This window comes from Pseudomonas matsuisoli, assembly GCF_014647635.1.
Classification (GTDB): domain Bacteria; phylum Pseudomonadota; class Gammaproteobacteria; order Pseudomonadales; family Pseudomonadaceae; genus Pseudomonas_P; species Pseudomonas_P matsuisoli.
The window spans coordinates 115,343-173,013 of record NZ_BMPO01000002.1 but is presented as its reverse complement, the minus strand read 5'-3'; the positions used below and the strand labels follow the sequence as shown (position 1 = coordinate 173,013).

Genomic DNA, 57,671 nt, shown 5'->3' with positions numbered 1-57,671 from the left:
ACAGCCGCCTGCCGGGCCTGCGGTAATCGGTCGTAAAAGCCACGCGCCAATGGGCAGGCGTCCCCGTGACACGCCAAGTCGGGGTGTTCACAGCTTTTGTCGCGCGACGTGAGTTCGAGCACGCGCAGAGGAAAAGCGTCATCGGTACGCAGCTGGGCTAGCGCGTCCAGAGCCAAGCGCCGCCCAGGGGTCTTCGCCGCAAGAAAGAACAGGCGATCCAACCCTTTGTTGGCCAATGCCTTGAGCTGGGGAAACACAGTCCCCAAGGTCTTGCCGATGCCCGTGGGCGCTTCGACCATCAGGCAACAGCCCACGCTTGCCGCCTTGAAGACCGCCTCCGCCAATTCGCGTTGGCCCGCGCGAAAATTGGTATGGGGGAACGACAAGGATGCTAAGCCGGCATCGCGCTGCTGGCGGTGAAGTAGCTCCTGCTCCGCCCAGACCACGAAACGCTCGCAGAGCCCGGTAAAGGTTGTTCTTAGCTCATCGGCGGTGCAATGACGGTCAAAATGGGTCTCCTGGCCTGTGCCTATGTCGAAATACACCAGGCGCAGGTCGATGGCGGCCAGTGCGCGGGTCCTGCATAGCATCGCGCCGTAGGTGAGCAGTTGCGCCCAGTGCAGCTGGCGCTGGTTATCCGGCATTCGCGCCAAGTCGCCACGATGAGTCTTCACTTCCTCTAGCCGATTGGCCGCGGGGTCGTACCCGTCGGCACGTCCGCGCACCGTCAGCGCTCCCAACGACTCCTCCAACGCCACTTCAGGCTCGTATTTGGGCCCCCGCCGCGATGCGACGACCTGGTGCCCCGCAATACCTTCCAAGGCCGTGGGCGCTGGCGTGAAGCGAAGGTCGAGATCGCCGGTCTTGGCGCCGAATTCGCACAACTCACGAACGGGAATGCGATAGCTCAAGCGATCGCCTCACGCCATTGCACATAGCAAACCGTTACCGGCATCTCGTGTTCGGCGCAAAAAGCCAGCCAACGCAGTTGGTTGTCTTGCAGACGATCCCCCGGCCCCTTGACTTCGATCATCCGATAGCGACGCTCCTGTGGCCAGAACTGCACCAGATCGGGCATACCCGTACGGTTCGCCTTGACGTCTCGCAGCAGTCGTTCAAACCAATGCCGCAAGTGCGCGGCGGGCATGCAGTCCAGGGCGAGCTCTAGCAGTGCTTCATCGACACCGCCCCAATGCACGAACGGCGAGAGAATGCCTTGCTTGAGCCGATAACAATTCAATATGCGATCGCGGTACGTTCCATCGCCGAGGGTCGCGAAGCACATTTGAAAGAGTGCAGAGCGGCGCGAGCGAAACGCGGGGTCGTATAGATCTACCGGCCCAGCATGGAACGGGTGAAAGAACGCGCCGGGCACCGGCGCGAAAATCGCATCCCAACACAGCAGCCCGAACAAGGCGTTGATGAGCTGGTTCTCCACGTAGAAAACCGGCGCCTCGATCTGGCTCAGGTGCAAGCTCACACACTGCTCGACCGAGAGACCCAAAGGGTCAAGGGATAGATCCAGACGCTCGTACTGCAAGGGCACCGCTTTGCGCGCCTGGGGATACCCCAATTTGCGCTTGAGACGAGGCACGATACGGTGCAAATGCTGCACCTCGGCTTCATCCCGCGGCGTTTGCATCATCTCTTCGGCCAGCGTTAGTGCTTCGCCATAGCGTTCGAGCCGTTCGAGCACCCGAAGCCAACGACTACGCGCGCCGACATGCGAGCAGTCCTTGTAAAGCACTTCCGCCAACGGCAGTTCACCGGTGCGCTCGCATTGCTGACCCATAAGGAATAGCAATCGCGCGCGACGGCTATCGAGCCAGACGCAGTCGGACGTGGCGGGCAGCGCATCCAGCAGTGCTTCAACGGGCTCGCCGGCGTCGAAACGGTCGCGACAGGCCTGGATGCGGAGATAGGCATCGATGTCGTCGCGGGTACGAAAACCGCGCGACCCCGCATCCAACGCGATCTGCTCGTATCGGTAAATACCCAAGTCAGCCAGGACAAAGTCAGACCAGGTTTGCCGGAGGTTGCCGAAAAACATCAGGCGCAACCGCTCGCACAGCGGCCTGCAGCTTAGCCGGAACAGCTCATCGTCCGCGTGCCAGCCTTCGAAGGGACGCGGTTCAGGTTCGGTTTCGAGAATGGACTGTAACCATTCCTCCTTGCGCAGCCCTCGACTACTGCCAAAGATTGCCGCGAGCTCATGTCGGGTGCATAGCGCAAACAGCGCCGTCACGTCGATGGCAAAGCCCTGCTCTACCCAGCCTTCTTGGGCCAGACACGCCATGGCAGCACGGCAATCGCCGATTTCGGGGTAATGCAATTTTGCACAACGAAAAGTCTCGCCCTTGCGCATGATCATGCGCACCAGCAGCGCCTGCGCGGTTTCCGGCAAGCCCCCGAACGCCTCGATCTGGCGTCTTTCGTCATCGAGCAACAGATCGCCGTGGCGTTCGTGCACCCACGCAAGTACGCTCTGGAAATTCAGCAGGTAATAGAAAGGATGATCGACGGAGGCGGGAGACACGGCTTGAAGGTTCGGTTTGGACACTGTTCATGCGTACAGATATCAGCCATACCCGCCTCTGGCAAACGGAAGCGATCGACGGCTATGAACCAGAGCTCCCTGAGACCGCCGTCTGCGCCCGCCGTGCACGACCGACCACGGGCGCGTCTGGCGCCTAGATCAGGCCCGGCGATCAAACAGGGCTCAGCGACCACGTATCGCCGTTTGGTAGGCGCTATCGATTCAACTGAGGATACGCCGACCCAATACGCGAGCCGATCACCATTTCCGTCGCCCAGTCCACCAAGAGCTTCGTGTAATTTTCCTGGCAGCCTTCGCTGCTCAACGCGTGGTCCGCACCGTCGATGATCCTATGGGCCAGCGAGTGCGTGTTCTGAAATGCCGCGCGGTAGCTCATGATCGTGGAGTGCGGCACGAAGTCGTCGTGCTCCGACTCGACGATCAGCACGTCACCCGTGAACTCCATGCATGCGGCCAATGCGCGGTTTTCGCCCGAGGGCACGAACTGGCTGCGATACACCGAAAGGTCCGTGCGATCGAGCGAACGCTTGGGAATGCCCCATTCCGCATCGCGGTACAGGGCAGGCACGCGTAGCGCGAGCCATTTCACTTTCCTCATCGTCGTCAGGATTGCCGCAAGGTAACCGCCGTAACTCGTACCGACTACAGCGATTGCATCCGGATCGATTGCGGGCTGACTGGCAAGCAGGTCGTACGCAGCGATAAGGTCCCTGAGATTGTCCTCACGTGTCACTTGTAGCTGCTGCTCGACGGTGCCTTCATGCCCACGCATGTCGAACGTCAGGCAGATGCAGCCAAGACCGGCCAGGCCCTTGGCGCGGGCAATGTCCCGTTGTTGGCTGCCCCCCCATCCGTGAACGAACAGGACGCCTGGCATTTTGGAGCTGGGTGCCAGCAGCGTGCCGGCAATGTTTTCATCATCGACGCGGATTGCAACGCCCTCACTGCGTGCCGTCATAACGCTCCACCACTACATATTTTGTGATTTGACCAAGGTTTTCGTCGTGCCCTTGAAAGAGAACGCAGGCGTCTTCGGGCACTGAGCATTTGCCATAGCGCTCGACCGTTCTTGCCTTTATGCAGCTCTCTCGGTCACGGATGAACCGTTGCAACGCTATGATTTCCGCGCCGCTTGCGCCTCCGATCCGCCAGGATTGCTCGAGCACGCCAGATCGCACATCACCTCGGCTGTCGATCCCTTGCGCAATGTCGTAATTGCGGCGGGAGGCCAGAATGCCGGGATAGTGCCGCAGCACTTGCGTATCGAAATGCCGAGCCTGTTCGATCGCGGTGCGCGCCGCATCGGGCATGTCCAACGCGAGCAACATGTCGAAATCCCCTTCACATAAGTGCAGTGCGGAACCGCCATACACCTCTTCGCCTGCACCGTCTTGGGTGAGCTCCTGCGTTCCGTAATAGGTGATGACCCATTCGGCCACTTGGACCCGGCCCACACTCCAGGTGGTGAGGTTCTCCAGCTGTTCCTCAATGACCAGTCCGTAGCGTTCCAATTCGTTCAAATCAATCGCTGCCAGGGCATGGTTCACCTCGGCCGGATCGTGAATTTGCTTCTGACCTCGTCCCGCGGTCGCACGTACAGGCTTCAGGCGCGCTGAGCCCAACTCGAGCACTCGTTCTATTGCGTCCCTGGCATCGTCCATGGAAAACGCGGTGAAGCCTCGTAGCGTCGAATCGGCCAGCGCAGCACCCAGGACGTGGCTCCACATGGCAGGCGCCTTTGCGTCTGCCGAGACCAACGGGTGAACGATCGCCTTGGTCGAGATGAATGCCTCCGGCACAACACCACCGAACAGATGGCGAACATCCGTTACGCCAAGTTCCTTGGCTGCATCCAGCCCCGTAACGGTGCCACTTGGAACGATGTAGGGCTGCTCCTGCCCAACGGTTGGATCGAACACGCCGCGATAGGGAAGTCGAAGCGCCTCAGCGAGGCGAGCGGCGAGCGCTGCATGCGTCTGACGCTCGTGCTCGGGCTCATTCTCGCGATTAGGAAGCACGAAAACGGCTGTCGCCTCTTTTACCGCATGCTGGGCGAGTGCGTCCGCTTCATGCGAATGGATCGGTTGCATGGCATACCCTCCACCGGTGCACGCAAGGCGCGTACCTCACTTGGGTTTTGCGGGCTCGGACGGCAAGCCGTCATCGCCCGGTATTTCCTGCGCGGGCCGATCGGTCTCAGGTATCGGTCGAGGCTCGCGCTTTCCCGGTGGATGGATGTCATTGGGGTGATGGATATCGTCACCCTGCCCTCGCGGCGTTGTCATGGCTAAGCTCCTCAGGCCTTTCCATTACGAACCGCAGCGTTGCCCTGTGTTCCGTAAATTGGATGACCGTGGTCAGGCCACGGGTGTTCTCATGGTAACGAACTCTTCAGCGGCCGTCGGGTGGATCCCCATCGTTTCATCGAACACACGCTTCGTCGCCCCCGCCCTAATCGCCACCGCGAGCCCCTGAATGATTTCACCCGCGGACGGGCCAACCATATGGCAGCCCAGCACCTTGTCACTGTCGGCGTCAACGATGAGCTTCATCAAGGTCCGCTCCTGGGAGTCGGTGAGTGTCAGCTTCAATGCCCGGAAGCGGCTTTCGAAAATCTTTACTCGATGCCCTTCCTTGCGCGCGTGCTCCTCGGTCATGCCGATAGTGCCGATGTTCGGCAGCGAGAAAACAGCGGTCGGAACTTGCGTGTAATCCACGGGGCCATGGTATTCGTCGGGCTTGAACAGTCGCCTGGCTACCGCCATCCCTTCTGCCAAGGCGACCGGCGTGAGCTGAATACGGCCGATGACATCGCCAATCGCAAGGATCGATGCGTCGTGCGTCTCATGCTCGTCGTTGACCTCGATGAAACCGCGGTCATCCAGCGATACGCCCGTATTTTCCAGACCAAGATTGTCCAGCATGGCTTCGCGCCCGGTGGCGTAGAAAACGCAATCGGTTTCCATCTCGCGGCCATCGGTCAAATGCAACGTGAAGCTGCCATCAGGGTTGGGCTCGATGCGCGCAATGTCCGTGTCGAACTGTAGGTCGACCACCTTCTTGCACATTTCCTCGCGAAGATGCTCGCGAACGGCCAGATCGAACCCGCGCAGGAACAGCTCCTTGCGGTACATTTGCGTGGTTTTCACGCCCAGCGCATGGAAAATGGAGGCGAACTCGACAGCGATGTATCCCCCGCCGACCACGACCATCCGCGAAGGCAGCTTCTCCAGATGAAACGCCTCGTTGGACGTGATGATGTGCTCTTTGCCCGGGATGTCCGGCACCTTCGGCCAACCGCCTGTCGCGATAAGGATGTGCTTTGCGCTGTAGCGCTTACCGTCGACTTCAACCTCGTTCGAACCGACCAGCCGCGCATGGCCTTCGATCAACTGAACACCGCTATTTACCAACAGGTTGCGGTAAACCGTGTTGAGTCGGCTGATCTCCCGGTCTTTGTTTTCCCGCAACGTCGACCAATCGAACCCAGCGCGCTGGACGTCCCAGCCGAAGCCTTTGGCATGTTCGATGTCTTCTTGATAATCCGCGGCGTAGAGAAACAACTTCTTGGGTATGCAGCCTACATTGACGCAGGTTCCGCCTAGGTACCGATCTTCGGCGACCGCCACGCGCGCACCGAAGCTCGCGGAAAATCGCGCAGCGCGTACACCGCCGGAACCCGCACCAATGACAAATAGGTCGAAATCAAAAGCCATGCTCGCCTCGCTAGGTGATTTAACGCGAGCATACCCCAACTCGGTTGCGTCGAACGCCACCCCTGCCCGCCAACACTTCACGTCTTTGAAGCGAAACGTCACCGCGCAGCGATGAAGGGCCCTGACAAGTGCGCATAAAAAAGGCCGGCCACTTCTGGCCAGCCTTTAGTGCTGCAAACGGGGTCGGCGATTAGAACGCTTGGCCCGTCTTGTACAGGTTTTCGAAGCAGTAGTTGGTCGCATCGATGTAGCCTTCGGCGCTACCACAATCGAAACGCTGGCCTTTGAATTTATAGGCCAATACGCAACCGTCCTGCGCCTGCTTCATCAGCGCGTCGGTAATCTGGATCTCGCCGCCTTTGCCGGGCTCGGTTTTTTCGATCAGCTCGAAGATGTCCGGCGTCAGGATGTAACGACCGATGATCGCGAGGTTGGAAGGCGCATCTTCCGGCTTGGGCTTCTCGACCATGTGGCTAACGCGGTAGATGTCGTCACGGATCATTTCACCCGCAATGACACCGTATTTGTGCGTCTGGTCTGCCGGCACTTCCTGGATCGCAACGATGGTGCAGCGGAACTGGTTGTACAGCTTGACCATCTGCTGCAGCACGCTATCGCCTTCGATGTTCAGGCAGAGGTCATCTGCGAGTACGACGGCGAACGGTTCGTCACCGATCAGCGGACGGCCTGTCAGAATGGCGTGACCCAGACCTTTCATTTCCACTTGGCGGGTGTAGGAGAAGGTGCACTCGTCAATCAGACGGCGGATGCCGACGAGGTACTTTTCCTTCTCGGTGTTGCGGATCTGATGCTCGAGTTCGTAGCTGATGTCGAAGTGATCCTCGAGCGAGCGCTTACCACGACCCGTAACGATCGAAATCCCACTGAGGCCAGCTTGCAACGCTTCTTCTACGCCGTACTGAATGAGTGGCTTGTTCACCACTGGCAGCATTTCCTTGGGCATAGCTTTGGTGGCGGGAAGGAAGCGAGTGCCATAACCGGCAGCAGGGAACAGGCATTTTTTGATCATGTGAGTCCTTTGCACTGGAGGAGCTTATGAAATCGCCGATGCGTCAGCATGAGACGACAGTATTTCTGCCATGTGCGACATACCGCCAAATTGCTACAGATGGCACCTGGGAACGTCAGACCGTCTTTGGCGCGTTGGGTTCTATCGAATCTGGTTCTGTCGAACGTTGTGAGCGAAGCATGTATCCGATCAACGGTAATGGCAATCGTCTGGCAGGCACCACATCAAAAGAAATTTTGATACTTAGATAATCGAACGGTGGTGCGGTCACGCGTGACAAATAAAACCATGGGGCATGGAATGCGATCGGTTGCCCCGCCTTCTCCATCCCGCTGAAACTCAGGAGCGCGCGTGCCAATTTGGCCCATGTTTATTGCAGCAATGCTGGCGTCGCTGTCGGCCTTTGCAGAGGAAGACGATAGCGAGGCATGCCAAGCGTTGAAAAACGCCGAAGAGCGCGTGAAATGCCTCAGCGCATCAGCACTACTATCGCCCCTTCAGACGCCTGTGGCTGCGGAAGCGGGCGCTGGCTTGTGGAAAATGAGAACTGCGCCAGATCCTGAGTCGGGCGAGGCCGTGGAATTTGCGTCGTTGAGGGCCGAACAAGGTCGCAACCGCTGGAACAGTCCGCCCTGGTTGACCGTGCGCTGTAAAGCGAACAAAACCGAGTTGTACATCACCTGGGGGGACAACCTGCCTGAGAAAGCCGTGACCACCTACGCGCTTGGCAGCAGTGTCAAAAGCAGCACCTGGAAACGCGCTGCGGATCGAACGGCAGCGTTCTACCCGACGTCGCCTCTTCCGGTACTCAAACAGTTAGACGGGATGAGCAATCTCTCAGTGACTGTGGATTCAGTCGAAGCGACGCCCATAAACGCGATATTCCTGACATCCGGCGCCGAGATGGCACTGAGCAATGTTCGGAAGGCATGTGGTTGGTAGCGTGAGGTGCCCAACCCGGCCAGGATCCTCCATGGTCAACCAGCCGGGTGGACAGCGGTTACAGAGACCCGTCGAAATAGGTTTGGTTCGTTTTACTTCAAATAAATGCAGCCGGCGCGCGAGCGGGTTCTTCGATAGGCCAAGCGCTATGCGCGCGAGAAGTAGGACGCTGTTGCCAGAAAAGAGGATTGTAAAGCAGATGCCGAGGACCTGAGGCAATCTGAAGCCGCCTCAGAACCGCGCAAATAGATGGTGCCCGAAGCCGGACTCGAACCGGCACAGCCTTGCGGCCGAGAGATTTTAAGTCTCCTGCGTCTACCGATTTCGCCATTCGGGCGGTAGCGCTTCACACGTACCCGTAATGGGCAGGGGCGGACTATAAAGCCCCATCCAATGCAGCGCAAGCTACTGTTTTACAAGCAGACGTATCTAATCCAATCACGCTACAGGTGGAACGTCTACGGCTCCGGCGAGGAGCGCCCAGCCATACTTACGCCTGCGCTTTATGTCCTTACGAAATTACAATGCACTTTATTTTCAGCAATAAAAAAGCCCGTAGACAAGCGTCTACGGGCTTTTCAATAGTGGAGGCCGAGGTCGGAATCGAACCGGCGTACACGGATTTGCAATCCGCTGCATGACCACTCTGCCACCCGGCCTCAAAAAATTACGCCGCTTTACAGCGGCGTAATCGATCAAAATTGGAGCGGGAAACGAGACTCGAACTCGCGACCCCGACCTTGGCAAGGTCGTGCTCTACCAACTGAGCTATTCCCGCGTCTTGGTGACGGGCGCCATTCTATCGATTCAAATCGTGCCGTCAACCCTTTGATTAAAAAGTTATTTCTTTTCGTGCCCTGGGTTCAGGTGAGGCCATGCGGCCAGCAGATATTGCACCATCGACCACAGCGTCAACGCCGCAGCAACGATGAGCAGTAGATAACCCAGTAGCACGATTGCCGAATACTGCGGTGGATTGCCCAGCAGAATGACCAACGCGACCATCTGCGCCGCAGTCTTCCATTTACCAAGCTTGGAAACCGCAACGTGCGCCCGGGCGCCAATCTCCGCCATCCACTCGCGCAAGGCGGAAACGACGATCTCACGGCCAATGATGACGGTCGCTGGAATAGACAACCAAAGGTTGGCGTGTTCCTCGACCAGCAAGACCAGGGCTACCGCCACCATCAACTTGTCCGCGACGGGATCAAGAAACGCGCCAAACGGCGTGCTCTGCTGCCACCTACGCGCGAGATAGCCATCGAGCCAATCTGTGACTGCGGCTACGGCGAACACCGCCGCCGAAGCCCAGTAGCTCCAGCTGAACGGCATGTAGAACAGCAGGATGAAGAATGGGATCAGAAAAACGCGCAGAACCGTGAGCAGGTTTGGGATATTCATTTGATCGACAGAACACTAGAGAGTGGCCGCATTCTACTCACTGTGCAGCGCCGCATAAATCGACTCTGCGAGCTTTTTGCTGATGCCGGGCGCTTTGGCGATCTCATCCACGCTGGCGCGACTCACTTCCTGCAACCCGCCGAAGTACTTGAGCAAGTCCCGACGACGTTTTGGCCCCACACCGTCGATCCCTTCCAGCGTGGAGGTACGGCGTGTTTTGCCCCGCCGCGCGCGGTGCCCCGTAATGGCAAAGCGGTGTGCTTCGTCACGAATCTGCTGGATCAGATGCAGCGCCGGTGAATCGCCGGGCAATGTGAATTCATTGGCGGCGTCATTCAGGTAAAGCGTCTCCAGCCCCGGTTTACGGGTCACGCCTTTAGCAACGCCCAAAAGGGTGAGATCAGACATTGCTAGGTCGAGCAGAACCTCTTTCGCCATGGCCAGCTGACCCTTGCCACCGTCCACCAGAAGAATGTCGGGCAACTTGCCCTCCCCTGCTTTCACCTTGCTGAAACGACGGGTCAACGCCTGGCGCATCGCCGCGTAGTCGTCACCGGCCGTGACGCCTTCGATGTTGTAACGACGATAGTCGGATTTCAGCGGCCCCTCGGGACCGAACACCACGCATGACGCAACGGTCGCCTCACCACTGGAATGGCTGATGTCGAAGCATTCCATCCGCTGCGGCGGTTCATCCAGATCGAGCGCCTCGGCCAAGGCATCGAATCGCGCAGACAGGTGCTGTCGATTCGCGAGACGCGCGCTCAGCGCCTGCTGTGCATTGGTCACAGCCAATTGCTGCCATTTTGCCCGCGTCGCCCGCACGCGATAGCTGATGTTGGGCGCTCGACCACGAGACGCCGCGATAGCCGCTGTCAGCGTCGAGAAATCTTCATGGGTCGCGTTGACGATCAATTCTTCCGGAAGATCCCGTTCACTGGCGAGGTAGTACTGGGCCAGAAAAGCCATGAGCACACCGGCGGTGTCCTCTTCGATACCGACCTGGGGGAAGAAATTCTTACTGCCGAGCACGCGTCCAGAGCGAACACTGATCAAATGGACACACGCGCCGCCGGGACTCACGATCGCGGCTATGACATCGACGTCACCTGAGCCGCCTTCCATGCTTTGCTGGTCTTGCACACGGCGCAGCAATCCAACCTGATCGCGCAGTTCCGCCGCTCGCTCAAAATCCAGTCGCATGGCCGCTTGTTCCATGACACTCTGCAACTCTTCGGCCAAGGCATTACTGCGCCCTTCGAGAAACATCACCGAGTGCCGTACGTCTTGAGCGTATTCGTCTGCATCCACAAGGCCCACGCAAGGTCCCTTGCAGCGCTTGATCTGGTACTGCAAGCATGGACGCGTGCGGTTCTTGAAATAGGCATCCTCGCACTGACGGACATGAAACGCTTTCTGCAAAAGGCTCAAGCTTTCCCGTATGGATCCGGCGCTTGGATAAGGCCCAAAATAACGCCCTTTGGCCTTTTTTGCGCCCCGGTGAATACCCAGTCGCGGGAATTGATCCTCGCTCGACAGGTATACGTAGGGATAGGATTTATCGTCCCGGAGCAGAATGTTGTACGGCGGCCGCCACTCCTTGATGAGCGTTTGCTCCAGCAGCAAGGCTTCCGTTTCGTTCGCGGTGATGGTCGTTTCGATCTGGGCGATCTTGGCGACCAAAGCGCTGGTCTTCGTCGCGAGTCCGGTTTTGCGGAAATAGCTGGCAACGCGCTTTTTCAGATTACGCGCCTTGCCCACATAAAGGAGTTTGCCGGCATCGTCGAACATCCGGTAGACACCGGGCCGACCGCTGCAGGACGCGAGAAACGCGCTTGAATCGAAGGGCTGGGACATCTAACTACTGCGTGGCATCGACCATGCCGTGGCGAACCGCAAGCAACGCGAGCTCCACGTCACTGGTGATGGAAAGCTTCTCGAATATCCGGTACCGATAGGTATTGACGGTCTTGGGCGATAGGCACAGCTTGTCCGAGATGGTCTGCACCTTGTGACAATTCGCAATCATGAGCGCAATCTGAATCTCGCGTTCGGAAAGACTATCGAACGGCGTGCCATTGTTTTGAGGCATGAACGACTTCAGCGCCAACTGCTGGGCAATCTGTGGACTGATGAACCGATTGCCAGCGAATACCTGGCGGATAGCGGTGACCATTTCCTCAAGCCCAGCGCCCTTGGTGAGATATCCAGCGGCCCCGGCCTGAAGCAACCGTGTCGGGAAAGGATCTTCTTCGCACACCGTGACGGCGATCACCTTGGCATCAGGCTGGCTACGCAACAGTTTGCGAGTTGCCTCGAGCCCACCGATGCCAGGCATTTTTACGTCCATCAGCACGACGTCGGGCTTGAGCTCACGGACTTTCTGCAGCGCTTCTTCGCCTGATTCGGCCTCACCAATGACCTTTAGCCCATTGATGTCAGCCAGCATCCGCGAGATGCCTGTCCGCACCAGATCGTGGTCATCGACGACCAGCACCTTAATCAATCCGACACCTCGTAGCATTACCGAACTGTTGCATCCGCGGCCATTGCGCTAAAACCGACCCCGAGAAGAACGACATCATGTCAAAACCCATCGCTCCTGGAAACAGGCCATGACGACTACTTGCCTAAGCATCCACGCATGGCTCTAGACGGATCATGCCGGCCCGTCCCTTTAACTGAACGTCACTCCCGCGCGCCAATCGAACGTTTACGTACGCAAGTTTTGGCTACACCCCATATGAAATCGCATCGATGCAAGTTGCTCACGTTCGTCGCTTGGATATTCTTTGTCGCAGCTGCGGCGCTGATAGTTTCAATTTTTCATGGCTTTTGGACAGGCTGGCTGTTCGTCCCCGCCCTCATGGGCCCTCCGCTGCCCTACCACTATGACCACGATTGGCTGATGTACTGGGCAGCCGCCTTCTTGCGTTTGATACTGGCCGCGCTCCTTGTGTGGCTTGGGCGCCTGGTGGCTAGAGCGCGGAATTCTCAATGCGGGCCGTCGCCGGCCAGTGTTTGGCGCGGCAGGACCCGATAAACAGCCGCGTGCTTCGATCCCTTTGCTTCGCAGGCTCTGCGAGAGCGCAATCCGCGCGAGCGATTTTTGCTCTAGCCGTATGCAGGACGCAGGGTCGACAAGTACGCCCGTTCAATATTTGGACGTGAGCGCGCATATGGAAATAACAAAAAGCTATTACAAAATACTTTTTGATTCCTCTAGATTCTCTTGACCGGAACACCGGCCACACGCTTTCGACCCCCCTCAGGCCTACCTCACACGTTGGACGCCGAGTACGAGACCTGAACACATGCCTGCAAACCGTCTTATCCGCTTCTTTGGAGCCGCTGCGCTATGCACGGCTTTTGGCCTGAGCGCCTCGACCGCGGCGCATGCCGAGTCGCTGCTTCGTATTGGCTACCAGAAATCTTCCACGCTCATGGTGCTGCTCAAGCAGCAAGGCACGCTTGAGAAGCAGCTCGCCGGCCAGGGGGTCCGTGTCAGCTGGCACGAATTCGCCAGTGGCCAACCGCTGCTGGAGGCGCTGAATGTCGGCAACGTCGACCTTTCGGCGGACGTAGCCGATACCGTTCCCGTATTCGCCCAGGCTGCTGGGGGCAATCTCACCTACTTTGCATCCGAATCCGCATCGCCGGACGCACAGGCGATCCTCGTCGGACAGGATTCACCCATCAAATCCCTCGCGGACCTCAAAGGTAAAACCGTCGCTGTAACCAAGGCCGCTGGCGCGCATTACCTGCTACTCGCCGCGTTGCAGAAAGGTGGGCTGAAATTCAATGAAATCCAGCCGGCTTATCTCACGATCGCGGATGGTCGCGCTGCCTTCGAAAACAACAAGGTGGACGCCTGGGTGGCTTGGGAACCCTTCCTGAGCGCCGCTCAACAGCACCAGCCAACACGCGTTCTGGAAGGAAGCGAAGGGCTCGCAGCCTACAAGCGCTATTACCTGGCAGGCACCGACTACGCCAAGGCCAATCCCGCCATCCTGAAAACCGTGTTCGATGACTTGGCCCAGGCAGGAAAATGGGTCAAGGCCAACCCGGCCGAGGCGGCGAAGACCCTCGGGCCGCTATGGGGCAATCTCGATCCCGCTGTGGTGGAGCAAGCCAACGCGCGCCGCACTTATGACGTACAGCCCGTCACCCGCGAAGGGCTCGCAGAGCAACAGAAGATCGCGGATGCCTTCTTCGGCGAGAGGCTGATTCCGAAGAAGATCGATGCGGTGGATGTGGAGGTTTGGGCTCCGGGGAGTTGATTCCCGTATCCATACCTTGTAGGAGCCCAGACTCGATGTTGCCTGACCGAACGTGATCGCCAGCAAGCTGATCGCAGCCCGGCTGGCTCCTACAAAAGCGCGCCAATCACATGGATATATCCACATTTTCACAGACACCACTCGCGCCTTCAGAAGGCCGAATGGCATCGTCGTTTCGAGGGTCGAAGCCGCGGGTTTCGAACGATCTACAGGACCACGCGATTCACCTGTAGGAGCGGCCTTAGCCGCGAATGCGTCGGTTGCCGCGACACAAGATTGGGGCTAACTACAGATCGACATCTAGCCCCTCCGCGTGGATAAGGCTGCGCCGTTATCCACCCTACTCATAGCAAGCGATTCGCCGGCTTCGCCAACCCCAACGTCTCCCTGAGCGTGCTACCCGGATACTGCTGACGGAACACTCCCGCCTGCTGCAGCGCTGGTACCACACCTTCCAGGAACAGATCGGACGCCTCTTCCAGATACGGCGGCAGGATGACGAATCCGTCACAAGCGCCGGCGCGATACCACTCGATCAACTGATCGGCCACACCCTCGGGTGAGCCCACTGGCGAGAAGAAGTTGAGACTCTCGGCATAGCGCTTACCCGTCTGGCCCACCGTCAGCCCCATCTCGAGCGCCTGCTGGATGACGTATTGAAAGCGCCCCTTGCTCCCGGTGATAGCCTCGCGGATATCTGGGAATGGCCCGTCCTTTGGGTACTGCGCCAAGTCGTGATTCATGCTGGCGGACATGAAGCTCAACCCGGCCTCTGGGCGAATCAGCTCCTTGAGCAAGCGATCCTTCTCCAGCGCCGCTTCATGGGTTTGGGCGACTACCGGAACGATGCCCGGAAGGATTTTCAAGGTGTCAGGATCGCGCCCATGGCTACGCGCCTTGTCCTTCAACACGCGGTAGAAAGCCTTCGCCCGCTCCAGCTCGGGATGCACGACGAACACCACTTCCGCGTTTTTCGCCGCCAGATCGAGGAAAGCTTCGGACACACCTGCCTGGATCAAGACCGGCTGTCCCTGTGGCGGGCGGGGGATGTTGATCGGCCCCTTGATATCGAAGAATTCGCCGTGGTGATGCAGATAGTGAAAGGCGTCCGGGTTGGCAAAAACGCCATTCTTCGCATCGAGAACCAGGGCATCGTCACCCCAGCTGTCCCAGAGTTTCTGCACGACTTCGATGAACTCACCTGCGCGGGCATAGCGCTCGGCGTGCCCGAAGTGTTGCTCGCGCCCGAAATTGCGCGCCTCACCGTCACTGACCGAAGTCACCAGGTTCCAGGCTGCGCGCCCGCCACTGATATGGTCGATGTTCGCCAACATGCGTGCCGCGCTGTAGGGCAAGGCATACGACGATGACACCGTACCGCCGACACCGATGTTATCGGTCACAGCCGCCAACGCAGCCAGCAGGGTCAACGGCTCGGGACGGACAACCGGGCGATAGCGCACGGTTTCGGAGAAGTGACCGCCGTAGTTGTCATCGATCGACAGCTTGTCCGCGATGAACAGCATGTCGAGGCAGGCCGTCTCGGCACGTCGCGCGATCGTCTTGTACAGCCGCCAGTCCACCGTTCCCGAGGAAGCGGAATCCGGGTGTCGCCAGCCGCCCTGATGCGTGCCGGCTTCGAGGTAGAGCGCGAGATGCATCATGGCGCTTTCTCTTCAAAGAAAGCGGCTTCGATCACGCTGTCCGCCGGGAAAGTCTTCGGAATCAACCCTTCACGCTGGTAGAGATTGATCGTGGCCTGCTGGAGCGCGCGCACCTGAGTCAGATCCGTCTCGGGAACGTTGACCTCGCGCTGGACTTTCCCAAGTGCGACGTCCTCGGGAAGTTTCAGCAGGCTCGCAATGGACTTGGCGTAAGGCTCCGCGTGTGCTGCGCCCCAGGCACGCGCCTTGGCCAGCCGTGCCGAAAAATCCTTGAGCTCGGCATTCTTTTCCTGCAACACCGCATCCGCTGCCACGAAGTAGTTCAGGCTCGGGTAGTCCTTGCCATCCGCCAGAATCTTCGCACCGCTCTGCTTCACCGCGAACGACACGTAGGGCTCCCAGGTCGCGACGGCGTCGACGCTGCCATTGCTCAGGGCCAATGTCGCTTCGGAAGGCGTGGTGTTGATGAAGGTCACATCGGTCGGTTTCAAACCCGCGCGGGCCAACGCGTTGAGCGCCAGTGCCTGACCGGAAGAGCCCTTCACCGCCGCAATTTTCTTGCCCTTGAGATCGGCCACCGAGGCTATGCCCGTATCGCTGCCGATGATCAGCGCATTGCCCAGATAGCTGGACGCCTGGATGGCCTTCGCCTCGAGCCCCGCCGCGGCAGCGAAGGTCAAAGGGGCTTCGCCAACCAACCCACCGTCGAGGTGACCGGCGCGCAAGGCTTCGAGTAACGGAGCCGCATTGGGAAACTCACGCCACTCGATCTTGTAGTTCAGGCCGTCGAGGACACCGGCCGCCTCCATGACGGCGCGAGCATTGCCGCGCTGGTCGCCGATGGTGAGGTCAGCAGCGGACACCGCGACCGAAAGTGCGGACAGCAACAGGGCCGACAGCCCGTTCCGGATCTTCATTGAACGACTCCAAGTGAGATGTTTTGCGCGGGAACTCACCGCTGCGGTCGTAGCGTTTGGCGTTTCGGCTAACCGTGCCGTTAACGTGGCGAGGGCGGTTTCATCGGGCGGTGTTATGGGCGGACGCGCGCGCGTACTGCCAAATGTGAGACGGCTGTAGGGGGATTTGAGAGAGAACGAATGGGGCACGGGTCAGTTCACCTGAGTGAATGAGCGCCCGATCCGCGTGTGCGGTCTCGCGACGAACGAATAGAGGGTAAATTAGGCGCGCAGGCGCTCGGCCTCGCGCGCTTCGATCTTGGCGCGAGTCAACGGCAGCAGCGCGCGGCCATAGTCCTCGGCGTCATTGAGGGGGTCGAAACCGCGAATCAGAAAGGTCGTGACACCCAGATCGTAGTAGTCGAGCAGTGCATCAGCGACTTGCTCCGGTGTGCCAACCAACGCCGTAGAGTTGTGGCCGCCGCCAACGAGTTTGGCGATACCCGTCCACAAGCGCTTGTCCACACGGTCACCCTTCGCGACGGTTTGCATCAAACGCTGCGCGCCGACGCTATCTGGCTTGCGGGCGAGCACAGGTCCCGCTTTCTCAATACGCGCCTTGGCGTTCTCAAGAATGGCATCTGCCTTGGCCCACGCAGCGTCTTCCGTATCGCCAATGATCGGTCGGAATGAAACGCTGAACGCGATCGTACGGCCGTGTTTTTCGGCCTCGGCGCGCACGGCCGCAATGGTTTCCCGCGTCTGCTCCAGTGACTCGCCCCAGAGCGCGAACACGTCCGCGTGCTTGCCGGCCACTTCCAATGCTGCTTTCGAAGAGCCGCCGAAGTACACCGGGATATGCGGCTTTTGCTGGGGTTTGATGGCCGAGAAGGCATTCTCGGCCTTGTAGTACGCACCTTGATGATCGAAGGGTTGCTCCTTCGTCCAGACATCACGCACGACCTGCAGGAACTCGTCGGTCCGCGCGTAGCGCTCGTCATGGTTCAGGTAGTCACCATCCTTGCGCTGTTCGGCATCGTTGCCACCACTGATGATGTGCACCGCAAGACGGCCGTCCAGCAAATGCTCGAGTGTCGCCAACTTGCGCGCTGCTAGCGTTGGTGCAACGAAGCCAGGCCGGTGAGCCAGCAGAAACTTGATCTTCGTGGTGGCGAGCCCGGCCGCCGCAGTTACGAGAAAACCATCGGGCCGATCGGACCAATAGCCCACCAATAGCCGATCGAAACCGGCGGCTTCGTGGACCTGGGCGAAACGGGTGATGTAGGCCTTGTCGAAAATGGGACCGACGGGCGCGATCGTTTCGGACGACAATTGATGGCCGATCATGCCAATGAATTGAACACTCATGAAACAGGCTCCTTAGCAGGTAAGAGCAAAAGGTGTTTATAAGCAAAACTAAGCACCTTTCGATTTCTTATACGCTAACGAGAAAACTCTACATCAGTGAAATTCAATTTAGGCATATCCTAATATGCGAATAACGCATTTCTTGCGAGTGTCGCTCACCACGGGATCGGCGCGGTGTGACGTGGCTTTCGAATGCGAGCGACTGAAGCGGATGTCGCGCCGTTGCCGCTACAAAGGGCCGCCGTTCTGGTTCGTCCCTAATGTTTTGCTTCGCCGGTAATTTCTACAGGCGACTGAAGTCGCCCCTACAAGGAGCCAATCCCGTTTTGCTTCGGCCCATAACCTGTAGGGGCGACTTCAGTCGCCCACGTCATGCAAGCAGCGCTTGTAGATAGGGTAAAACCCAGATGCTGCTGTACAGAAACGAACCCCCGGTGACGATATCCCAACCCAAAAAGCCACGGTTTCTAGCCGCCCTACGCGACCTCTGGCTCGGCTTTCAGACCTCTCGCAACAGTCTCACCGAACACCTCAACGGCACCTTGCAGGTTTCCCACGAAGGCCGCCCGTGCTAACCAAAGATCGATCATTGGTTTGAAATCCGAAACGTTGAGTACGTCCAGCCGATCCCGATGGCGGCTATTCTGCAGCAGCGGCGCCGGTACCAAGCCTAGGCCCATTCCATTCGCCACCAGGCCAAGCTGGAGATCGGTTCCAAATATCTCGAGATTCACTTTCAGGTTAAGGCCCCGCTCAGCCAATGCACGTTGAAGCCCCGCTCGAAAACCGCAACCGTCGGGATTGAGTACCCAGCCCTCAGGCTGACAATCCGCCAGCTTGCAACGCTTACGGCTGGCAGAGCCTTTCGGCCCGACTATCACCAAAGGCATGCGCGCCAGCGATCGCCCGACCACGCCCTCGGGAAACACCTTGCCGGCCGGAAACAACACCGCTGCGGCGTCCAGCTCGCGGTGTTCGATACGCTGTACGAGGTGGCCACCCCAACCATGTGCAACCTGTACCTGCAATTCCGGAAAGCAGGTCTTCAAACGCTGCAATGCCTCGAGCAACACGGCATCGCCAACGGTTTGGGGCACACCAATGCGCAGGGTGCCCGACGGATTGGCATCTTCCGCGACGAGTTCGCGCAGCGAATCGATTTCCCGCATGACGCCCTGACAGCGCTCGAATACCCGCGAACCCATGGCAGTAGGTTTCATTGGTTTGGTGTTGCGATCCAGCAGCACAGCGCCGAGTGATTCCTCGAAACTTTGCAGCCGACGCGTAATTGCGGATTGGGTGAGGTGCAGTGATTCGGCGGCCGCGCTCAGCGACTGAAAGCGGACGACTGCCAGAAACGCCTCGATGTCATCTATTTTCATTCACTTTTCGCATATTAGCTTATGAACAAATTGAATTTTAAGAAGTATAGCGGCGTTGATAGGGTAATAACGAATTCGCCGAAGAGCACTCGAAATGACCACCCCATTACGGCTTGACCGCTTTCGCCAATTTGTCGGCGACCTGGCCGCGCTGCTCGATGAGCAGCCAGATGAGCCTACCGTGCTCGAACAGGGATCGGTCCTGTTGCAGCGATTGGTGGCCCAGGATGACTGGCTACCAGCGGTTGCAGCCGAGCCCGACCCAGTGCGCTACAGGCAATTTCTGTTGCACGCCGATGCGCGTCAACGCTTTTCGGTCGTCAGCTTTATCTGGGGGCCGGGGCAGCGTACGCCTGTACACGACCATCGTGTCTGGGGGCTGATCGGCATGTTGCGCGGTGCCGAATATTCTCAAGGCTTCACCCGCAGCACATCCGGCGGGTTGGTCGCCGAAGGCGCCCGTACTCGCTTAGTGCCGGGGCAAGTAGAAGCGGTGTCGCCACGCGTGGGCGACATCCATCAGGTATCCAACGCTTTCGACGACCGCGTATCGATCAGTATCCATGTCTACGGCGCCAACATCGGCGCGGTAACGCGCGCCGTCTATACCGAGAGCGGCGAAGAGAAACCGTTCATCTCTGGCTATTCAAACGCCCATATCCCCAACTTCTGGGACCTATCGAAAGAGAGCCTCGTCCAATGACCCAAATTGCCGTACGTCCCCACTCTGTCATTCGCCAGGCATTACTGGATGGACAAGAAGTCGCCTTGGTCGACGTCCGTGAGGAAGCGCCTTTTGCTGAAGCGCATCCACTGTTCGCGGCCAATATCCCGTTGTCCAAACTCGAACTTGAGGTCTATTCGCGTGTGCCCCGCCGGGATACCGCCGTGACCGTATACGACGACGGGGAAGGACTTGCAGAGGTTGCCGCAGAACGACTCCGGGCGCTGGGCTACAGCGACGTTGCTCTGCTGGAGAACGGTCTTGCTGGTTGGCACGACGCTGGCGGCGAGTTGTTCCGCGACGTTAACGTGCCCAGCAAATCGTTTGGCGAATTGGTCGAGAGTCGGCGTCATACCCCTTCTCTAGCTGCCGAGGAAGTGCAGGCATTGCTCGACGCTAAGGCTAACGTGATCGTGGTCGATGCGCGTCGCTTCGACGAATACAACACCATGAGCATTCCTACCGGCACCAGCGTGCCAGGCGCCGAGTTAGTGCTGCGCGTACGCGAGCTGGCGCCGAATCCGGAGACTCAGGTCGTCGTCAACTGCGCAGGCCGTACCCGCAGCATCATCGGTACCCAGTCATTGGTGAACGCCGGCATCCCTAATCCGGTCGCGGCGCTGCGCAACGGCACCATTGGCTGGACGCTTGCTGGTCAGACGCTGGAACACGGGCAGACGCGCCGCTTCAAGGAAGTCAGCGAGCAAACCCGCTCCACCGCCGCGACGTCCGCACGCCGCGTAGCCGACAAAGCCGGCGTGAAACGCGCAGGTCTCGAAGCGCTTGCCGGCTGGCAGGCGGAAGCCGGGCGCACGACTTACCTGTTCGATGTCCGCACCCCGGAGGAATACGAGGCCGGCCATTTGCCGGGCGCGCGCTCCACACCCGGCGGCCAACTCGTACAGGAAACCGATCACTTCGCCAGCGTACGCGGCGCGCGCATTGCGCTAGTCGATACCGACGGCGTGCGCGCCAACATGAGCGCATCCTGGCTCGCGCAAATGGGCTGGGATGTGTATGTGCTCGACGAGATCAAGTCCAGCGACCTCAGTGAAAAAGGCGCCTGGAGCGCACCGGTTCCCGCATTGCCTGCTGCCGACGTAATAGACCCCACCACGCTCGCCAACTGGCAGAAAACGCCGGGCACCGTGGTGCTGGATCTCACGGCCAGCGCCAACTACGTGAAACGCCACATCCCTGGCGCTCACTGGGCGCTACGTGCCCAGTTGCCGCAGGCGCTGGAGCGCCTCCCGGTGGCCGAGCGTTACGTACTTACCTGTGGCAGCAGCCTGTTGGCCCGCTTCGCTGTGGCCGAACTAAAAGTACTCACCGGCAAACCCGTATTCCTCCTCGACGGCGGAACGGCGGCCTGGATCGCGAAGGATCTGCCGCTCGAAGAAGGCGAAACGCACTTGGCCGTACCGCGTACCGACCGCTATCGCCGACCTTATGAGGGTACTGACAACCCACGCGAAGCGATGCAGGGTTATCTGGATTGGGAATTCGGTCTCGTCGACCAGTTGGCGAAGGATGGGACCCACGGCTTCTATGTGATCTAAGCATCTTCACGACTTTCGACCAGAGTTGCGGCAGCACGCCCCCGCTCACACGACACCCTAATCACTGCCTTCTCGGGACCTGATAACACCGGACCGAACGGCGAACGTCCTTCCAGGCGATCGCCTCTGACCCGTTTCAGGAGAGACCCGATGACCTCACCGCCCGTTCTGCATAACCCTGCCGATACCGTTCGCACGATCGAAATCACCCCCAGCGTCGCTCGCAACGGGCCACGTGTGCCGGGCTTTGTCCTACGGCTACTCAGCCCGGTTGTCATTCTGTTGCTCTGGGAAATCGCGTCACGCGCCGGGCTTATTCCGACCCAAATCATCGCGGCGCCTTCGGAGATCAGCATCACGCTGTGGGCGTTAACCGCCAGTGGTGAGCTGGCTCATCACCTGCTGGTTTCCCTGCAACGCGCGGTGCTTGGCCTAAGCATCGGTGTCGCCATAGGCGTTGTGGCCGCACTTATTACCGGACTGTCGAAGCGCGGCGAAGTCGTGCTCGACTCACCCATGCAGATGTTGCGGACCATCCCGTCGCTGGCCCTAGTACCGCTGTTCATTCTCTGGTTTGGCATTGGCGAGTTCACGAAGGTGGCGCTGATCGTCATGGGCACAACGTTCCCCGTGTACCTCAACCTGTTCGCTGGCATTCGCAACATCGATCCCAAACTCATCGAAGCGGGAAACACGCTCGGTCTCAGTCGCCGCGAGTTGATCTGGCACGTGGTGTTGCCAGGCGCACTGCCCTCTTTCTTCGTCGGCTTGCGTTACTCGCTGGCGATCTCCTGGCTCGCCCTCGTCTTCGTCGAACAGATCAACACTATGTCAGGCATTGGTTTTCTCGCCAGCGATGCACGGGACTTCATGCGCACCGACATCATCGTGATTTGCTTACTCGTCTACAGCGTCTTGGGTCTGTTGATCGACGGGATCATCCGCACCCTTGAGCATTACGCCCTCGCTTGGCGCCCCTCCTTCGTAAAGAGTTGAACGCATGAACGCACACACCCCGCTGCACCCCTTACCCGTCACGCCCGCGGTTCGACTCCAGCGCGTCGTCCGTCAGTTCGGTGATAACCGCGTGATCGATGGACTCGACCTCGACATTGCCCCTGGAGAATTCGTCGCCCTGCTCGGCGCCAGCGGCTCGGGTAAAACAACGCTTTTGCGTTCACTGGCCGGACTCGACTCCATCGAAGGTGGCCGACTGATCGTGCCCGAAGCCCGCTCCGCGGTATTTCAAGAACCACGCCTGATGCCTTGGAAGCGCGTTTGGAAGAATGTCACGCTCGGCGTACGCGATGGTGATGCCCGATCGCGGGCGACCAAGGCGCTGACCGAAGTGGGTCTCGCGCACCGCCTGAACGCCTTTCCGACCACGTTATCGGGTGGCGAGGCACAGCGCGTCGCACTGGCGCGCAGCCTTGTCCGCGAGCCCAAGCTGTTATTGCTTGACGAGCCGTTCGCCGCGCTCGATGCGTTGACCCGGATTCGTATGCATCAGCTGATCATCGACCTGTGGAGAGCCCACGGCCCGGCGGTGCTGCTGGTCACGCACGACGTGGAAGAAGCGATCCTCCTTGCCGACCGCATCATCGTGCTCAAGGAAGGCCGCATCGCCGACGCTATCCCCATCGGCCTGGAGCGACCGCGAGAGAAAGGCACGCCTACGTTCAACGCTATCCGACGGAGGTTGCTGGAGCTGCTGGGAGTGGATAGCGGACGACAGCCGTCTGAGGATGGGCAGGAGGTTCGACCGTTCAGGGGATTAGCGCTGGCAACGTAACAGGTCGCAATCGTGCGATGGCCGGGGGCATGCCTTTGTAGGAGCAAGCGGTTCGCCGCTTGGCCACTAGAACAGAGGCACAGGAAGATACTTAAAGGCTATTCACCAGCCCTCTTCCACAGGCGTTCCCTGGTGGTAGAACAACTGCCATTGGGATCGCTCCCGACGCCAAATTGACGCGCGTAGCGTGTAGCGAAAACGACTGCCATCCGTGCGCAGCTGAACGGACCGGTAGTTCAGCAGCACGCAATCATCTGCGATCCACGTTAGCCGAAAATCATCGGAGCGAACCGCCGGTGGCTCGTGTTGAGTCAAAAACGCCAGCACGTAATCGCGCTCGAGCCGTCGTCCAGATCGAGCGACCTTGAAGAACGATGGGTGCACCAACTCATTCAAACGCGCCGGCTTACATTGCACGCCGGGGTGATGAACCTCGGTTTCAAGTCGGCTTATCTCATCCAGTAAATCGCTCACTTTTCTCTGTTCTCTCGGCCTAAAAAACATCAAACAACGCGCGCGCCGCGTTTGATTACCCGTGCTACCAAGCCTACGCGGTCTTCATCACGCTTTTCCCGGCGCGGAATGTTGGACTGGTGAAATAGCCTGATCCGTATGTTTAAAGCCCCTGCAGCTAACGACATGCGAATCAGACATATTGATTACCCTCAATCATTCTAAAAACAAATAATTAGCATAGAACTAAAGGTGATTTCACAGGCACTGGTTAGACGAATAGTTTAACCACAGCCGACCCCTCTCCTGGTGGAGGCCATCCCAAATCCCCAGGAGCTTCGCCGTGCCTCTACTCCGTCCCAGCGCCCCTACCGTCATTTCTCGCTACCCGAACGTTTGCCTACACGCTTTTCGGTTCCGCTCATGAACCAAATAGTGGCGAATCCCCACGGGCGACTTTTCACCTTCCATTACCTGACAGGAGCTTCACATGCGTTTTCCCAAAATCATGCCCTTCGTTTTAGCCGTCAGCGTACTCGCAGCGGGCTCGTTCGCATCGGCGGATGACCTTGAACCGTTGCGCGTTGCCAACCAGAAGTCCACGTTGAAGCTGTTACTGGAAGCCTCAGGAGAATTGGAAGATGTGCCCTACGAAATAGAGTTTTCAGAGTTTGCGGCGGCGGCCCCCCTTGGCGAAGCCTTGAATGCAGGTGCGGTAGATGTCGGCTATTTGGGAGACGCTCCTTACGTATTCGCGCTGGGCTCGGGAGCGCCGCTGAAAGTAGTGAGCATCACGCACTTCGACGGACGCTACACCACGTCGATCCTGGTGCCGAAGGATTCGCCGTTGCAATCGGTCGCAGATCTCAAAGGTAAGCGCGTTGTCACCAACCGCGGATCAATTGGCCATTATTTGGTCATCAAAGCGTTACGAGACGCCGGCCTGAAGACGTCCGACATTACCTTCGTCAATCTACTGCCCAGTGACGCCCAAGGCGCACTGCGAGCGGGTGATGCGGACGCATGGTCGACCTGGGACCCTTACACCACCATTGCGCTCACCGGCGGCGACGCTCGCATCCTGCGTAAAGGTACCGACCTGCTAAACAACAACACTTACCTTGCAGCAACTCAGCAGGCGACTGAAACCAAACAAGAACAAATCGAAGACTTCGTCGTCCGGCTAGAGCGCGCGTACCAGTGGGCAAACAATAACCGGGAAGCCTTCGCCGCTGCCCAGGCAAAGGTGACGCGATTACCGCTTGAAGTGCACCTCGCGTCAGTAAACGAAACCCAGTATTCCCGCGCCGAGATCACCGACGCGGTCATTGCCGATTTGCAACAGACCGCGGACATCTACCTGGAGGAAGGCGTTTTGGCACGCCCGGTCGACGTCTCCAAAGGTTTCGACAAGCACTTCAATGCTTACCGAGCAACGGCAACCGCACCGGTTGCAAAAGCCGAATGAGTTGAAGCACGCGAAAACCTGACGTTACGCCGTGCCAACGACTAGAGCCGTCGCACGGGTCGGCGGCGAACAAATGAAGTCGCCGAGCGCTTCACCGCATGCAGCACGACAGCCTTCTCTTCGAACAAAAGGATATCGCCATGCTGGCCGAACAAATAAACACTGCCGAATTCGACGTCCAAATACTCGAGCCCACAATAGGCGCCGAGATCAAGGGTCTCGACCTCCGCCACCCTTTGACCCGTGCTGATCGTGATCGCGTACGAGCGCTGCTACTGCGCCACAAGGTGTTGTTCTTTCGAGATCAGCATATCGAGACTGAACACCAACTCACCTTCGCCCGACAGTTCGGTGAGCTCTACCATCATCCCACCACCAAGAAGCAAGACCTCGAACGCCCGAACGCACATCTTATTCTGGGTAGCGAAGCTAAAGACCGCTACGGCGAGGCCCGGAAAGGTCGCTGGCATACAGATACGAGCTGGATGCTCAAACCGACATTTGGTGCAGTCCTTCGTGCTGTCTCACTTCCGGAGACTGGCGGCGATACGCTTTGGGCCGATACAGGGCTTGTCTATCGCGCGCTGCCTGCGGCGCTACGCACGAAGATCGACAACGCTTTCGTCACACACAATTTCAAATCGTCATTGGACAAGGCGGACTACCCCTACCCGATCATTGCTCACCCGCTGGTTCGTACCCACCCGGAGACCGGGGAAGACGCGTTGTTCATCAATTTCTCGATGGCGCCGCAAATCTTGGGTCTTTCATTGGAAGAGAGTGCGGACATCGTTGCGCAGTTGTTGAAGGAGGTAAGCAACCCCGAGTACCAGGTCCGCTTCAAGTGGCGGCCGGGCGATGTTGCCTTCTGGGACAATCGCGCCGCGCTACATTACCCCGTATACAACTATGGTGATTTCCCGCGCGTCATGGAGCGTGTGTTGATCGCGGACGACGATATCCCGCATAGGCGCGGCTCGAATTGATCTAGCCCTTCTTCAAAGGCTTGAGGCACTTTCAAGGCTCAGGGTTTTCGCCCCGAGCCTCTGCGGCCTTGAGCCCTTCCCGTTTGAGTCCGCATACTCTGAAGACGCCTGTATGTGATCCCGAACGATGCTGATCCTTTCGCCTACCGTCCAGATTCCTCTCGAAGACATAAAATTTACGGCCATCCGCGCGCAAGGCGCTGGCGGGCAGAACGTGAACAAGGTGTCCAGCGCCGTGCACCTGCGCTTCGATAGCGCCGCCTCCGGCTTGCCGGAAAGCTGCAAGCAGCGATTGCTGACGCTACGCGATGCGCGTATCACCGATACCGGTGTGATCGTTATCAAAGCGCAACGCTACCGGACGCAGGAGCAGAACCGTCTGGACGCCCTAGAGCGCTTGACCGAACTCCTCCAGCAAGCACTAAAGCCCGAAAAGCCGCGTCGCCCTACGCGCCCAACATTGGCCTCCAAGCGCCGGCGCCTCGAAGGGAAAGCGAAACGCGCTTCGATCAAAGTCGGTCGAGGTCGACCAAACGTCGACTGAAGACACACGCCTAGCCATGGGCCGCGGTGCTTCGTATATGTACAATTTTTATCTGCCGACAGCTACATGACTTGCTCTCAGCCACAAACAGACTAATGTTGTCCGACGACTGACAATCGCCAGTCGGTGTGTAGCTGTACTTCCAACAATTACAAAAGGGTCAGATGCATGAAAAGAATCAAAGTGGTGGTGGGTTTTCTGTGCCTGTTTACAGGCTACGCATTAGCAGCATCGGGTGACGAAAGCGACGTCGCGGCGGCCGTCGATAAACTCACCCAGGCTATGCTGCACAAGGATATTGCCCAACTCGAGGCGCTCACTGCCGACAATGTCACCTACGGTCATTCCAGTGGGAATATCCAAGACAAGAAGGCCTTCATCGCCGATATCGAAACGGGTAAAAGTGCGTTCAATCGATTAGAAATGCAGAACCAGAAGATCACCATGTCCGGCGATACGGCATTGGTACGCAACCACTTCTCCGCCGAAGCCGTAAACAGCGGCAAAGTAACGCCGACCGAAATTGAAAACTTCCAGATCTGGCAAAAACGCGACGGCAAATGGCTATTGATCGGCCGGCAGGCGTTTCGCTTCTAAGCGCGCCGGGGCATTCGCTACGCAATAGCCTAATCCGCCGTTCACCGCGTCATGGCCTTTAATAAGCCATGCGAGGTGAACGGTGGAAGCTCATTGGGTTTCACCGTACGGCTCTTGTCGACCGGGTGATAACCCGGATTCCGGGTATCACGAACCACCGGGCATGCGGGTTTTACCCGTGCTACCTGTCGGGTGACGGGGCGGCCATTCGCTCGCCTGTGCGCCGGATCAACTGCTTATCACCTCACGCATGAAGTCAATGAGCGCAGAAAAACGTTGCTCGGCGCCATGTCTCGCACTCCATACCAGCCCCACATCCATAGACGGCACTTCATCGGTGATTGGACGTCGAGCAATGCGCTGCCCTTCGAGCGACCAGGGCCGATAGACCAGATCCGAGAGAACCGTAACGCCCTCTCCCGCTGCAACCAAGCTACGAACGGCCTCGATCGAACGGCTTTGCAAGCACACATTCGGCTGCAATCCGTGACGCCCCCAATAACGCTGAACCGTCATCAAATGCTCATCCATGTCCAACAACAAATACCGTTGGGCGGCGATTTCAGCGAGCGACACGCGCGCCTGCTGGAGCAACGGATGTTCGGGGCTTGCCCAGAACTGTCGCGGCGAGCGCAACAGCGTCTCACACTGCAACCCCTCTATACCGGAGAAGTTACTGGTCAACATCAATGCGAGGTCCATTTCCTGTACGAGCAAGGCGTCCTCGATCTGCTGTCGCTCCCGCTCGATGCAATGCACATTCAACTGCGGAAATTTCCGGCGCAACGCTGCGAGTACCTGTGGCATCAGGTAAGCACTGATAGTCTCTGTCAGGCCGATTCGTAGCGTTCCCTGCACGGCCAAGGGTACGGTTCGGACGTCGTTAACCGCCTCCTCCAGGCTATCGATGACACGCTGGGCATTCCGTAGGAAGCGCAGCCCCTCCGTTGTCAGCCGGACGCCGCCCGCTTGCCGTAGGAACAACTCCACGCCTAGCACCTTTTCCAGGCCTTGCAACGAAGCGGTCATTGCAGATTGCGAGACATGACTGCGCAGAGCAGCGCGGGACACCTGACCTGTCTCGGCCAGCGCTATGAAGTGGTGAAGTTGTCGAAGCGTGGGCTGCATCGATTTTTCCGATAATGCGTTTTCCAAAAGTTGAATTAGGAATATCACACAGCGCTGCCTACATTCCACGTCCATGCCCACTTGAACAGCATGGACTTTGTCTTGGCACTTAAACCCGGTTATTGCACACTTTGCCGCTCCCGTTGCGGTACGCTCAATCAGGTCGAGAACGACCGCCTGATCGCCGTGCAGCCGAACCCCGAGCACCCAACTGGCGCGGCTATGTGCCTCAAGGGCAAGGCGGCGCCGGAGTTGGTGGAGAATGCCGAGCGCCTGCTGTATCCAATGCGCCGCACGCAACCCAAAGGGGCTACAGACCCAGGCTGGGTGCGCATCGGTTGGGACGAAGCATTGGACGAGATCGCATCCCACATGGCTGAGATAAAGGCCCGCCGGGGTGCCGAGGCCTTTGCGTTCAGTGTCACCACACCCAGCGGGACACCCCTTAGCGACAGTATCGATTGGATCGAACGGCTCATCCGCCGCTACGGCAGCCCAAACACCAGCTACGCCACTGAAATATGCAACTGGCACAAGGATGTGGCGCACACGTTCACGTTCGGTTGTGGGCTACCGACGGCTGATTACCTCAATGCTGGCTTGATCGTGCTGTGGGGGCACAATCCCACCAACACGTGGCTGGCGCAGGCGCACGCAATCGCCGAAGGCCGAAAAAACGGCGCCAAGCTGTTGGTGGTCGACCCCCGTGGAACCGCGCTGGCGCACGAAGCGGATGTCTGGCTACAGGTGAAACCGGGTAGCGATGCGGCGCTGGCGATGGGCTTGGCGAACTTGCTTATCGAGTCCGGTCGTTTCGACGTCGGGTTCATCGATCGCTGGTCGAACGCAGGGCTATTGGTACGTGATGACAACGGTCGCTTTCTCCGCGCCAGCGACCTCGATACGGATGCCGACGACAGCTGGGTTGCCTGGGACGAAAATACCAAGGCGCCGATACCTCTGCCCCGTCAGCCACAAGACTGCGAACACATACGTGTGTCGTTACATGGCCGTTATCGAGTCGTAACGCTGGAAGGTCCGGTCGATTGCCGTCCGGCGTTTGATCTGTACCGAGAAGCGTGCGCTACCTTCACTCCGAGCTTGACTGCCGAGCTGACCTGGGTCGCCGAAGACACCCTACGACGCGCGGCCGATCTGATCGCCGACGCCCATAGCGTGGCGTACCACGCCTGGTCAGGCGTCGCCCAACAGCACAATGCAAGCCAGACCGAGCGCGCGATCGCTTGTCTCTATGCACTTACCGGCAGCTTCGATGCGCCTGGTGGCAATCGCCTGCTGGACAAAGCACCGACGCTTGCCGTAAGCGGCCAGGATCTCATCAGTCCCGAACAGAAGGCCAAGGCTTTGGGATTGCCGCAACGCCCTCTCGGCCCGCCCGCCCAAGGCTGGGTAATGGCACGTGACCTGTACCAGGCGATTCTTCACGGCGAACCGTATCCGGTGGAAGGCTTGCTGGCGTTCGGTAGCAATCCGCTCAGCTCCCAAGCCGACGCGGAGCTGGGTATTCAGGCACTGGAATCTTTGGCGTTCTATGCGCACTGCGACCTGTTCATCAATCCGACGGCCCGCTACGCGGACATCCTGCTTCCCGTCAACACGCCGTGGGAGCGCGAAGGCCTGCGGCTCGGCTTCGAGATCTCGGAACGCGCGCAACAACGCATACAACTGCGACAGCGCATGGTGTCCCCACGCGGGGAGTCGCGGTCAGACAACGACATCGTTTTCGCCCTGGCCAACCGCCTTGGGATGGCCGACGACTTTTTCGGCGGAAGCCTCGAGCAAGGCTGGGACGCGATGCTGGCACCGCTCGGGTTGAGCGTGAGTGAACTCAGGCAGCGACCGGAAGGAATCGACATTCCGCTCCATCACGAGCACTTCAAATACCGTAGAACCGGGTTCGCCACACCCACCTCGCGGGTTGAGCTGTACTCTGAGCGGCTTCTGGAGCACGGGTATGCACCCTTGCCGGAAAACGCGCCGCCTGCGAGTAGCGATGCCCGCTTTCCGCTGCTGCTCACCTCGGCGAAAAGCGGATATTTCTGCCATAGCCAACATCGCAATCTCAGCAGCTTGAGACGCAAGGCACTTGCACCTACCGTGCTGATATCGAAGGCACTTGCGCACGAGCAACGCATCGCTGAAGACGATTGGGTACGCATCAGTACCGCCTCAGGGAGCGGACGCTTTCAAGCGAAGCTGGACGACCACCTGCACCCTCGTGTGCTGGTCGGCGAATTTGGTTGGTGGCAAGGGAATCGGGCGCTCGGGCTGGATGAGACGCCGGTGCTAGGTACCGCGAATAGCAATTACAACGCGCTCGCGACCGCCGCCTCCGCGGATTCGCTCAGTGGCTCATCGCCCCTGCGCGAACTCCATTGCAGTCTGCGTCGTGAGGCACCACGGCAAACCGTCCCGGCGCGGTGGAGCGGCTTTCGAACCTTCGTCGTCGCGGCGCGACACCGCGAAGCAGAAGGCGTAACCAGTGTGTGTCTGCGCGCCCTCGATGGTGGGCCGCTACCCGATTACCGCCCTGGCCAACACATTACCCTTCGAATGATGACGCCAGCTGCTGGCGAACAGACCCGCGCCTATTCGCTGACTGGCGTTGCGACCGACCCGGATCGACGCGAGTATCGAATCGCCGTACGTCACGCACAGGGAACCACGGAACAGGGCGGCCCCTGGTTCGGCAAGGTGTCCTCGCACATCAATGAGGGCTTGGTCGTAGGCGATCACGTCGAAGTGCAAGCGCCCAGCGGAACCTTCCTGATTCCAGAGCGCTCGACACGACCCCTGGTTTTCTATGCGGGCGGCGTAGGCATCACGCCCTTCATTAGCGCGCTCGAAAGTGCCGCGGCCATTGGTTTTTCCGGGGACATCCTACTGTTATACGGAAACCGCAGCCGTCCCGGACACGCCTTCGCCGAACGTTTGCAGCAACTGCAAACGTGCTTGCCGGGCCTACGCGTCATCGACGTTTACAGTGCACCGCTCGCGGGTGAGAAAGCCGGTATCGATTATCAGGTCGAAGGCAACGTCAACCGCGGGCTGGTCCCTGACAGCTTTTTCGCACGGCGCGCGCTGCACTATCTCTGCGGACCGCAAATCATGATGGATATCATCATTGGCGAACTGGTCGCAGCAGGCGTGCCGCGTTTCGATATCTTCAACGAGGTGTTCCGCTCACCGGCCGTGCTGCCGAGCGGTAACCAGCGATTTGCCGTGACGTTTGCCCGCAGTGGACAAACCCATGAATGGAACAATGAGGCCGGACCATTACTGACGTTCGCCGAGCGATTGGGAATCCAATTGCCGAGCGGGTGCAGGGTCGGCCAATGCGAGAGCTGCGCGGTTCGCGTGCTGGAGGGCGAAGTCGTCCATCTGCACGGTGAAGAACCCGAAGACGCTCGTGTATGCCTGAGCTGTCAGGCAATACCTGCCACAACGCTGACACTGGATGCCTGAGGATGCGCTCGCAAAAACGTGCGTGAGCGCCTTGGTACCGGTGTTCCCAAATGAAATTCGCAGAGAACGATTCACGCGCCTTGCGCAACGTCCCCTCTCGCGAACTCGTAAAGGACGCCCGTCGCACATAGTGACGGACGTTACCCATTGCTTTGGAGGGGTAGGTCATGAGCACTGATACAACAATAAGCCAGGGAGGATCGGATGAATCCGGACGCCTGGAAAAGGTCGCCATCCGCGTCAGCAACTGGGCCGAACGGTGGTTTCCGGACGCCTTCATCTTCGCGGCCATTGCGGTGGTCGTCGTCGCATTGGCGACATGGTCCATCGGCGCACCGGTTCGCGCGGTTGCGCAAGGCTTTGGTGACGGCTTTTGGAGCTTGATCCCATTCACCATGCAGATGGCGGTCGTGGCCATTTCTGGCTACGTGGTCGCGGTGTCGCCGCCCGCTGCAAAGCTGATCGACACCATGGCGCGGATGCCGAAATCGGCGCGTGGCGCGGTGGTCATGATCGCCACCGTGAGCCTCGTCTCCACCCTCTTCAACTGGGCCATCAGCCTCATCTTCAGCGGACTGCTGGCCCGGGCCATCGCACGGCGTACCGATCTGCGCGTCGACTATCGCGCCATGGGTGCTGCGGCCTACATCGGCATGGGTGCCATCTGGGCGCTTGGCATCAGCTCGGCCCCCGCACAACTGATGGCCAACCCCGCGAGCTTGCCCAGTGGGCTGCTCCAGATCTCGGGCGTCCTGCCGTTCACGGAGACCATCTTCCTGTGGCAATCGATGGTCATGACCATGGCCTTGCTGCTGATTTCCATCCTGGTCTGCTATTACTCGGCGCCGACAGGGGACCGCATCAAGACAGCCCAGGACCTGGGTGTCGACCTGCAGGATTCGAACATTCAGGTAAATAAGCCGAGCCGACCTGGCGAGTGGCTGGAGTACTCACCGCTGGTGACCATCGCGGTCACCTTCATCAGCGCGATCTGGTTGTTCAGCGAGTTCACCAGCAAGGATCCGCTGCTGGCGATCTCGAGCCTCAATACCTACAACTTCCTTTTCCTGATGATTGGGATGCTGCTGTGCTGGCGGCCCATCCGCTTCGTTAAGGCCTTCTACAAGGCGGTCCCTTCTGTCAGCGGGGTGCTCATCCAATTTCCGCTGTATGGGGGCATCGCCTTCATGATGACAAAGGTGACCAATGATCAAGGCGAGACCCTGTCGCACCTGCTGGCGTCGGGATTTGTCGCGGTCGCCACCCAGGAAACGTTCTCTGTCGTGATGGGGGTCTACTCCGCGGTACTGGGATTCTTCATCCCGTCCGGCGGCGGCAAATGGCTGATCGAGGCGCCCTATGTCATGCAGGCGGCGAATGACCTGCAGGTTCACCTCGGCTGGGCTGTGCAGGTTTACAACGCCGCGGAGGCGCTGCCAAATCTGATCAACCCCTTCTGGATGCTGCCTCTGCTAGGCGTACTGGGTTTACAGGCTCGGGACATTGTCGGCTTCACGTTCACGCAGTTGCTCGTACATGCCCCAATCGTATTGTTCCTGCTGTGGTTCTTTGCCGGCACGTTGAGTTACGTACCGCCAGTGATTCCGGTAATGCCAGGCTCCTAAGGCTTCGAACGGGCCGACCACCGGCGGTGGTCGGCCCAGCTGCAATCAACCGATTAGGATTTTTCAGAATGCATATCTACACCGCCCAACAGACCGCTGACCTACTGCCGTTCGATACGTTAGTAACAACGCTTCGGCAGGCGGTCGGCCAATACGCCAGCGGCCAAATCATCAGTCCAGAGCGCACGGTAGTGCCGTTGAAAGATGGCGGAATCATGCTCAGCATGCCCGCGACGGCGGATGACATCGCGATCCATAAGCTGGTCAACGTACAACCGTCGAATGCGAGCCGTGGCCTGCCTACGATCCACGGCCAAGTAGCGGCCTTCGAGAGCGCGACTGGCGTGCCCCTGTTCACTCTGGACGGTCCGACGGTAACGGGACGTCGAACAGCAGCCATTTCCATGTTGGGGATCGACGCGCTGCTACCCCGACCGCCCCGCTCCGTTCTGATCATTGGGACGGGCACGCAAGCCGTACACCACGTGCAGGCCATTCAGAGCCTTTATCCCGAAGCAGCCATCTGGATTGGCTCGAGGACCGAAGAACGGGCGCGGCAGTTCTGCACCCGCTACCAGTTGCCCGACCGGGGACTGAACCCGGCCAATGGCATTCCCGAAGAAGTGGACGTCATTATCACGGTCACTACGAGCAATAAACCGATCTACAACGAACCGGCCCAGGCGGGACGTTTGATCATCGCGGTAGGTGCGTTCACGCCGCAGTTGGTGGAGATTGGCAGCACCACCATCAGCCAAAGCGACTTGATGGTCGACGATCTGGCTGGGGCCAAGCACGAGGCAGGAGACTTCATTCAGGCCAACGTGGACTGGGAGCGCGTGCAATCGCTCGCTCACGTAATCGAGCAAAAAAACCGTATCGAGCCTCCTATCGTGTTTAAAACGGTCGGGTGCGCCGCGTGGGACCTTGCGGCATGCCGTACCGCGCAGCTTACCTTGGGCTGATCCGCAACACGGCTATCGCGATACCAAGCGCCACTGTCGTACCCCGCCTGCGGCCACTCTCAGTGGCCGCTCCATGTTTACCAGGCGATCACACGGGCCTCTCAAAAAAGGCCGCAGTGCCCACCTGTCCATCCAGGTGGTAGTCTTCGCCGCTTCAAAAGAACCCACGCCCTGGGCTCCCGAGCGTTGCTCGTATCGAGCGCTCTTCGATCGGCACTGCTTGCTCGGGGCTCTGCCATTCGAAGGACGTCGTTTTGCGCACGGCAAAGCAGAAGATCATGCCGCCTCCAGCGTTGCTGTACCTGATACTGCCACCCCTCTTCTGGGCAGGAAATTTCATCGTGGGCCGCGCCATGCATGGGGTCGTTCCCCCGATGACGCTTTCCCTGTGGCGCTGGGTCGTCGCGTTACTCATCCTTCTGCCTTTCGCGATCAAGTACCTTCGGCGGGACTTCCCCCACTACAGGGCGCACGGTTGGTTGCTCGTTCGGCTCTCGGTGGCTGGCGTGGTTGCTTTCACCTCGCTCGTCTACCTCGGTCTGCGTGACACCACCGCCTCGAATGCCTTGTTGCTGAACTCGTTCATCCCCGTGTTGATCACGGTGTTTGGCGCACTGTTCTATGGTCAACGCCTCGGACGCGGCCAAAGCGTCGGGCTGGCCGTTTCCTGCCTGGGTGTGCTGGTGATCGTTTCGCACGGCGAGTGGCAACGGCTGGCCAGCCTGAGCTTCTCACAGGGCGACATGGTCATTTTCTGCGCGATGGTCTCCTTCGCCTTCTACACGCTATGGCTACGCAACGTCCCTTCGCAGATCAATCGACTTGGCTTGATGGCAGCGCAAATCGTGATCGCGCTGGCGTTCCTGATTCCGCTCAAACTGTGGGAGCTGTCGCTTGGAATGACGGCAGACTGGAGCATTAACAGCTTGGCCGCTCTTGCGTACCTGGGAATTTTTCCGTCGATCTTCGCGTACGTGTTGTTCAACATGGGCGTCGCCCATTTCGGCGCCGCCAAAGCAGGGCTGTGTATCCACCTCATTCCGGTGTTCGGCGCGATCCTCGCCGTGGTGTTCCTGGGCGAATCCCTTCGCCTTTACCACTTGATGGGTATCAGCGCGATTCTTATCGGCATTCGGTGGGTACTTCGAAGCCCGTCAGTCCCCTCTTGAGCGATAGCGGCCGTCCCCTTTTTCGGATAAACACTCGCTATTTCTTCGGGTCGGCATGCTTCGCTCCCGCATGCGCTATGGGTGTCAAACCGTGAGGCGCTCTGATGCGCTCACGCAATGTTCCCGCATACGCACGAGCTTCGGCTTCAGTTGCGAAGCGGATTTCCATCGACCCGACCTTTACCACCCACGCCCTTCTCGTTGCCAGGTCTTCGAGAGTCACCGTGATCGAGATCATAAATACCTCCTCAGGACTCGACGAACGTGTTCAGAACACATGCGAAAGTCATGTCGTTCGATAGGTATTGGAGCTAGGCAGCGGGCGGTTCAATAAATTGCGTGCCTATGTGATGTCGCGCATGAATCAAAACCGCAGCAGGTCACCCATCGGTGTCGTAGGCTATCTGCAACAACACATGGGTAACGTCGTTCCTCGAGCAGAACCTGCCCCCGCAGGCGCTCCGAAGTCATTTCGTTTATTTCGAAGGACAGCGCGATGCCTACAGTGAACCTAAACCACCGCCCACGTCTTGCGGATCTGCGGCGTCTTGGCGGCACTCTCAGCCTGCTTTCTCCTGTCACTGCACGAAAAGCGGTGCGAAGGACGCCTGCGGAAGAATTGCGGAACCGCCTTGGGTACCAATCGGACTTCCTTGGCCCCTTCAAGGTGACATGGCCACGCCTGGTGGAGGAGCGTGCCCATGACGCATTGGAGGTCCCAGGGAAAGACACTTACCGCCTCGACTACACCCACTTCTCCATCACATTGTCCAAGTCCAGGCGATTGGCATTGATCGCCGGCGTCAACATTGAGGGAAGCCAGATGGTGGACGTGCCTAGAAGCAACGATCGTTGGGCGCTCGATGGACGGGTGGCAGATGATGCCCAGGCAGGCGAGTGGCTGTATTCGGACAATCTTCTGGATCGAGGCCATCTCGTGCGACGACAGGACCCGAACTGGGGATCCGATGCGGAACAGGCGAACGCTGACACGTTCCACTTCACTAACTGCGCACCGCAGATGGCGAGCTTCAACCAGAAAAACTGGCTCGACCTGGAAGATTACCTGCTCGAAAACACGCGCCGCTGGCAAGCCCGCGCAACGGTCTTTACCGGCCCCGTATTCGGCGAAAACGACCAGGAATACCGTGGTGTACGCATTCCGAAGGCGTTCTGGAAAGTCGTGGCCTTTCTTAGCGACGACGGAAAGCCATCGGCAACCGCCTACATGGTCGATCAGTCCCGCGACCTCGAACGATTGGAAGCGGCCTTCGGGCGATTCCGTACGTACCAACGCAGCGTCGCCTACGTCGAGCACGTCACCGGCCTCGATTTCGGCTCGCTTTCACGCTACGACGGGTTTTCCAACGAGGAACGCGAGACCGGCACGCGCATCGAAGCGGAGCTGTTAACGCTGGATGACATCCAGCTTTGATATCGGGACGCGCGGTTTTGCGAGGGCGCCGGCAGGTGGCTCTACCTTCTACTGGAATTCCGGGTCCACGGCCTCTGTACGACCGCGAACCCGGTTTCGGTTAGAAACCCAGCGTGGCGGATAACAGGAAGGTCCGCGGTGCGGATATCGTCAGGCCTGCCTCGCTATCGTCCGAAGCACCGGCGGATATCCAGTCACGTTCGTTGAGCACGTTCTCGACCGATGCGCGTAGCGTGACGTCCTTATCATCCACGCGGAAGGCATAGCGCGCTCCGAGATCATAGCGCTGCCAGGCGCCGATCTTCTTACTGTTTGCCTGGTTCAGGTATTGCGAACTGGTGTAGATCGTTCGCGCGGTCAACGTCATCCCGGGCACGGTCGATAGGTCCCATTCCGCGCCTACGTTCGCGTTCAGCTTTGGCGTCGCCGGGGCGCGGTTTCCATCGTTGTCACCGCCGTTGGTATCGGTCAGTTCACTGTCGATGTACATCACACCACCTAGCAAGCGCACACCTGGCAAGGGCTCTCCGAACATGCTCAACTCAATGCCGCTGTTTTCACGTTTGCCATTGGGCCCGAACGTGCCCAGCGCCGCGTTGCCAACCGGAGCGGCGGTTTCATACGCCGGTTGCCGAATGCGGAAGACCGCAGCCGTGAAGGCGAATGTACCGAAATCGTACTTCGCGCCCGCTTCTATTTGGCGACTGATGAAGGGCGGGAAGATTTCATCCTCGTTCAATGACGTCGATGGCGCGATCTTTCCCTGACTGAGTCCTTCCATGTAATTGGCGTACAAGGACAACTGATCGGTCGCACGAAACAGAACGCCTACCGATGGCGAAATCTTCTTCTCGTCATACGCAGTTGGTTGTTTGATGCCATCTGCCCAGTCATCCACCTTCACCCGCTGCCACCGCGCGCCCAACGTCAGTAGCAACCGATCGTCCATGAACCCAAGCGTGTCGGATAACGCGACCCCACTGAAACGGTTTTCGGTGTAGGTCTTCGTATCGTCTCGGGTACGCACCCCCGGGGCTGGCGCCGTGATCGGGTCATACAAATTGCTGGGAGTGGCTGCGTACCGTCCGCCGCCATTCTCGAAATCCATGTAGAAATAATCTGCGGCTAGATTGAGCTCATGGCTGACCGGACCGGTTTGTAGCCATTTACGAACACCTACGTTAGCGGTACGCACACTTTCATCCCGCGTGAAGTCACGGGGCTGAACGCTGAAATCGCCTTGCGCATTGGTCACTGGAACGTTGTGCCGTAGAAAGTCGTGGTCGCTCTCGCGGGCGCCGACCGCTGCGTAAATCATCATCGAGTCGTCTATATCGAACTCGCCGCGTAGCGCCCCGAACGTATCTCGCGTGTGCGCTTTGCTCCAAGGCTGCGCGAAGTTGTCATGCACATCGTCTGCGTCCGGTACCGGCGCGGCGGCATTGACCAGAACCCGCTCCTGAGGGGCATCCGTCTGACGCTCGGTGTGCCCAATGTCCGTCGACAGTCTCAGTCGATCGGAGCGGAAATCCAGCCCCAATACGGCCATCTCGCGATCGACGCTCTGATGATCCCATTCAGTATCGCCAGATTGCTTGACGCCGTTGAAGCGCAGGCCGAATGCATTGTCTTCACCAAATCGGCGGCCTATATCCACCGCGCCGCCTGTCTGGCTGTCAGAGATGTAGCTGCCGGTGAACTCGGTGATCGGCTGGTCCGTTGCGCGCTTGGGCGCGATATTGACGCTTCCCCCCACACTGCCCCGCGGGGAAATTCCGTTCACCAGTTGCGTGGGGCCACGAAGGATGTCAACGCGGTCGGCCATTTCCATATCGATCGAGTAGGTCGGCAGAACGCCGTACAAACCGCCGTAGGCCACATCACTGTTGAACAGGCTGAACCCGCGAATGGTGAATTGCTCGAAGCGACCGCCCGCGGGATTGGTCGAGCGAAACGCAGGGTCGCTCGCGGTCAGATCCGTGAGCGTTCGCGCCTGCTGATTTTTTACCGCTTCGCTGGTGTAGGTCGTCATGCTCAGGGGCGACTCCATGAAATCCTTGGAGCCAAGCAGACCTTGAGCACTTCGCCGAGCGACTTGCCCGCCGGCATAACGCTCACCTTCATAGGTTCTGGCAGGGTCGCTGACGCTTGTAACGCGCGTAGTCTGTATCTGTAGGGAAGCATCCGATGCTGGAACGAGTGTGTAGGCGGATTCGCCAACTTCCGAAAGCGATAGCCCGCTACCTCGCAGCAGCGCGGCAAATCCTTCTTCAACGCTGTAATTACCGGAAAGCCCCGCCGAATTGCGACCGCGCACCAGGCTGGGATCGACGGACAGGCTCACGCCTGCCTGACTGGCAAACCGCGCCAATGCGTTACCCAGATCACCTGCCGCTATCTGATAAGTGCGGGGTTGCTCCTGCGCACTGGCATACGGGATGAACGCTGGCAGCGCCCCTCCTCCTAACAATAGACCCAGGCACACCGTGGGATAGGAAATAGAAAAAACCCGTTGGGTCCAGTGGCGCGTCAACGCAGGCATAGCGACTACTCTCTGTTGGCTTTATTGCTACCCCTGACACGCAACTCAGGAAAAAGGGGACACGCGTTAGCCCATTCGGTCCTTCGGTAGCAGCGAAACCCAGTAGCGAGTGTACGTACGCACTTCTAGCGGCAAGCTTGCGGCCAGCAAGCGAAGGATGCGATCGGTGTCGTCCAGCACGAAACTACCGGTTATGCGTAAGCGTTCTAGAGCAGGATCCCAACGCATGATCCCAGGGCGGTAGCGATCGAGTTCACGTAGAAACTCGCCTAGCGGCTGATCGTTGGCGACGATGACGCCTTGCCTCCAACCTCGCCGCTCGATGTCGAAACTGTCCAGCACCTTCAGCGCGTTCCCGTCCGTGCGTAAGCGCTGCCCTGGCGTAAGCGTGACGGCATCGAATTGTGTCGAATGAACATCGACCTCCCCCGCGAACACCGAGAATTCGCACGTTTCACCGACCTGCCGAACGCAGACGTCCCCTGCGTGAAAGGTCGCTTGTCCCCCGACAGTGTTGATGATGAAGGGCGTGGAAGCCGTACGCTGCACGCCTACTTCACCGCGAACGAGGGTCAATCGGCGCTGCGTCGCATCAAGATTCACCGCCGTTTCCGTGTTTAGGTGGAGGATGCTTCCATCGTGGAGTGTGGTGTGCCGACGCTCACCTACCGCAGTCGAGAAATCGGCCTGCCAGGCATCTAACGGCAATTGCCGGCCGGTGAGCCAAACGGCCGGGATCAATGCCGAGATACCTAGAACGCCCTTCACTACGCTTCGTCGCCCTACCTGCGGACGGTCCAAGCTGGCCATCGCGAGCTCACTGGGAAGCCCGGCGAAACGCATTTTCAACGCTTGCGCTTTCTGCCATGCCGCTTCATGGGTGCTGCTTACGCCACGCCAATGCGCCAGTCGTGCGTGGTCGTCGTCCGTCGCAGTGCCCGATTCGATCAATGCGAGCCAACGCGCCGCCGAACGCGCCAGCTGGCGAACCTCGTCAGCAGCGTTCTGACTCAACGCCACTCACTCAACAAGCAATGCTCGTATGCGAGCGCCATATGCCGTTTCACGGTTCGTTCGGAGACACCAAGACGCATGGCAATCTCAGGGTAAGTAAGCCCTTCCAGCTGGCTCATGAGGAACGCGCGCCGGACCACGGCAGAAAGACCATTGAGCATCTCGTCCAATGCTTGCAACGCTTCCAGTATCAGCCAGCGCTGCTCGGTCGAGGGCGCCACGTCTTCCGGCATTGCCGCGAGCGTTTCCAGGTAGGCCTGCTCAAGGCTACGGCGGCGGTAGAGGTTGATCAGCAAGCGGTTACCGATTGTCCGCAGGTAGGCGCGTGGCTCAGCTACTTCACCGATCGGCTGCGCACTCGACATCACACGGATGAAGGTATCCTGGCTCAGATCCGCGGCATCCCAGGCGTTCCCTAACTTCCGACGCAACCACTGCTCCAGCCAGCTGTGGTGGGCAGTATAAAAAACGCCGAGTGCGCCATCGCTGCCGCCCGATGCCCGTGACATATCCCGCCTCGCTGCATTCAAATGCGAATAATTCTAATGTTCGATTCGGCGGTTGACTACATATACATAAAGGTAGGAGACGGCCAGACGTGGACCCTCGTGATCAGGCGCGATCTGACGGCCTTGAGTCACGTACACCAGGATGTTTACAGCTCCGGAGCTGGGCCACGCTCAACGAAGGTCGATAGAACGATGTAGCTCCTCGTACCGTCGACCCCCTCGATGTCCTGAACTTTGCCAAGCAGTTCTTCCAAGCCTTCAGTTTCACGGACTCGCACTTTTAGCAGCACCCCACTGTCACCAGCGACCGTGTGCATCTCCTCAATTTCCGGCAGCTCGCCAAGCGACAGTAGGCGTTTAGTGCTAAGTACGTTCTTGGTGTTCACCAGTACGAAGGCCAACAGCGTACGTCCCACCTTGCAGCCGTCGATCTTCGCAACCGTGGCCTTGATGACCCCGTCTCGCTTGAGGCGCTTCACTCGCTCGTGGACTGCCGGAGCGGATAGATGCAGTACCTCGCCAAGTTCTACATAGCTTTGCGAACTGTCCTGTGCCAGCAGGGTTAATATTTTTCGGTCTACATCATCAAGCTTTGCAGGTTGATGCCTGACCTGCTTAATGGCGTTCGTTTCTTGTGTTTTGTTAGGCATTTGTCGTTTATCTCAGAATGTAGTTAGGGATATCGTGCGCTCGACAAATGAATTTAGCCACAGGAAATATCATGCCTATCGCACTCTGGGCTCTCGTTATCGGGGCCTTCGGAATCGGCACCACCGAATTCGTCATTGCCGGCCTGCTGCAAGCGATCGCAGCTGATTTCGGCGTCTCTATACCCGTCGCCGGATACTTGGCTACCAGCTACGCGCTGGGTGTTTTTGTAGGCGCACCAGTACTCATCATCCTGGGTAGCCGTACCTCTAAAAAAAGTATGCTGGCGTTTCTGTCAGTGTTGTTTGTAATCGGCAATCTAGTCACAGCCATGGCACCGACGTTCGAAGTTGCCATAATCGGGCGCCTCATTACCTCACTGACACACGGTGCATTCTTCGGAATCGGATCGGTATTGGCCGCTGAAATGGTCGCAAAGGAAAAACGTGTGAGCGCCATCGCGTTCATGTTTTCAGGCTTGACTGTCGCCAACCTGGTTGGGGTTCCGCTCGGCACCTGGCTCAGCCAGCAGCTCTCCTGGCAAGCCACGTTCTATGCCATCACACTGATTGGCGTCGCGACGCTAATTGCTGTGGTTACTCTTATTCCGGCCACTCCAAAGCCAAAGGCGCAACGCATCGCTCACGAATTCGCCGCCTTCGGTAATGCTAGGGTGTTGCTGGCAATGGGCATCACTATTCTCGGGCCTGCGGCGTTCTTCACTTCCATCACTTACATCGCACCAATGATGGTTGAAGTCGCTGGCTTCTCGGAGGCTGCGGTCACTTGGTTGTTGATGGTGTTTGGTTTTGGGCTTTTCGTAGGTAACTGGCTGGGAGGCCGCTATGCCGATCGCGCCTTGATGCCGATGCTCTATTTCACCCTGTTTGCCCAGGCTGCCGTGCTGTTCGCCTTCCACTTCCTGGCCAGTAGCCAATGGGCATCTGTGGCGTGCATCTTTCTGATGGCTGCATTTGGTTTTGCAACCGTGTCCCCAATACAGAAGTTGGTGATGGACAAAGCCAAAGCGGCAGGCGCTCCGACTCTTGCCTCAGCGGTGAACATCGGTCTGTTCAATTTGGGCAATGCGTTGGGTGCCTGGGCGGGTGGTTTTGTGATTGCCTATGGCCTAGGTTTCACATCTCCAAACTGGGCTGGCGGCCTGCTGTCCATGGGCGCGTTAGTGCTCGCCATCGCTTCTGGCTTGCTCGAGCGGCGCGATGTATCGCGCCAATTGCACGGTGGATTACAGGTGCAGTAAAGCGAGCCACTATTGCCTCGTGGCGAGCGGGTTAAACAGCCCGTCACGAGGCATGTGTAGTCGGCTTGGCAGGTGATCCGTTTCTTAGAGACAGCGGCTTGCGGCATCGCTCCTAAAACAAGGCCAGCTCGCTACGCTTGATGTTGGCAATAGGCCCCAAGACCGAGGCATCAAACTCATCCAGGGCTTTTCGTTTGCAGCGGCATGGTAGCGCGGACCGCTCCTGGCGCAGAAGTACCTCCCTGGCTCGCCTCAAAGTGTCACGACCAAACTTGGGCGCTATTTTGAATGGTCGAATCACACGCTTTTGGCGCTTTTGGCGTTTCGCCACCGACGGATGCATCAATGCGCGATCAACCGCAATTCGGGGAAATGTGGGCTATCACGCTTCTCGCGGCCAATCTCTAGAATTTCACCAACTCGTACAACTGCCTCAGCGCACGCTTTGCCTGGAGTTGCAGAGCGGTGGGTTTCAGCTGCTCAGCCATGCCACTAGTACCTAACGCACGCACTACGTGGCCCTGTAAGCGCAGAGGAATTGCGAGGCAGTTCAGGTCTGGTTGAGACCCTTGGCAATCCAGCGCAAATCCACATTTACGCACCTGCACCAGCTCCGTCTCCAGCGATAGGCCCAATTACGCATTGCGGCGCATCCGCCGAGCCAGAATCGCATCATGCGCGAGAAAAACCTTGCCGACGGCGGATGTGCGAATGGCATCGCGCTGGCTGTCTTCCTCGACACGAAACGATCTGCCGTTAGCGTCAAGCGCCTCTAGTGTCAGGTAGGACCGAGTGCCGCCAGGCACCGTTAGGAAGCAATCGGACTCGCACAGCTCGTTGAACGCGTAGAGCGCCGGAGTGAACAGCTCGCGAATACGCTCGGTCGCGTCGTTTCGCGCGACGGCCAATGCCTGAGCGCGTGCACCGATCCGGTATTGCGTGTCCTGGTGGGCGACATAACCCAGTTCCACGAGCGTATTGAGCAAACCATGCGCGGTGCTCTTGGTCAGCCCGTTCGCCGCGCAGAGATCCGCCGAGCTGGCGCCATCAGGAAAGGTCTTCAGCCTTTCGAGCAGGCTCATCGCTCTTTCTACTGATTGAATATGCCGGCTGTGCGTAGTCACGAATAAGTGCTCCTCGGCTCTTCAAAAATACGCTTTTTTCGGCCATGCCGAACCTGATGACATGTCTTGCTCCAACCGTTCTGGTTCAGGCTATCGAACGATAGGCTGTTGGAAATTCATAGCCGTAAGGGTGACTGCGTTGGATCTTCAGCTCAAGCGTAAATCTGTGTTGGTCAGTGGCGGTTCTCGTGGAATTGGACGGGCCATCGTTGAATGCTTCCTGGCCGAGGGAGCGCGAGTGGGTTTCTGCGCTCGGCAGGAAGCCGGGGTGCGTGAAGCGGAAGCGGTGTTGGGCAACGACGCATGGGGCGATGTCGTCGATGTGGCCGATCCGGATCAAGTTGAGAGATGGGTGCACGCCGGTGCCGAGCGCTTTGGCGGTGTGGATATCGTTATTCCGAATGTCAGCGCACTGGCTGGGGGCGGAGACTTGGCGATATGGCGCAAGGCGTTCGAAATCGACATCTTGGGCACTGTTAATTTCGTGAGTGCGGCATTGCCGTTTCTGCAGCGCTCGTCTTCGGCGTCGGTCGTACTGATTTCCAGCGTTTCTGGCAGGGAGGTCGACCGCTTCGCTGAGCCCTACGGCGTGCTCAAAGCGGCATTGACCCACTACGGAAAGACCCTCTCTGCCCGCCATGCCGGCGAAGGTATCAGGGTAAACACCGTCGCACCGGGAAACGTCTATTTTGCCGAAGGCGTCTGGGGCTCCATCGAACGCGACGATCCCCAGGGGTTTGCGCAATCACTGGCTGCCAACCCGATGGGACGAATGGCGACGCCGGAAGAAGTAGCCAAAGCGACCATATTTCTGGCCAGCCCCGCTGCCAGTTTCATTACGGGGACGGCCTTGCTCGTGGACGGAGGGTTGACCCATGGGGTGCAGTTCTGACTCGATGCAAAGCGACCAATCCACTCAGCGGAGAACGCGGCCATGCAACTAGACTCACTTTCATGGGGGCTCGGCCCCCGTCGCTTCGAAATCTTTCTCGAGCCAACTTGCCCCTATTCGGTCAAGGCGTTCCTCAAATTGGATGAGCTGATTGCGCAGGCTGGGGAAAAGGTCACCGTACAGATCCGTCTGCACTCCCAGCCTTGGCACATGTTTTCCGGCGTCATCGTTCGCTGCGTTCTTGCGGCGGCAAGCCTTGAGGGCGGACGGGAAAAAGCCAAGGCCGTCCTGACTGCCGTAGCACGACATCGCGAAGAATTCGAGTTCGAAAACCACGCCAGCGGGCCGAATCTTGAGGCATCACCTAATGACATCATCGCGCGCATCGAACGCTACAGCGGCGTCGCGTTGGCTGAAGCATTTGCAAGCACGGAGCTTGAGCATGCCGTGAAATGGCATACGAAATATGCCCGGCAGAACGGCATCCACGTCTCCCCAACGTTCATGATCGACGGCCTGGTACAGCCTGGGATGAGCAGCGGCGACCCTGTCGAACAGTGGGTCTCTCAGCTCATTTAAGTGCGGTGTGTTGGGGGCAGAATTGCATCAACGGGCCGTCTCAAACGAAATACCATCGCCACCTGCAATTGAAAGTAGCTATCAATAGCGTTTAGAGTCGCTCCGTTTGATCGCTGCTATGGGCCAGCGTCGTAATGAGATGAGATATGAGCGAGGCTTCTCGAACGCTGGACGTCTTCCTTTCTTGCCGTCAAGCGCTGGTGAAATATGCTGCAAGTATTGTTGGCGATCGCGCTCGAGCCGAGGATGTCGTGCAGGAAGCCTATCTGCGTCTGCACCCACTGAGTTCGCAGGAGCTCGATGACATTCGTCAACCCGTAGCCTATGTCTATCGCGTGGTGCGCAACCTTTCACTGGATGCCAGCCGTAGCGAGCTTCGTAGCCAGCAACGGCATGCCACGCCACCGGAGTGGCTTGCACCGGTCATGGCCGTCGAACCCGAAGAAGCCTGCGAGCGTGAGAATGCGCTCGCACATCTGGCGTTTGCGCTCGATGGGCTTCCGGAGGCCAATCGTAAGGCTCTGGAAATGCATCGACTTGAAGGCCTGACCCTTGCGCAGATTGCCGAGCGACTCGGTGTCTCACTCGCTACGGCGCACCGGCTCGTGCGAGATGCCATGGTCAGGCTGGCACGCGCACTCCCTGACGAGCAGGCCACGCGTGTCTGAGTTATCCGAGCGCGCGCTGGAGCAAGCAGCCGATTGGCAACTCCGCCGGCTGGAGGACGCTGATTGCGAGGCCAGTTTCCAAGCCTGGCTTTCTGCTTCAGAAGAGAACGCTCGCGCCTGGGCACACCTGCAACGTGTTTGGGACGGCCTCGGCGACCTTCATGATGCGCAGCTACAACAAGCCCCTGCCATACCCTCTTCCCGAGCGCGCCCGCGGCGACGACGCTGGCCGAAAATTGCAGCCGTCGCATGCGTGCTCGTACTGGTTGCCGCATTGATACCCCAAGCCCAGCTACGGTGGCAAGCCGACTATCTCACCTCGACCGGCGAAACCCTGGAGGTCACGCTTGCGGACGGCTCTCAAGTGACCCTGGCGCCACACAGCGCCATCGCATCTGATTTCAGCCCGGATAAGCGTTCGTTGCGACTGCTACGCGGCGAGGCGTTTTTCCAGGTAAAGCACGACACCATGCGCCCTTTCATCGTGGACACGGAACAGGCCAGCGTTCGGGTCCTTGGTACGACCTTCGACGTGAACACGATGGACTCGCTCCTGGAAGTTCGCGTACAGCGCGGGCAGGTGCGCGTCAGCGACCTGGATCGGGGCGGTCGCACCCAGGAGAATCTGCTCGCTGGCGAGGGCCTGCGCCTCGGTGGCACGCTACCGACCGCTCAGCGATTTTCTCTTGAACCCAACCGGGTTGCCGAATGGCGGCAAGGCCTGCTGCATGTCGATAACCAGCCTGTCAGCCTTGTTCTGGAAACGTTGCAGCGTTATCGCGGCGGCTGGATCGTCGTGCGCGATAACGCATTGTCCGGGCGACATGTCAGCGGCGTTTTCGACCTCCATGACACCGACCGCGCGTTGCGCGGCCTGGCCCTTTCCCTCGCGACGGAAACCCAGCAGGTCACGCCCTGGATAACCCTTCTCGGCGACTAGGGCCGCGTTCACGCAGTAAGAATCTTTAAAAAATTTACATTTTTCTGAAAAATCCGCTCGAGCGTGCCGTCTTTACATCCGACGAATTTGAGAAACCCTCTCAAATGGGAATGATGATTAGGACGTCTCCATGCGCGTTTCGGGTTTGATGCTCCCCTCCAAGAATCGCTTCGGCAGTCATTGGCTCGTAGGCGTGATGCTGTTAGCCGGCAACCCTTTGGCCCTCGCACAAAGCAATACGGATATATCGACGCAGACGAAGGCCGCCCGCCACAGCTTCGCCATCCCGGCGCAGGATCTTGGTTCAGCACTTAGCGCATTCGGTAGCCAGACCGGCATACAGGTCAGCTATGAAGCCCGCCTCACTGCCAACACACGGACGCGGGGTGCCTCCGGACAGCTGACCGAACAGGAAGCTCTGGCACGCCTATTCCAGGGTACAGGGCTGAGCTGGACGCTGACGGCGGACCGCACGCTGCTGCTGTTTCGTCGTGAAGAAGGCAGCGCGCTGAACCTCGCCCCCTCAACTGTCATTGCTAATGGCATCGCAACGGAAACCGCCGAAGGCCCAGTGATGGGCTATCGCGCGACACGCAGCGCAACCGGCACCAAGACCGATACACCGCTGCGGGATATTCCACAGTCGATCCAAATCATCCCGCGTCAGGTCATCGAGGACCAGCAAATCATCAACCTCGGCGATGCACTGGCCAACGTCAGCAGCGTGCAGCGCGGCAACTCTCATGGAGGGTCTTCGGAAAGCTTTGTGGTACGCGGTTTTCAGTCGCGAACATACGCCATCGACGGCATGCTGATGAATCCGCTGGTGTCGCGCCCCGAAGTAACCCGCGATCTCGCCAACATCGAGCGGGTGGAAGTCCTGAAGGGCCCTGCCTCCGTGTTGTACGGGCAAGGCGATCCGGGAGGATTGATCAACCTGGTCACGCGAAAGCCGACCTTCGCGCCCGAGGCCGAGGTCACTGCGCAGGCAGGTTCCTGGGACTTCTACCGGTTGCAGACCAGTGCCAGCGGTCCGCTGGACGATGCCAAGACGCTCGCCGGACGTATCACTGTCGCGGGGGAAACAAAAAGCGGCTTCCGCGACACCTTTCAGGACAACCGTCGAACCTATGTGGCGCCCAGCCTGCGCTGGCAACCCTCGGAGCGCACGACCGTCGATGTCGGCATGGAATACACCGACCTGACCAGTCAGTTCGACCGCGGCGTCATACCGCAGAACGGCAAGATCCGCATGGCGCCGGAGCGCTTCCTACATGAGCCCTGGTCGCACGACGACGCCGACAAGCTTTCCGCATGGTTCCGCATCGACCATGACGTCAACGAGTGGCTGACCCTGCGCCAGACCACTCGCTGGGACGACTCCTACAAAGAGCGCTACGTCGTGGACTTGCGTGGCCTTGAGAGCGACGGTCGTACCTTGAATCGTCGGGTGACCGATGGCGACGAAGAGGTCACCACGCTGACGAGCCAGTTCGAAGCCATTGCCACGTTCGATACGGCCGGCATCGGTCACACGTTTCTGGTGGGCTACGAGTACTTGAAAGGTGATCGCAACGCATCGAGCTACCGTGCCGCACTGGACCCGATCGATATCTACGAGCCGGTGTACGGGGCTACCCCGAGCAGCCCTTTCGAATTCAGCGGCATCTCGGACTATCGCCTGGAAAGCCATAGCGTCTACCTGCAAGACCAGATCGCCTTGAACGAACAATGGAAGCTGTTGCTCGGCGCGCGTTACGACAGCTCACAGCAGGAGAACAAAAGCGTCGACAGCGACTACGTCACCACGCCCACCGATCTCGATCCGGAAGAAGTGTCACCCCGTATTGGCATCGTCTACCAACCCACCGATTGGGTGTCGCTCTATGCCGGCTACAGCACCTCGTTCGTGCCACAGGGTGATATCGACCGCAATGGTCGACCGCTCGACCCTGAGACCGGCACGCAATATGAGGTTGGCGCCAAGTTCGATCTCATTCCAGATCGCCTCAGCGCGACCCTCGCCGTCTTCGAACTCACCCGCGAAAACGTGGCCGTTCCAGACCCAGAAGACGATGAGTACTCTATCCAGACGGGCGAGCAGCGCGTGCGGGGCGTTGAATTGGACGTAAGCGGCGAGCCCCTGGACGGCTGGCAGTTGATCGGTAACGTCAGCGTCCTGGACGCCAAGTTGACGAAGGATACCGAGTACGAAGAAGGCAACCGCCTGCAGGGCGTGCCAACGCTCAGTGGATCACTCTGGTCCAGCTATCAGCTGCAATCCGGCGGCCTTAGAGGGCTTGGTTTCGGCGCAGGGGTTTTCGCGGCTGGCCAGCGCGAAGGCGACATCGCCAACAGCTATGACGTCAGCGGTTATGCACGCGTCGATGCGAGCGTGTTCTACGACGTGAACGAACAGGTCCGCGTCTCACTCAATGGCCGCAACCTGCTGGACAGGGAATACATCGAAACCGTCCAGACCACCGACGGCAACTACTACGGTGAACCGGCGTCGGTCGTCGCCACCGTCAGTGCGCGGTTCTGACCGATGGCGATCGCCTCATGACCGAAATGACCGCCGAAGCACTAACTAAGGCGTACGGGCGAGTGCTGAAAAAGCGCCTCGCTCTGTGCGTCCTTCTGGCCGTTGCCGTAGTGACGAGCTTCATCGTCGACATTGCCATCGGCTCTACGGCGTTTCCGATACGTGAAGTGTTGGGGGCGCTGTTCCAGCCTGATTCGGTGGATGTCGACAGTGCAGTGATCGTTCGGGAGTTGCGGTTGCCGTTCGCGTTGATGGCCGTGCTGGTGGGCGTTGCCCTGTCGTTGGCCGGCGCCGAAATGCAAACGGTGCTGGACAATCCGTTGGCAGATCCCTTCACGCTGGGCCTGTCCTCCGCGGCGTCACTCGGCGCAGCGCTGGCCATCGTACTGGGCCTCGGTATTCCGGGCGTTCCCGATAGCCTGCTGGTGACGATCAATGCCTTCGTGTTTGCCTTCGGCTCGGTGCTGCTCTTGCAAGCCGTGGCACGGTTCGCCGGTGGCGTGCAGACGCTATTGCTGTTCGGGATCGCTCTGGTGTTCTGCTACAACGCGATCGTCGCGCTGCTGCAGTACATGGCCTCGGCCGACGCACTCCAGCAGTTGGTGTTCTGGAGCCTAGGTAGCTTGACCCGCTCGAGTTGGTCAGCGGTGCAGACGCTAGGAATCATCGTCTTGGTACTGCTGCCGTTCAGCCTGAAAGCGGCCTGGTCCATGACCGCCCTACGCCTTGGCGAGGAACGCGCCCTGACGCTCGGGATAGATGTCGGGCGCCTGCGCTTCGGCGCCCTGCTGCGGATCAGCCTGTTGGCAGCCACTGCCGTTGCCTTCGTCGGCACCATTGGTTTCATCGGCTTGGTCGGCCCACACATGGCGCGCCTGCTGATCGGCGAGGATCACCGCTTCTTCCTGCCAGTCAGCGCTTTGGTCGGCGCGCTGGTGATGTCGCTTGCGTCCATCGCCAGTAAGCTTCTCGTCCCTGGCGTGATCCTGCCGGTCGGCATCGTGACCGCCCTCGTCGGCGTACCACTGTTCATGAGCCTGCTGCTCAAACGGAGCCATCGCGCATGAGTATGGCCCTGAGCATTCGAGGCTTGAGTGCCCGCTATCGACGCACACCGATCCTCCATGACATCAGCCTGCCGGATATGCTGCCGGGGCAACTGGTCGCGCTGGTCGGCCCCAACGGAGCCGGAAAGTCGACACTCTTGCGCAGCCTTGCCGGGCTGACCGAGGCCTCCGGGTCGATTCATTTAGGGGCGCAGGATCTATTGTCCAGCTCCCGCCGAGAACGCGCGAGTTACCTGGGCTTCATGCCGCAAACACTACCGGACGGCATCGCGCTCACTGTGCTGGAAACGCTGTTGGGCGCGCTACATGCGGGCCGCGGTGGGAATGGTCGTGACGGCGTCGAAAAGGCCCATGCCGTCCTCGTACGACTTGGCATCGCTCATTTGGCGATGCGGCCACTGGAACAGCTTTCGGGCGGGCAGCGGCAGATGGTCAGCCTGGCGCAGGCCGTGATCCGTGATCCGGCATTGTTGCTCTTGGACGAACCCACCAGTGCGCTGGACCTGCGCTATCAGAACGATGTGATGAGCTTGGTGCGGCAATTGGCCGATGACGGCCGCATCGTCGTGGTCGTATTGCACGACTTGGGGCTGGCCGCACGCTGGGCCGATCAGCTCGTAGTCTTGAACGCCGGCCGTGTTCACGCGGAGGGCACCCCGATAGCGACGCTGACACCAGCCTTGCTGGCGGAGGTCTACCGGATCGTGGCGCGAGTGGAACGCTGCAGTCGCGGACGGGTTCAGGTGATCGTGGATGGACCGAGTCGATGATCCGCGGCCTTTTACTGATCCTGTGCGCTATCGCCACCTCCAGTTTCGCGGCGGATTATCCGCGCACGGTCATCGACCTCGCCGGCCGTTCGGTCGTCATTCCCGCAGAGCCCAAACGCATCCTGTTGCAGGACAGTAACGACCTAATGGCGCTCTCCATTCTGGATCGCCACGATCCGATCGCCCGCGTCGCTGCCTGGAACAATTCGCTGCGCAGTTCCGATCCGAGTCTCTGGCAGCTGATCGTCGAACGTTGGCCGCACGCGGCCTCAGTTGGCAGCGTCACGTTCTCCAGCGGCGGCGAGGTCGATATCGAAGCGATCATTCGCAGCCATTCAGACCTCATCGTGGCAAAGCTGGAGGCGCGTACGGCCGTGGATAACAGCGTGCTGGGCGAAGTCCTCGAACGGCTCGGCATACCGCTGATCTACGTCGACAGCGAGGACGATCCCTCCCGCAACGTACCCCGCACCTTGATGCTGCTAGGCGAGGCGCTGGGCCAGAGCGAGGCGGCGACTGCTTATGTCCAGCGCTACCAGCAGCGCCTTAACGCACTGCTCGCGCGTACGGCCAGATTACCGCCGAAACGCGTGTTCCTCGAATCACGCGCCGGGCAGGCGGGTGGTGGCGCGTGCTGCCATACGCAAGGCAACAGTGCATGGGGGCAGATGATCCAGACGCTGGGCGCGATCAATCTCGGCTCGAAGTTGCTGGTCAACCAGTCCGGTGACATCGCACTGGAAACCTTGATTCGCAGCAAGCCAGATGTGTACCTGATGACGGGAACGCAACGTGTGCGCAACGGCGTCGGTGCGATTCCGCTGGGCTACCGGGTGCTGGCAAGCGACGTTGAGGAAGCACTCACACGACTCATCGATCGCCCCGGTTTCCGCCGCACGCGGGCAGCACCTCAGTCTTGTACGTATGCGCTGTACCATCAGTTCTACAACAGCGTATTCAACGTCATCGGGCTGGAATACCTGGCAACACTGATCTGGCCGGAAGCCTTCAGTGATATCGATCCAGACCAACGCTACCGTGACTGGCTCGAGACGTTCACCGACATACCCGCAGCTCCCTTCGTATTCTCGGCACGAAGCTGTAATGGAATCGCCTCATGAGGTCGCTGATCGACCGCCTGCGCCAATGGGCAAAAGCGCTCAAGCGTCAGATTCTTCTTCTCTGGCTGTGCTGCCGGCACCCGGACATGCCACGACTGCCTAAGCTGATCGGTCTCTCGATCGTGTTGTACGCCATCAGCCCGATCGACCTGATCCCGGACTTCATACCCGTCCTGGGCCTTCTCGATGACGTACTGTTATTGCCTTTAGGCATTGCGCTAACCATACGCCTGACTCCCCCCGCGTTGCTCGTCGAATGTGCACGGCAGGCCGATGAGTTGCGCGACAAACGCATCGAAAGCAAAGCGCGCTGGTGGGTGGCGGCCCTGATCGTGGCAATCTGGATAGCTGCGGCGAAATTGCTCTGGACCCTAAACTTCCCGACGTGAAAAGCTTTTATACGGAAGCTAGCGATGACAGGAATTGGCCAAAAGCGGACGGTAGACCGCTCTCCATTCGGCCACATACGCTGGCGAGCCTAAATTCAAATAAATGATTTCGTGGGTCAGTAGCCTATTGCCTAGAGACTAAAGACTGGGTGAAAGCCCGCCATCGATCCTTAGATTAACGCCCGTTATGTATCCCGCGATCGGACTTGCTAGGAAGGCCACGGCAGCAGCGACTTCATCGAGCCGACCGACCCGGCCAACGGGAACCTGAGCAAATAAAGGCAAGACAACATGCTCTACGTCCTCCCAGACCGCCTCGTGGCCGCACAGACCTCGCTCAGCGGCAACCTCGCGAAATCGTGTCTCCAATGTAGCGCTGCGTATGGTGCTAGGAGAAACAGCATTGACCGTCACGCCATCAGAGGCAACTGCTTTCGCCATGGAGACAGTCATCGCGTTCATCGCGCTCTTGCACGCCGAATAGTCAGGTGCGCTGGGTGGCGGCATTGTCGCTGCTAGGCTGGAGATATTAATTACCCGGCCCCATTTCGCTTCCTGCATTTTTGACAACAGAGGCTTTGTAACTCGTAGTGCGGCCAGAACATTTCGATCATAAGCAGACGCCCAAGAACCAGTCTGCGTGTCATGCCAGCTTTCTTTTGAGCCACCTGAGCCGCCAGCGTTATTGATCAATATGTCTATTGGCCCGGCGAGGTTTTGCGCCGTCTCAATCAGCTGCTGCACTTCGCCATCGTGTGTCAGATCACCTAACACGACGTGCGCGCAGCCGCCTTGGGCAATGATCTCATTTGCAACGTTCACTGCTCGAACATGGTCACGGCCATGAACGATGACCACCGCGCCTTCGCAAGCAAGTTTCTTGGCGATTGCTTCGCCAATTCCTTTGCTGCTTCCGGTGATCAAAGCGTTCTTGCCACTTAAACATAAGTCCATTTGCCCACGCCTTTTTCAGATGCTGTTAACTTCTGTCGTGAAGCTGAGCCATACGAGCGAAGATAACCGCATTTGCTTATATGGGGTCTATCCCGTAAAGAAGCACCAGAATCTATCTGGACCCAAGGAATTGATTGTGACGCGTCCGGACCTAAATAATTTAGATCCGCTCGAGATAAACATTCTTTCTGAGGATTCTCATCAATCTATCAGCGCGTAGGAAACAGCCAGAGCGCTGTCCAATTATCAGCTTTCTCATTCCACTAATGCCGCATACTGCAGACCCAGTCCGCCTTGTAGAACGGCATTTCTGTAACTGTACGGCTAGCATCACACTTATTCGAAAGACCTTATGCCACCACCCTCCCCATCCATATAGGCGCGCCTAAGTTCGCGAAGCAACTTCTCGAGGTGCTGTTCACCTTCAGGCGTCTGCACTCCTTTTTGCAGGGCGGCAGAAACTAGTTCACTAGTGGATGGCCGTACGAATAAACTACTCCACGCTTCGTTTTCGACTTTGAAGCCTTTTGAATAATCATCCGCGGGCAAGGCTCGCTTTACGGCATGCATCACACCATCAGTTAACGCGGCTATGTTATCGGCGAGCGTATCTACGAAATCATTAATGGTTTCAGGCGGAAGCGCGCGGTTTATCCAGCCGTAACGCTCTGCCAGCTGAGCATCAAATAGCTCGGCACCGAGAATGATTTCCAAAGCACGATTTCTTCCAACGCGGCGGCGCAAGTACTGCGTTCCGCCGCCGCCGGGGACGAGGCCCATCACAGCTTCGACCTGCCCCAGTGCACCTTGACCAATAGCGGCGAAACACATATCCGCCGCCGCAACAAACTCCGCCCCGCCGCCCCTAGCGATACCTTCGAGCTTGACGATTGTTACCTGGGGCAACCGCCTGACGCGCTCGGATAAGCTCTGGAAAGGATTAAGTCCTGCAATGGTGAGTTCGTCGAGCCTGTCGAAACAAGAGGGATCTTCAGCCATGGTCATATCGACGTGCGCTATGAAGTAGTCAGGATTGGCACTATCGATAATAACCACCCTGATTGCAGGATCGTCCTCCACGGCTCCGAAGAAAGCGGTTAGCTCGGCCATCATTTGAAGCGACAGCACGTTGACCGGCGGATTGTCGAGCGTCAGGCGTGCCACACCACCGCAGGTAGATACACGCATCGTCTGGTAAGCGGCAGACATGGAGACTCCTTGTGGAAAAATAACAATTAGGTGTCGCTCGGTCGAGAGCATTGGACGTTGTCATGCAACCACGGAGCATGGCGTGTAGCGCCCGGTCGTTTAGCATTATTGTCGGCGTTCACCTAATACGGCTTAAGCAGCTCCTCACATCCGATAGCGCTTCCAATAGCGGGCGACCAGATATATGCGCGCACAGGCTCTCACTCCGCACTAAAAGCTTGGCATAGCGCGCAATAGGTAAAATGGACTGCATAAGAGGTCATGGAAACGCCTCCTATCTGAGTGGGCAATGCACAAAAAACGGTTCCATTTATGACGCCTCAATAAAAGCCTTCTTATAGACTTTTCCCTAGTCAATTTTGGTCTAAAAATTATTTGCAAAATGGCAACGACATGGAGCCGAAGAAAACTTATGAAGGTAGTTTCAGAACGTATCAAATAAACTATAAATCCTGCTGACCTAGCCATATCACGCGAAAACGTCGATAAGCTAATGGAGGTATATACGGAAGATGTGCAGTGGACAACTCTTACGGGAGGGCACAACTAGATGAGGCCATTCGAATCGATCCGGCTGTCTTAAACACTATCCAAAGCTCTGGAATAGCGTTTCACAAATTCCACGGGCGACTGCCTGCTTGCCGCCGAAATAGCTGGGGCGCCGACGATAGCCAGTCTGCGAGCAGCTTCTCCAACTCATTAAGCGGGCCACTCAGTGGCCGACCACAAGACCCGCCCAGTTCACGCAAGTCGTAATGAATCGTTCGGGATCCGTAGTCGCTCCCCCTTTCCAGCCGCGCATGCTTGATCAATCCGAGCAAGCGCTGATCTTCCGTGGTGCATACGGAATCAGGCTCGGATAGCCAAGCGTAGTAACCGCTGGGATGTACTTTAAGGGTTTGGCAAAGACGCCAAACCGGGACTCCACCAACAGCTTGCCGATGAAGGCTTACTTCAGCCGGACTCCCTTGCAAATTACGCGGCGGCTTTTTGGGGAGTATTTCGCTCTTCGGTCATTCGCTTGAGTTCAGCACGAAGGCGACGCAGTTCGGCCTGTTGACCGGAGTCCGTATGAAAGGAGCAAGAAGAGAGGCAAGCACGCTTACCGCTCCGTCAAGACGTTGGATACGCAATACGGAAGTGGGGGAACAAGCGCGGGAACAGAATGCTCTGAAAACCAAAAAGCCCCAAAAATGGGGCTTTGAGGGGCATATATGGCGGAGGCGTAGAGATTCGAACTCTAGGACCCTTGCGAGTCGGCGGTTTTCAAGACCGCTGCCTTAAACCACTCGGCCACACCTCCGCAGATGCGGGGCGCCATAGTACCCGAACGCAACACACTGTCAAACTCTGATAATCGACTATTTGGAGTGAGCTGATATGATCCGGCTGTCAGTAGTACTCGGACAGCCCGATTTTAGGAGAATGTTGCAATGCACGAACACGACTATGCGCTGAACTCAACGCAAACTGCTCAACGGCAGGTCAGCAGCGTTCTGCGCAACACTTATGCCCTACTCGCCATGACGATGGCTTTCAGCGGCCTCGTCGCCTACCTCGCGCAGCAAGCGAATGTGCCTCACCCCGGCATCATCGTCACGCTGGTAGCGTTCTATGGTCTCTTCTTCCTTACCGTTAAATTGCGGGATTCCGCTTGGGGCCTGGTCACGACTTTCGCGCTGACAGGTTTTATGGGTTACACGCTGGGGCCGATCCTCAACCTCTATCTCGGTATGCCGAACGGTGGTGAAGTCATCAGCTCCGCGTTCACCATGACCGCGCTGGTATTCTTCGGGCTGTCGGCCTTTGTGCTGACGACGCGTAAGGACATGAGCTTCCTCAGCGGCTTCATCACTGCGGGATTCTTCGTACTCCTGGCCGCGGTCGTTGCGAGCTTTTTCTTCCAGATCAGCGGCCTTCAGCTAGCGATTAGCGCGGGCTTCGTACTGTTTGCCTCGGCCTGCATCCTCTATCAGACCAGTGCGATCATCCATGGCGGCGAGACCAACTACATCCTCGCCACCATTACCCTGTACGTGTCGATTTACAACTTGTTCATTAGCCTGCTTCAGCTGTTCGGCTTCATGAGCAGCGACGACTGATAGCGACCCGCGCTTCGGAAGCCCGCCTCGGCGGGCTTTTTCGTTTTTTGGGCGGGCTGGCTGCCGTATGATGTACGTCCACTTCCCTGTCGATTCGCTATGAAATTCGCCATCACCGTCTTCTCGCCTCCCTACTCGCCTTCGTCCAGACGCGCATTACGCTTCTGCGA

General features: G+C 58.6%; 52 protein-coding genes, 4 tRNA genes and 2 pseudogenes (2 of these 58 running past the window's edge). 29 read left to right on the top strand and 29 right to left on the bottom strand.

Annotated features, from left to right (window positions below; all coding sequences use genetic code 11):
- Both IEY47_RS04315 and IEY47_RS04310 read right to left on the bottom strand, forming a co-directional pair.
- Positions 1-911: the start of an ATP-dependent DNA helicase gene (locus tag IEY47_RS04315; protein ID WP_188981928.1), read on the bottom strand. 1,393 nt of this gene lie to the left of the window's left edge; the window shows 911 of its 2,304 coding nt (coding positions 1-911); its start codon is at positions 909-911; the stop codon falls past the left edge of the window.
- Positions 908-2,560 (bottom strand): VRR-NUC domain-containing protein, encoded by a 1,653-nt coding sequence (locus IEY47_RS04310; RefSeq protein ID WP_229779202.1) that lies wholly within the window; start codon positions 2,558-2,560, stop codon positions 908-910. The genes IEY47_RS04315 and IEY47_RS04310 overlap by 4 nt, the downstream gene beginning before the upstream one ends.
- 5 nt (positions 2,561-2,565) lie before the next feature.
- On the opposite strand from IEY47_RS04310, the gene IEY47_RS20585 reads away from it, so the two are divergent.
- Complete coding sequence (locus tag IEY47_RS20585; RefSeq protein ID WP_268240429.1) at positions 2,566-2,694, top strand: hypothetical protein; 129 nt, start codon at positions 2,566-2,568, stop codon at positions 2,692-2,694.
- Between the two features lie 56 nt (positions 2,695-2,750).
- Here the strand turns inward: IEY47_RS20585 and IEY47_RS04305 are convergent, their stop codons facing one another.
- The 5 genes from IEY47_RS04305 to galU form a co-directional block, all read right to left on the bottom strand.
- Positions 2,751-3,515 (bottom strand): alpha/beta hydrolase family protein, encoded by a 765-nt coding sequence (locus IEY47_RS04305; protein WP_188981927.1) that lies wholly within the window; start codon positions 3,513-3,515, stop codon positions 2,751-2,753.
- On the bottom strand, positions 3,499-4,647 hold the full coding sequence (locus IEY47_RS04300; protein ID WP_188981926.1) for a DUF3182 family protein: 1,149 nt from the start codon (positions 4,645-4,647) through the stop codon (positions 3,499-3,501). The genes IEY47_RS04305 and IEY47_RS04300 overlap by 17 nt, the downstream gene beginning before the upstream one ends.
- 36 nt (positions 4,648-4,683) lie before the next feature.
- Positions 4,684-4,842, bottom strand: coding sequence for a hypothetical protein (locus IEY47_RS04295; protein ID WP_188981925.1), 159 nt, complete (start codon positions 4,840-4,842; stop codon positions 4,684-4,686).
- A gap of 72 nt (positions 4,843-4,914) precedes the next feature.
- Positions 4,915-6,273 carry a glutathione-disulfide reductase gene (gene gorA / locus IEY47_RS04290; protein ID WP_188981924.1) on the bottom strand — a complete coding sequence of 453 codons (1,359 nt, stop codon included), beginning with the start codon at positions 6,271-6,273 and terminating at the stop codon, positions 4,915-4,917.
- Between the two features lie 190 nt (positions 6,274-6,463).
- Complete coding sequence (galU, locus tag IEY47_RS04285) at positions 6,464-7,303, bottom strand: UTP--glucose-1-phosphate uridylyltransferase GalU (RefSeq protein ID WP_188981923.1); 840 nt, start codon at positions 7,301-7,303, stop codon at positions 6,464-6,466.
- Between the two features lie 26 nt (positions 7,304-7,329).
- Here galU and IEY47_RS04280 point away from each other — a divergent pair, with 26 nt between their 5' ends.
- Both IEY47_RS04280 and IEY47_RS04275 read left to right on the top strand, forming a co-directional pair.
- Positions 7,330-7,554: a hypothetical protein gene (locus tag IEY47_RS04280; RefSeq protein ID WP_188981922.1), complete on the top strand. Its 225-nt coding sequence runs from the start codon at positions 7,330-7,332 to the stop codon at positions 7,552-7,554.
- A 100-nt stretch (positions 7,555-7,654) separates the two neighbouring features.
- Positions 7,655-8,245, top strand: coding sequence for a type VI secretion system-associated protein TagO (locus IEY47_RS04275; RefSeq protein WP_188981921.1), 591 nt, complete (start codon positions 7,655-7,657; stop codon positions 8,243-8,245).
- A 250-nt stretch (positions 8,246-8,495) separates the two neighbouring features.
- On the opposite strand, the gene IEY47_RS04270 is transcribed toward IEY47_RS04275, so the two are convergent.
- The 6 genes from IEY47_RS04270 to gacA form a co-directional block, all read right to left on the bottom strand.
- A tRNA-Leu gene (locus tag IEY47_RS04270) sits at positions 8,496-8,582 on the bottom strand.
- A gap of 248 nt (positions 8,583-8,830) precedes the next feature.
- Positions 8,831-8,904: transfer RNA gene (locus IEY47_RS04265), tRNA-Cys, on the bottom strand.
- Positions 8,905-8,947: 43 nt separating this feature from the next.
- Positions 8,948-9,023, bottom strand: a tRNA-Gly gene (locus IEY47_RS04260).
- Between the two features lie 62 nt (positions 9,024-9,085).
- Positions 9,086-9,646, bottom strand: coding sequence for a CDP-diacylglycerol--glycerol-3-phosphate 3-phosphatidyltransferase (pgsA, locus tag IEY47_RS04255; RefSeq protein WP_188981920.1), 561 nt, complete (start codon positions 9,644-9,646; stop codon positions 9,086-9,088).
- A 33-nt stretch (positions 9,647-9,679) separates the two neighbouring features.
- Positions 9,680-11,503, bottom strand: coding sequence for an excinuclease ABC subunit UvrC (gene uvrC / locus IEY47_RS04250; protein WP_188981919.1), 1,824 nt, complete (start codon positions 11,501-11,503; stop codon positions 9,680-9,682).
- Positions 11,504-11,507: 4 nt separating this feature from the next.
- A complete protein-coding gene (gene gacA / locus IEY47_RS04245) occupies positions 11,508-12,152 on the bottom strand; it encodes a response regulator transcription factor GacA (RefSeq protein WP_188981918.1) in 645 nt (214 codons plus the stop codon).
- Positions 12,153-12,960: 808 nt separating this feature from the next.
- On the opposite strand from gacA, the gene IEY47_RS04240 reads away from it, so the two are divergent.
- On the top strand, positions 12,961-13,926 hold the full coding sequence (locus IEY47_RS04240; RefSeq protein ID WP_188981917.1) for an aliphatic sulfonate ABC transporter substrate-binding protein: 966 nt from the start codon (positions 12,961-12,963) through the stop codon (positions 13,924-13,926).
- A 344-nt stretch (positions 13,927-14,270) separates the two neighbouring features.
- On the opposite strand, the gene IEY47_RS04235 is transcribed toward IEY47_RS04240, so the two are convergent.
- The 4 genes from IEY47_RS04235 to IEY47_RS04220 all read right to left on the bottom strand — a co-directional run bounded on the left by IEY47_RS04235 (position 14,271) and on the right by IEY47_RS04220 (position 19,236).
- Entirely contained in the window at positions 14,271-15,590 is a 1,320-nt protein-coding gene (locus IEY47_RS04235) for an LLM class flavin-dependent oxidoreductase (RefSeq protein WP_229779197.1), read from the bottom strand.
- Entirely contained in the window at positions 15,587-16,507 is a 921-nt protein-coding gene (locus IEY47_RS04230; RefSeq protein WP_188981916.1) for an aliphatic sulfonate ABC transporter substrate-binding protein, read from the bottom strand. Before IEY47_RS04230 ends, IEY47_RS04235 begins: the two co-directional genes overlap by 4 nt.
- A gap of 261 nt (positions 16,508-16,768) precedes the next feature.
- Positions 16,769-17,854 (bottom strand): LLM class flavin-dependent oxidoreductase, encoded by a 1,086-nt coding sequence (locus IEY47_RS04225; RefSeq protein ID WP_188981915.1) that lies wholly within the window; start codon positions 17,852-17,854, stop codon positions 16,769-16,771.
- A 476-nt stretch (positions 17,855-18,330) separates the two neighbouring features.
- Entirely contained in the window at positions 18,331-19,236 is a 906-nt protein-coding gene (locus IEY47_RS04220; RefSeq protein WP_188981914.1) for a LysR family transcriptional regulator, read from the bottom strand.
- Positions 19,237-19,330: 94 nt separating this feature from the next.
- On the opposite strand from IEY47_RS04220, the gene IEY47_RS04215 reads away from it, so the two are divergent.
- The 4 genes and pseudogenes from IEY47_RS04215 (at position 19,331) to IEY47_RS04200 (ending at position 23,311) form a co-directional block, all read left to right on the top strand.
- On the top strand, positions 19,331-19,939 hold the full coding sequence (locus tag IEY47_RS04215; RefSeq protein WP_188981913.1) for a cysteine dioxygenase family protein: 609 nt from the start codon (positions 19,331-19,333) through the stop codon (positions 19,937-19,939).
- Positions 19,936-21,519 carry a rhodanese homology domain-containing protein gene (locus tag IEY47_RS04210; protein WP_188981912.1) on the top strand — a complete coding sequence of 528 codons (1,584 nt, stop codon included), beginning with the start codon at positions 19,936-19,938 and terminating at the stop codon, positions 21,517-21,519. The genes IEY47_RS04215 and IEY47_RS04210 overlap by 4 nt, the downstream gene beginning before the upstream one ends.
- 234 nt (positions 21,520-21,753) lie before the next feature.
- Positions 21,754-22,515, top strand: a pseudogene (locus IEY47_RS04205) (ABC transporter permease); the annotation flags it as partial.
- 4 nt (positions 22,516-22,519) lie between these two features.
- Entirely contained in the window at positions 22,520-23,311 is a 792-nt protein-coding gene (locus tag IEY47_RS04200; protein WP_188981910.1) for an ABC transporter ATP-binding protein, read from the top strand.
- A 102-nt stretch (positions 23,312-23,413) separates the two neighbouring features.
- Here the strand turns inward: IEY47_RS04200 and IEY47_RS04195 are convergent, their stop codons facing one another.
- The gene (locus IEY47_RS04195; protein ID WP_188981909.1) at positions 23,414-23,785 is read right to left on the bottom strand and encodes a nuclear transport factor 2 family protein; all 372 of its coding nucleotides are present in this window, start codon (positions 23,783-23,785) and stop codon (positions 23,414-23,416) included.
- A 469-nt stretch (positions 23,786-24,254) separates the two neighbouring features.
- On the opposite strand from IEY47_RS04195, the gene IEY47_RS04190 reads away from it, so the two are divergent.
- From IEY47_RS04190 to IEY47_RS04175, 4 genes are all read left to right on the top strand, one after another.
- A complete protein-coding gene (locus IEY47_RS04190) occupies positions 24,255-25,232 on the top strand; it encodes an ABC transporter substrate-binding protein (RefSeq protein ID WP_188981908.1) in 978 nt (325 codons plus the stop codon).
- A 140-nt stretch (positions 25,233-25,372) separates the two neighbouring features.
- Positions 25,373-26,218 carry a TauD/TfdA dioxygenase family protein gene (locus IEY47_RS04185; RefSeq protein WP_188981907.1) on the top strand — a complete coding sequence of 282 codons (846 nt, stop codon included), beginning with the start codon at positions 25,373-25,375 and terminating at the stop codon, positions 26,216-26,218.
- Between the two features lie 127 nt (positions 26,219-26,345).
- Positions 26,346-26,762, top strand: a complete 417-nt coding sequence (arfB, locus tag IEY47_RS04180) for an alternative ribosome rescue aminoacyl-tRNA hydrolase ArfB (RefSeq protein WP_188981906.1) — start codon at positions 26,346-26,348, stop codon at positions 26,760-26,762.
- Positions 26,763-26,930: 168 nt separating this feature from the next.
- The gene (locus IEY47_RS04175) at positions 26,931-27,359 is read left to right on the top strand and encodes a nuclear transport factor 2 family protein (protein ID WP_188981905.1); all 429 of its coding nucleotides are present in this window, start codon (positions 26,931-26,933) and stop codon (positions 27,357-27,359) included.
- Between the two features lie 228 nt (positions 27,360-27,587).
- On the opposite strand, the gene IEY47_RS04170 is transcribed toward IEY47_RS04175, so the two are convergent.
- Positions 27,588-28,487, bottom strand: a complete 900-nt coding sequence (locus IEY47_RS04170; RefSeq protein WP_188981904.1) for a LysR substrate-binding domain-containing protein — start codon at positions 28,485-28,487, stop codon at positions 27,588-27,590.
- A gap of 102 nt (positions 28,488-28,589) precedes the next feature.
- On the opposite strand from IEY47_RS04170, the gene IEY47_RS04165 reads away from it, so the two are divergent.
- The 5 genes from IEY47_RS04165 to IEY47_RS04145 all read left to right on the top strand — a co-directional run bounded on the left by IEY47_RS04165 (position 28,590) and on the right by IEY47_RS04145 (position 37,167).
- Complete coding sequence (locus IEY47_RS04165; protein ID WP_229779195.1) at positions 28,590-31,973, top strand: molybdopterin-dependent oxidoreductase; 3,384 nt, start codon at positions 28,590-28,592, stop codon at positions 31,971-31,973.
- A gap of 167 nt (positions 31,974-32,140) precedes the next feature.
- A complete protein-coding gene (locus IEY47_RS04160; RefSeq protein WP_188981902.1) occupies positions 32,141-33,598 on the top strand; it encodes a short-chain fatty acid transporter in 1,458 nt (485 codons plus the stop codon).
- Positions 33,599-33,666: 68 nt separating this feature from the next.
- A complete protein-coding gene (gene lhpI / locus IEY47_RS04155; protein ID WP_188981901.1) occupies positions 33,667-34,563 on the top strand; it encodes a bifunctional Delta(1)-pyrroline-2-carboxylate/Delta(1)-piperideine-2-carboxylate reductase in 897 nt (298 codons plus the stop codon).
- Positions 34,564-34,817: 254 nt separating this feature from the next.
- Positions 34,818-35,732, top strand: a complete 915-nt coding sequence (locus tag IEY47_RS04150) for a DMT family transporter (protein WP_229779193.1) — start codon at positions 34,818-34,820, stop codon at positions 35,730-35,732.
- Positions 35,733-36,228: 496 nt separating this feature from the next.
- Positions 36,229-37,167, top strand: coding sequence for a DNA/RNA non-specific endonuclease (locus tag IEY47_RS04145; RefSeq protein WP_188981900.1), 939 nt, complete (start codon positions 36,229-36,231; stop codon positions 37,165-37,167).
- A 100-nt stretch (positions 37,168-37,267) separates the two neighbouring features.
- On the opposite strand, the gene IEY47_RS04140 is transcribed toward IEY47_RS04145, so the two are convergent.
- The 4 genes from IEY47_RS04140 to IEY47_RS04125 all read right to left on the bottom strand — a co-directional run bounded on the left by IEY47_RS04140 (position 37,268) and on the right by IEY47_RS04125 (position 41,882).
- A complete protein-coding gene (locus IEY47_RS04140; protein ID WP_188981899.1) occupies positions 37,268-39,709 on the bottom strand; it encodes a TonB-dependent receptor in 2,442 nt (813 codons plus the stop codon).
- 66 nt (positions 39,710-39,775) lie between these two features.
- Positions 39,776-40,723: a FecR domain-containing protein gene (locus tag IEY47_RS04135; protein ID WP_188981898.1), complete on the bottom strand. Its 948-nt coding sequence runs from the start codon at positions 40,721-40,723 to the stop codon at positions 39,776-39,778.
- The gene (locus tag IEY47_RS04130; RefSeq protein WP_188981897.1) at positions 40,720-41,232 is read right to left on the bottom strand and encodes a sigma-70 family RNA polymerase sigma factor; all 513 of its coding nucleotides are present in this window, start codon (positions 41,230-41,232) and stop codon (positions 40,720-40,722) included. Before IEY47_RS04130 ends, IEY47_RS04135 begins: the two co-directional genes overlap by 4 nt.
- Before the next feature lie 146 nt (positions 41,233-41,378).
- Positions 41,379-41,882, bottom strand: a complete 504-nt coding sequence (locus IEY47_RS04125; RefSeq protein ID WP_188981896.1) for an Lrp/AsnC family transcriptional regulator — start codon at positions 41,880-41,882, stop codon at positions 41,379-41,381.
- 47 nt (positions 41,883-41,929) lie between these two features.
- Between IEY47_RS04125 and IEY47_RS04120 the strand changes: the two genes are divergently transcribed.
- Complete coding sequence (locus IEY47_RS04120; RefSeq protein ID WP_229779191.1) at positions 41,930-43,141, top strand: MFS transporter; 1,212 nt, start codon at positions 41,930-41,932, stop codon at positions 43,139-43,141.
- Positions 43,142-43,545: 404 nt separating this feature from the next.
- Here IEY47_RS04120 and IEY47_RS20685 read toward each other — a convergent pair whose 3' ends face one another.
- Both IEY47_RS20685 and IEY47_RS04110 read right to left on the bottom strand, forming a co-directional pair.
- Positions 43,546-43,776 (bottom strand): IclR family transcriptional regulator domain-containing protein, encoded by a 231-nt coding sequence (locus tag IEY47_RS20685; RefSeq protein ID WP_373293515.1) that lies wholly within the window; start codon positions 43,774-43,776, stop codon positions 43,546-43,548.
- The gene (locus IEY47_RS04110) at positions 43,777-44,265 is read right to left on the bottom strand and encodes a helix-turn-helix domain-containing protein (RefSeq protein ID WP_268240428.1); all 489 of its coding nucleotides are present in this window, start codon (positions 44,263-44,265) and stop codon (positions 43,777-43,779) included.
- Positions 44,266-44,395: 130 nt separating this feature from the next.
- Between IEY47_RS04110 and IEY47_RS04105 the strand changes: the two genes are divergently transcribed.
- The 9 genes from IEY47_RS04105 (at position 44,396) to IEY47_RS04065 (ending at position 53,236) form a co-directional block, all read left to right on the top strand.
- Complete coding sequence (locus IEY47_RS04105; RefSeq protein WP_229779190.1) at positions 44,396-45,157, top strand: SDR family NAD(P)-dependent oxidoreductase; 762 nt, start codon at positions 44,396-44,398, stop codon at positions 45,155-45,157.
- A gap of 42 nt (positions 45,158-45,199) precedes the next feature.
- A complete protein-coding gene (locus IEY47_RS04100) occupies positions 45,200-45,736 on the top strand; it encodes a DsbA family protein (RefSeq protein ID WP_188981893.1) in 537 nt (178 codons plus the stop codon).
- Positions 45,737-45,882: 146 nt separating this feature from the next.
- Positions 45,883-46,404 carry a sigma-70 family RNA polymerase sigma factor gene (locus IEY47_RS04095; protein ID WP_188981892.1) on the top strand — a complete coding sequence of 174 codons (522 nt, stop codon included), beginning with the start codon at positions 45,883-45,885 and terminating at the stop codon, positions 46,402-46,404.
- A complete protein-coding gene (locus tag IEY47_RS04090) occupies positions 46,397-47,344 on the top strand; it encodes a FecR family protein (RefSeq protein WP_188981891.1) in 948 nt (315 codons plus the stop codon). The genes IEY47_RS04095 and IEY47_RS04090 overlap by 8 nt, the downstream gene beginning before the upstream one ends.
- 130 nt (positions 47,345-47,474) lie before the next feature.
- A complete protein-coding gene (locus IEY47_RS04085; protein ID WP_188981890.1) occupies positions 47,475-49,889 on the top strand; it encodes a TonB-dependent siderophore receptor in 2,415 nt (804 codons plus the stop codon).
- 17 nt (positions 49,890-49,906) lie between these two features.
- On the top strand, positions 49,907-50,956 hold the full coding sequence (locus IEY47_RS04080) for a FecCD family ABC transporter permease (protein WP_229779189.1): 1,050 nt from the start codon (positions 49,907-49,909) through the stop codon (positions 50,954-50,956).
- Entirely contained in the window at positions 50,953-51,726 is a 774-nt protein-coding gene (locus tag IEY47_RS04075) for an ABC transporter ATP-binding protein (RefSeq protein ID WP_229779187.1), read from the top strand. The genes IEY47_RS04080 and IEY47_RS04075 overlap by 4 nt, the downstream gene beginning before the upstream one ends.
- Positions 51,723-52,847 (top strand): ABC transporter substrate-binding protein, encoded by a 1,125-nt coding sequence (locus IEY47_RS04070; RefSeq protein ID WP_188981889.1) that lies wholly within the window; start codon positions 51,723-51,725, stop codon positions 52,845-52,847. The genes IEY47_RS04075 and IEY47_RS04070 overlap by 4 nt, the downstream gene beginning before the upstream one ends.
- Positions 52,844-53,236, top strand: coding sequence for a YkvA family protein (locus tag IEY47_RS04065; RefSeq protein ID WP_188981888.1), 393 nt, complete (start codon positions 52,844-52,846; stop codon positions 53,234-53,236). The genes IEY47_RS04070 and IEY47_RS04065 overlap by 4 nt, the downstream gene beginning before the upstream one ends.
- Before the next feature lie 138 nt (positions 53,237-53,374).
- Here IEY47_RS04065 and IEY47_RS04060 read toward each other — a convergent pair whose 3' ends face one another.
- From IEY47_RS04060 to IEY47_RS04050, 4 genes and pseudogenes are all read right to left on the bottom strand, one after another.
- On the bottom strand, positions 53,375-54,190 hold the full coding sequence (locus IEY47_RS04060) for an SDR family NAD(P)-dependent oxidoreductase (RefSeq protein WP_188981887.1): 816 nt from the start codon (positions 54,188-54,190) through the stop codon (positions 53,375-53,377).
- 336 nt (positions 54,191-54,526) lie between these two features.
- A complete protein-coding gene (locus IEY47_RS04055; RefSeq protein WP_188981886.1) occupies positions 54,527-55,399 on the bottom strand; it encodes an enoyl-CoA hydratase/isomerase family protein in 873 nt (290 codons plus the stop codon).
- 625 nt (positions 55,400-56,024) lie between these two features.
- Positions 56,025-56,467, bottom strand: a pseudogene (locus tag IEY47_RS20475) (IS3 family transposase); the annotation flags it as partial.
- 147 nt (positions 56,468-56,614) lie between these two features.
- Positions 56,615-56,702: transfer RNA gene (locus IEY47_RS04050), tRNA-Ser, on the bottom strand.
- A gap of 130 nt (positions 56,703-56,832) precedes the next feature.
- Between IEY47_RS04050 and IEY47_RS04045 the strand changes: the two genes are divergently transcribed.
- Together IEY47_RS04045 and tusD are read left to right on the top strand one after the other, a co-directional pair.
- Positions 56,833-57,501, top strand: a complete 669-nt coding sequence (locus tag IEY47_RS04045; RefSeq protein WP_188981885.1) for a Bax inhibitor-1/YccA family protein — start codon at positions 56,833-56,835, stop codon at positions 57,499-57,501.
- Between the two features lie 99 nt (positions 57,502-57,600).
- Positions 57,601-57,671 carry the 5' end (the start) of a sulfurtransferase complex subunit TusD gene (gene tusD, locus IEY47_RS04040; protein ID WP_188981884.1) on the top strand. 325 nt of this gene lie beyond the right edge of the window, so 71 of the gene's 396 nt are visible here — the first part of the coding sequence; its start codon is at positions 57,601-57,603; its stop codon lies beyond the right edge, outside the window.

Coding starts and splice junctions, on each gene's coding strand:
- IEY47_RS04095 (WP_188981892.1), top strand. CDS start 45,883: ATGAGCGAGGCTTCTCGAACGCTGGACGTCTTCCTTTCTTGCCGTCAA.
- IEY47_RS04085 (WP_188981890.1), top strand. CDS start 47,475: ATGCGCGTTTCGGGTTTGATGCTCCCCTCCAAGAATCGCTTCGGCAGT.
- IEY47_RS04130 (WP_188981897.1), bottom strand. CDS start 41,232: ATGTCACGGGCATCGGGCGGCAGCGATGGCGCACTCGGCGTTTTTTAT.
- IEY47_RS04045 (WP_188981885.1), top strand. CDS start 56,833: ATGCACGAACACGACTATGCGCTGAACTCAACGCAAACTGCTCAACGG.
- gorA (WP_188981924.1), bottom strand. CDS start 6,273: ATGGCTTTTGATTTCGACCTATTTGTCATTGGTGCGGGTTCCGGCGGT.
- IEY47_RS04210 (WP_188981912.1), top strand. CDS start 19,936: ATGACCCAAATTGCCGTACGTCCCCACTCTGTCATTCGCCAGGCATTA.
- IEY47_RS04280 (WP_188981922.1), top strand. CDS start 7,330: ATGAAATCGCCGATGCGTCAGCATGAGACGACAGTATTTCTGCCATGT.
- IEY47_RS04235 (WP_229779197.1), bottom strand. CDS start 15,590: ATGATGCATCTCGCGCTCTACCTCGAAGCCGGCACGCATCAGGGCGGC.
- IEY47_RS04070 (WP_188981889.1), top strand. CDS start 51,723: ATGATCCGCGGCCTTTTACTGATCCTGTGCGCTATCGCCACCTCCAGT.
- IEY47_RS04230 (WP_188981916.1), bottom strand. CDS start 16,507: ATGAAGATCCGGAACGGGCTGTCGGCCCTGTTGCTGTCCGCACTTTCG.
- IEY47_RS04075 (WP_229779187.1), top strand. CDS start 50,953: ATGAGTATGGCCCTGAGCATTCGAGGCTTGAGTGCCCGCTATCGACGC.
- IEY47_RS04145 (WP_188981900.1), top strand. CDS start 36,229: ATGCCTACAGTGAACCTAAACCACCGCCCACGTCTTGCGGATCTGCGG.
- pgsA (WP_188981920.1), bottom strand. CDS start 9,646: ATGAATATCCCAAACCTGCTCACGGTTCTGCGCGTTTTTCTGATCCCA.
- IEY47_RS04225 (WP_188981915.1), bottom strand. CDS start 17,854: ATGAGTGTTCAATTCATTGGCATGATCGGCCATCAATTGTCGTCCGAA.
- IEY47_RS04295 (WP_188981925.1), bottom strand. CDS start 4,842: ATGACAACGCCGCGAGGGCAGGGTGACGATATCCATCACCCCAATGAC.
- IEY47_RS04185 (WP_188981907.1), top strand. CDS start 25,373: ATGCTGGCCGAACAAATAAACACTGCCGAATTCGACGTCCAAATACTC.
- IEY47_RS04300 (WP_188981926.1), bottom strand. CDS start 4,647: ATGCAACCGATCCATTCGCATGAAGCGGACGCACTCGCCCAGCATGCG.
- IEY47_RS04140 (WP_188981899.1), bottom strand. CDS start 39,709: ATGCCTGCGTTGACGCGCCACTGGACCCAACGGGTTTTTTCTATTTCC.
- IEY47_RS04175 (WP_188981905.1), top strand. CDS start 26,931: ATGAAAAGAATCAAAGTGGTGGTGGGTTTTCTGTGCCTGTTTACAGGC.
- IEY47_RS04160 (WP_188981902.1), top strand. CDS start 32,141: ATGAGCACTGATACAACAATAAGCCAGGGAGGATCGGATGAATCCGGA.
- IEY47_RS04170 (WP_188981904.1), bottom strand. CDS start 28,487: ATGCAGCCCACGCTTCGACAACTTCACCACTTCATAGCGCTGGCCGAG.
- IEY47_RS04125 (WP_188981896.1), bottom strand. CDS start 41,882: ATGCCTAACAAAACACAAGAAACGAACGCCATTAAGCAGGTCAGGCAT.
- IEY47_RS04240 (WP_188981917.1), top strand. CDS start 12,961: ATGCCTGCAAACCGTCTTATCCGCTTCTTTGGAGCCGCTGCGCTATGC.
- IEY47_RS04100 (WP_188981893.1), top strand. CDS start 45,200: ATGCAACTAGACTCACTTTCATGGGGGCTCGGCCCCCGTCGCTTCGAA.
- IEY47_RS04215 (WP_188981913.1), top strand. CDS start 19,331: ATGACCACCCCATTACGGCTTGACCGCTTTCGCCAATTTGTCGGCGAC.
- arfB (WP_188981906.1), top strand. CDS start 26,346: ATGCTGATCCTTTCGCCTACCGTCCAGATTCCTCTCGAAGACATAAAA.
- IEY47_RS04305 (WP_188981927.1), bottom strand. CDS start 3,515: ATGACGGCACGCAGTGAGGGCGTTGCAATCCGCGTCGATGATGAAAAC.
- lhpI (WP_188981901.1), top strand. CDS start 33,667: ATGCATATCTACACCGCCCAACAGACCGCTGACCTACTGCCGTTCGAT.
- IEY47_RS04200 (WP_188981910.1), top strand. CDS start 22,520: ATGAACGCACACACCCCGCTGCACCCCTTACCCGTCACGCCCGCGGTT.
- IEY47_RS04055 (WP_188981886.1), bottom strand. CDS start 55,399: ATGTCTGCCGCTTACCAGACGATGCGTGTATCTACCTGCGGTGGTGTG.
- IEY47_RS04060 (WP_188981887.1), bottom strand. CDS start 54,190: ATGGACTTATGTTTAAGTGGCAAGAACGCTTTGATCACCGGAAGCAGC.
- IEY47_RS04120 (WP_229779191.1), top strand. CDS start 41,930: ATGAATTTAGCCACAGGAAATATCATGCCTATCGCACTCTGGGCTCTC.
- IEY47_RS04065 (WP_188981888.1), top strand. CDS start 52,844: ATGAGGTCGCTGATCGACCGCCTGCGCCAATGGGCAAAAGCGCTCAAG.
- IEY47_RS04220 (WP_188981914.1), bottom strand. CDS start 19,236: ATGAAAATAGATGACATCGAGGCGTTTCTGGCAGTCGTCCGCTTTCAG.
- galU (WP_188981923.1), bottom strand. CDS start 7,303: ATGATCAAAAAATGCCTGTTCCCTGCTGCCGGTTATGGCACTCGCTTC.
- uvrC (WP_188981919.1), bottom strand. CDS start 11,503: ATGTCCCAGCCCTTCGATTCAAGCGCGTTTCTCGCGTCCTGCAGCGGT.
- IEY47_RS04080 (WP_229779189.1), top strand. CDS start 49,907: ATGACCGAAATGACCGCCGAAGCACTAACTAAGGCGTACGGGCGAGTG.
- IEY47_RS04190 (WP_188981908.1), top strand. CDS start 24,255: ATGCGTTTTCCCAAAATCATGCCCTTCGTTTTAGCCGTCAGCGTACTC.
- IEY47_RS20585 (WP_268240429.1), top strand. CDS start 2,566: ATGCGTACAGATATCAGCCATACCCGCCTCTGGCAAACGGAAGCGATC.